Source organism: Thermoactinomyces sp. CICC 23799 (genome assembly GCF_016055145.1).
Lineage (GTDB): Bacteria > Bacillota > Bacilli > Thermoactinomycetales > Thermoactinomycetaceae > Thermoactinomyces > Thermoactinomyces intermedius.
Genome location: NZ_JAECVV010000004.1, coordinates 227,783 through 285,453 on the forward strand (window position 1 = coordinate 227,783; position 57,671 = coordinate 285,453).

56 protein-coding genes, 2 pseudogenes and 1 CRISPR repeat array (2 of these 59 running past the window's edge) are annotated in these 57,671 nt (G+C 47.1%); of the genes and pseudogenes, 38 read left to right on the top strand and 20 right to left on the bottom strand.

The genetic code is table 11. The annotated features are described in order from the left end of the window. A protein-coding gene (locus tag I8U21_RS07265) for an IS256 family transposase (protein ID WP_198053591.1) crosses the window boundary here: on the top strand, positions 1-701 show its 3' portion. The gene continues 469 nt to the left of window position 1, outside the view; only the last 701 of its 1,170 coding nucleotides appear in the window; its start codon lies beyond the left edge, outside the window; the stop codon is at positions 699-701. Positions 702-1,017: 316 nt separating this feature from the next. Then, positions 1,018-2,478 (top strand): aldehyde dehydrogenase family protein, encoded by a 1,461-nt coding sequence (locus I8U21_RS07270; protein ID WP_198053592.1) that lies wholly within the window; start codon positions 1,018-1,020, stop codon positions 2,476-2,478. Positions 2,479-2,578: 100 nt separating this feature from the next. On the opposite strand, the gene I8U21_RS07275 is transcribed toward I8U21_RS07270, so the two are convergent. Both I8U21_RS07275 and I8U21_RS07280 read right to left on the bottom strand, forming a co-directional pair. After that, positions 2,579-3,004 carry an OsmC family protein gene (locus tag I8U21_RS07275; protein ID WP_081160204.1) on the bottom strand — a complete coding sequence of 142 codons (426 nt, stop codon included), beginning with the start codon at positions 3,002-3,004 and terminating at the stop codon, positions 2,579-2,581. A 66-nt stretch (positions 3,005-3,070) separates the two neighbouring features. Further along, entirely contained in the window at positions 3,071-3,949 is an 879-nt protein-coding gene (locus I8U21_RS07280) for an IS982 family transposase (protein WP_198053593.1), read from the bottom strand. Between the two features lie 279 nt (positions 3,950-4,228). Here I8U21_RS07280 and I8U21_RS07285 point away from each other — a divergent pair, with 279 nt between their 5' ends. Continuing rightward, positions 4,229-5,398 carry an IS256 family transposase gene (locus tag I8U21_RS07285; protein WP_198053594.1) on the top strand — a complete coding sequence of 390 codons (1,170 nt, stop codon included), beginning with the start codon at positions 4,229-4,231 and terminating at the stop codon, positions 5,396-5,398. 185 nt (positions 5,399-5,583) lie between these two features. On the opposite strand, the gene I8U21_RS07290 is transcribed toward I8U21_RS07285, so the two are convergent. Both I8U21_RS07290 and I8U21_RS07295 read right to left on the bottom strand, forming a co-directional pair. Continuing rightward, a complete protein-coding gene (locus I8U21_RS07290) occupies positions 5,584-5,874 on the bottom strand; it encodes a hypothetical protein (protein ID WP_198053595.1) in 291 nt (96 codons plus the stop codon). Continuing rightward, complete coding sequence (locus I8U21_RS07295; RefSeq protein ID WP_483316385.1) at positions 5,840-6,496, bottom strand: hypothetical protein; 657 nt, start codon at positions 6,494-6,496, stop codon at positions 5,840-5,842. Before I8U21_RS07295 ends, I8U21_RS07290 begins: the two co-directional genes overlap by 35 nt. Between I8U21_RS07295 and I8U21_RS07300 the strand changes: the two genes are divergently transcribed. The 3 genes from I8U21_RS07300 to I8U21_RS07310 all read left to right on the top strand — a co-directional run bounded on the left by I8U21_RS07300 (position 6,441) and on the right by I8U21_RS07310 (position 8,726). After that, on the top strand, positions 6,441-7,076 hold the full coding sequence (locus tag I8U21_RS07300) for a hypothetical protein (protein ID WP_198053597.1): 636 nt from the start codon (positions 6,441-6,443) through the stop codon (positions 7,074-7,076). The two genes, I8U21_RS07295 and I8U21_RS07300, sit on opposite strands and share 56 nt — an antisense overlap. Positions 7,077-7,414: 338 nt before the next feature. Then, positions 7,415-8,062 carry an ATP-binding protein gene (locus I8U21_RS07305; RefSeq protein WP_232335447.1) on the top strand — a complete coding sequence of 216 codons (648 nt, stop codon included), beginning with the start codon at positions 7,415-7,417 and terminating at the stop codon, positions 8,060-8,062. A gap of 184 nt (positions 8,063-8,246) precedes the next feature. Then, on the top strand, positions 8,247-8,726 hold the full coding sequence (locus tag I8U21_RS07310) for a hypothetical protein (RefSeq protein ID WP_198050747.1): 480 nt from the start codon (positions 8,247-8,249) through the stop codon (positions 8,724-8,726). A 306-nt stretch (positions 8,727-9,032) separates the two neighbouring features. Here I8U21_RS07310 and I8U21_RS07315 read toward each other — a convergent pair whose 3' ends face one another. Next, positions 9,033-9,491 (bottom strand): DUF600 domain-containing protein, encoded by a 459-nt coding sequence (locus tag I8U21_RS07315; protein ID WP_181730743.1) that lies wholly within the window; start codon positions 9,489-9,491, stop codon positions 9,033-9,035. Between I8U21_RS07315 and I8U21_RS15170 the strand changes: the two genes are divergently transcribed. The 18 genes and pseudogenes from I8U21_RS15170 to I8U21_RS07400 all read left to right on the top strand — a co-directional run bounded on the left by I8U21_RS15170 (position 9,490) and on the right by I8U21_RS07400 (position 22,735). Further along, on the top strand, positions 9,490-9,984 hold the full coding sequence (locus I8U21_RS15170; RefSeq protein WP_255516940.1) for a capsid assembly scaffolding protein Gp46 family protein: 495 nt from the start codon (positions 9,490-9,492) through the stop codon (positions 9,982-9,984). The genes I8U21_RS07315 and I8U21_RS15170 overlap by 2 nt on opposite strands. Before the next feature lie 16 nt (positions 9,985-10,000). Next, the gene (locus I8U21_RS07325) at positions 10,001-10,957 is read left to right on the top strand and encodes a major capsid protein (protein ID WP_198053599.1); all 957 of its coding nucleotides are present in this window, start codon (positions 10,001-10,003) and stop codon (positions 10,955-10,957) included. Positions 10,958-10,998: 41 nt separating this feature from the next. Next, positions 10,999-11,148 (top strand): hypothetical protein, encoded by a 150-nt coding sequence (locus I8U21_RS07330; RefSeq protein WP_198053600.1) that lies wholly within the window; start codon positions 10,999-11,001, stop codon positions 11,146-11,148. Then, positions 11,145-11,456, top strand: a complete 312-nt coding sequence (locus tag I8U21_RS07335; protein ID WP_198053601.1) for a head-tail connector protein — start codon at positions 11,145-11,147, stop codon at positions 11,454-11,456. The genes I8U21_RS07330 and I8U21_RS07335 overlap by 4 nt, the downstream gene beginning before the upstream one ends. Beyond that, positions 11,453-11,770 (top strand): phage head closure protein, encoded by a 318-nt coding sequence (locus I8U21_RS07340; RefSeq protein WP_232337563.1) that lies wholly within the window; start codon positions 11,453-11,455, stop codon positions 11,768-11,770. The genes I8U21_RS07335 and I8U21_RS07340 overlap by 4 nt, the downstream gene beginning before the upstream one ends. Then, the gene (locus I8U21_RS07345; RefSeq protein WP_198053603.1) at positions 11,770-12,174 is read left to right on the top strand and encodes an HK97-gp10 family putative phage morphogenesis protein; all 405 of its coding nucleotides are present in this window, start codon (positions 11,770-11,772) and stop codon (positions 12,172-12,174) included. Before I8U21_RS07340 ends, I8U21_RS07345 begins: the two co-directional genes overlap by 1 nt. Positions 12,175-12,251: 77 nt before the next feature. Beyond that, a pseudogene (locus I8U21_RS15375) lies at positions 12,252-12,536 on the top strand (hypothetical protein); the annotation flags it as partial. A 10-nt stretch (positions 12,537-12,546) separates the two neighbouring features. Continuing rightward, the gene (locus I8U21_RS07350; protein WP_198053604.1) at positions 12,547-13,125 is read left to right on the top strand and encodes a hypothetical protein; all 579 of its coding nucleotides are present in this window, start codon (positions 12,547-12,549) and stop codon (positions 13,123-13,125) included. Then, complete coding sequence (locus tag I8U21_RS07355) at positions 13,122-13,439, top strand: hypothetical protein (protein WP_198053605.1); 318 nt, start codon at positions 13,122-13,124, stop codon at positions 13,437-13,439. Before I8U21_RS07350 ends, I8U21_RS07355 begins: the two co-directional genes overlap by 4 nt. A gap of 50 nt (positions 13,440-13,489) precedes the next feature. After that, the gene (locus I8U21_RS07360) at positions 13,490-13,729 is read left to right on the top strand and encodes a hypothetical protein (RefSeq protein ID WP_198053606.1); all 240 of its coding nucleotides are present in this window, start codon (positions 13,490-13,492) and stop codon (positions 13,727-13,729) included. Then, entirely contained in the window at positions 13,729-15,663 is a 1,935-nt protein-coding gene (locus I8U21_RS07365; protein ID WP_198053607.1) for a phage tail protein, read from the top strand. Before I8U21_RS07360 ends, I8U21_RS07365 begins: the two co-directional genes overlap by 1 nt. A 331-nt stretch (positions 15,664-15,994) precedes the next feature. Next, positions 15,995-17,446 (top strand): distal tail protein Dit, encoded by a 1,452-nt coding sequence (locus tag I8U21_RS07370; protein ID WP_198053608.1) that lies wholly within the window; start codon positions 15,995-15,997, stop codon positions 17,444-17,446. Continuing rightward, positions 17,446-20,427: a phage tail spike protein gene (locus tag I8U21_RS07375; protein WP_198053609.1), complete on the top strand. Its 2,982-nt coding sequence runs from the start codon at positions 17,446-17,448 to the stop codon at positions 20,425-20,427. Before I8U21_RS07370 ends, I8U21_RS07375 begins: the two co-directional genes overlap by 1 nt. A 10-nt stretch (positions 20,428-20,437) precedes the next feature. After that, positions 20,438-20,674, top strand: coding sequence for a hypothetical protein (locus I8U21_RS07380; protein WP_198050766.1), 237 nt, complete (start codon positions 20,438-20,440; stop codon positions 20,672-20,674). Between the two features lie 35 nt (positions 20,675-20,709). Next, positions 20,710-21,456 carry a PIG-L deacetylase family protein gene (locus I8U21_RS07385; protein ID WP_198053610.1) on the top strand — a complete coding sequence of 249 codons (747 nt, stop codon included), beginning with the start codon at positions 20,710-20,712 and terminating at the stop codon, positions 21,454-21,456. A gap of 36 nt (positions 21,457-21,492) precedes the next feature. Then, entirely contained in the window at positions 21,493-21,801 is a 309-nt protein-coding gene (locus tag I8U21_RS07390) for a hemolysin XhlA family protein (RefSeq protein ID WP_198053611.1), read from the top strand. Between the two features lie 5 nt (positions 21,802-21,806). Next, a complete protein-coding gene (locus tag I8U21_RS07395; protein ID WP_198053612.1) occupies positions 21,807-22,010 on the top strand; it encodes a hypothetical protein in 204 nt (67 codons plus the stop codon). Next, entirely contained in the window at positions 22,010-22,735 is a 726-nt protein-coding gene (locus I8U21_RS07400) for an N-acetylmuramoyl-L-alanine amidase family protein (RefSeq protein WP_198053613.1), read from the top strand. Before I8U21_RS07395 ends, I8U21_RS07400 begins: the two co-directional genes overlap by 1 nt. A 309-nt stretch (positions 22,736-23,044) precedes the next feature. Here the strand turns inward: I8U21_RS07400 and I8U21_RS07405 are convergent, their stop codons facing one another. From I8U21_RS07405 to I8U21_RS07415, 3 genes are all read right to left on the bottom strand, one after another. Next, complete coding sequence (locus tag I8U21_RS07405; RefSeq protein ID WP_198053614.1) at positions 23,045-23,398, bottom strand: hypothetical protein; 354 nt, start codon at positions 23,396-23,398, stop codon at positions 23,045-23,047. Between the two features lie 12 nt (positions 23,399-23,410). Further along, the gene (locus tag I8U21_RS14940; protein WP_232337564.1) at positions 23,411-24,883 is read right to left on the bottom strand and encodes a hypothetical protein; all 1,473 of its coding nucleotides are present in this window, start codon (positions 24,881-24,883) and stop codon (positions 23,411-23,413) included. Between the two features lie 464 nt (positions 24,884-25,347). Beyond that, positions 25,348-26,175: direct repeats of the CRISPR family, unit length 30 nt; unit sequence GTTTATAAACTACCTATAAGGTATTGAAAC. A gap of 355 nt (positions 26,176-26,530) precedes the next feature. Continuing rightward, entirely contained in the window at positions 26,531-27,007 is a 477-nt protein-coding gene (locus I8U21_RS07415; protein WP_198053615.1) for a helix-turn-helix domain-containing protein, read from the bottom strand. On the opposite strand from I8U21_RS07415, the gene I8U21_RS07420 reads away from it, so the two are divergent. The 3 genes from I8U21_RS07420 to I8U21_RS07430 all read left to right on the top strand — a co-directional run bounded on the left by I8U21_RS07420 (position 27,007) and on the right by I8U21_RS07430 (position 29,640). Beyond that, entirely contained in the window at positions 27,007-27,498 is a 492-nt protein-coding gene (locus I8U21_RS07420) for a magnesium chelatase subunit ChlI family protein (RefSeq protein ID WP_198053644.1), read from the top strand. The genes I8U21_RS07415 and I8U21_RS07420 overlap by 1 nt on opposite strands. A gap of 561 nt (positions 27,499-28,059) precedes the next feature. After that, positions 28,060-28,434 (top strand): immunity 22 family protein, encoded by a 375-nt coding sequence (locus I8U21_RS07425; RefSeq protein WP_037997288.1) that lies wholly within the window; start codon positions 28,060-28,062, stop codon positions 28,432-28,434. Between the two features lie 618 nt (positions 28,435-29,052). Next, the gene (locus tag I8U21_RS07430) at positions 29,053-29,640 is read left to right on the top strand and encodes an MFS transporter (protein WP_181730742.1); all 588 of its coding nucleotides are present in this window, start codon (positions 29,053-29,055) and stop codon (positions 29,638-29,640) included. 278 nt (positions 29,641-29,918) lie between these two features. On the opposite strand, the gene I8U21_RS15175 is transcribed toward I8U21_RS07430, so the two are convergent. Beyond that, positions 29,919-30,053 (bottom strand): hypothetical protein, encoded by a 135-nt coding sequence (locus I8U21_RS15175; protein ID WP_255347204.1) that lies wholly within the window; start codon positions 30,051-30,053, stop codon positions 29,919-29,921. Between the two features lie 207 nt (positions 30,054-30,260). Here I8U21_RS15175 and I8U21_RS07435 point away from each other — a divergent pair, with 207 nt between their 5' ends. From I8U21_RS07435 to I8U21_RS07455, 5 genes are all read left to right on the top strand, one after another. Next, a complete protein-coding gene (locus I8U21_RS07435; protein WP_181730741.1) occupies positions 30,261-30,566 on the top strand; it encodes a DUF4870 domain-containing protein in 306 nt (101 codons plus the stop codon). Positions 30,567-30,670: 104 nt separating this feature from the next. Beyond that, positions 30,671-31,390 carry a thermonuclease family protein gene (locus I8U21_RS07440; protein ID WP_181730740.1) on the top strand — a complete coding sequence of 240 codons (720 nt, stop codon included), beginning with the start codon at positions 30,671-30,673 and terminating at the stop codon, positions 31,388-31,390. Positions 31,391-31,396: 6 nt separating this feature from the next. Next, positions 31,397-32,341 carry a sporulation protein gene (locus tag I8U21_RS07445; protein ID WP_181730739.1) on the top strand — a complete coding sequence of 315 codons (945 nt, stop codon included), beginning with the start codon at positions 31,397-31,399 and terminating at the stop codon, positions 32,339-32,341. Between the two features lie 232 nt (positions 32,342-32,573). Further along, positions 32,574-33,275 (top strand): N-acetylmuramoyl-L-alanine amidase family protein, encoded by a 702-nt coding sequence (locus I8U21_RS07450; protein WP_181730738.1) that lies wholly within the window; start codon positions 32,574-32,576, stop codon positions 33,273-33,275. Positions 33,276-33,490: 215 nt separating this feature from the next. Next, positions 33,491-34,732, top strand: coding sequence for a dicarboxylate/amino acid:cation symporter (locus I8U21_RS07455; protein ID WP_181730737.1), 1,242 nt, complete (start codon positions 33,491-33,493; stop codon positions 34,730-34,732). 36 nt (positions 34,733-34,768) lie between these two features. Here the strand turns inward: I8U21_RS07455 and I8U21_RS07460 are convergent, their stop codons facing one another. Together I8U21_RS07460 and I8U21_RS07465 are read right to left on the bottom strand one after the other, a co-directional pair. Beyond that, a complete protein-coding gene (locus I8U21_RS07460; protein ID WP_181730736.1) occupies positions 34,769-35,650 on the bottom strand; it encodes a R2-like ligand-binding oxidase in 882 nt (293 codons plus the stop codon). Positions 35,651-35,674: 24 nt separating this feature from the next. Further along, complete coding sequence (locus I8U21_RS07465; protein ID WP_198053616.1) at positions 35,675-36,853, bottom strand: iron-containing alcohol dehydrogenase; 1,179 nt, start codon at positions 36,851-36,853, stop codon at positions 35,675-35,677. Positions 36,854-37,101: 248 nt separating this feature from the next. On the opposite strand from I8U21_RS07465, the gene pyc reads away from it, so the two are divergent. The 3 genes from pyc to I8U21_RS07480 all read left to right on the top strand — a co-directional run bounded on the left by pyc (position 37,102) and on the right by I8U21_RS07480 (position 43,240). Then, positions 37,102-40,539, top strand: a complete 3,438-nt coding sequence (gene pyc, locus I8U21_RS07470) for a pyruvate carboxylase (protein ID WP_198053617.1) — start codon at positions 37,102-37,104, stop codon at positions 40,537-40,539. Positions 40,540-40,853: 314 nt separating this feature from the next. Continuing rightward, positions 40,854-41,963, top strand: a complete 1,110-nt coding sequence (gene proB, locus I8U21_RS07475) for a glutamate 5-kinase (protein WP_181730733.1) — start codon at positions 40,854-40,856, stop codon at positions 41,961-41,963. Beyond that, positions 41,960-43,240 (top strand): glutamate-5-semialdehyde dehydrogenase, encoded by a 1,281-nt coding sequence (locus tag I8U21_RS07480; protein WP_232333836.1) that lies wholly within the window; start codon positions 41,960-41,962, stop codon positions 43,238-43,240. The genes proB and I8U21_RS07480 overlap by 4 nt, the downstream gene beginning before the upstream one ends. 52 nt (positions 43,241-43,292) lie before the next feature. Here the strand turns inward: I8U21_RS07480 and I8U21_RS07485 are convergent, their stop codons facing one another. Next, positions 43,293-44,675 (bottom strand): MDR family MFS transporter, encoded by a 1,383-nt coding sequence (locus I8U21_RS07485; RefSeq protein ID WP_309544795.1) that lies wholly within the window; start codon positions 44,673-44,675, stop codon positions 43,293-43,295. A gap of 427 nt (positions 44,676-45,102) precedes the next feature. Between I8U21_RS07485 and I8U21_RS07490 the strand changes: the two genes are divergently transcribed. Together I8U21_RS07490 and I8U21_RS07495 are read left to right on the top strand one after the other, a co-directional pair. Continuing rightward, positions 45,103-46,422, top strand: coding sequence for an amino acid permease (locus I8U21_RS07490; protein WP_198053618.1), 1,320 nt, complete (start codon positions 45,103-45,105; stop codon positions 46,420-46,422). 169 nt (positions 46,423-46,591) lie between these two features. Then, positions 46,592-48,940 (top strand): right-handed parallel beta-helix repeat-containing protein, encoded by a 2,349-nt coding sequence (locus I8U21_RS07495; RefSeq protein ID WP_198053619.1) that lies wholly within the window; start codon positions 46,592-46,594, stop codon positions 48,938-48,940. Between the two features lie 324 nt (positions 48,941-49,264). Here I8U21_RS07495 and I8U21_RS07500 read toward each other — a convergent pair whose 3' ends face one another. Together I8U21_RS07500 and I8U21_RS07505 are read right to left on the bottom strand one after the other, a co-directional pair. Next, positions 49,265-50,380 (bottom strand): MGDG synthase family glycosyltransferase, encoded by a 1,116-nt coding sequence (locus tag I8U21_RS07500; RefSeq protein ID WP_198053620.1) that lies wholly within the window; start codon positions 50,378-50,380, stop codon positions 49,265-49,267. Positions 50,381-50,793: 413 nt separating this feature from the next. Further along, positions 50,794-51,744: a TolB family protein gene (locus I8U21_RS07505; protein ID WP_181730728.1), complete on the bottom strand. Its 951-nt coding sequence runs from the start codon at positions 51,742-51,744 to the stop codon at positions 50,794-50,796. A 222-nt stretch (positions 51,745-51,966) separates the two neighbouring features. On the opposite strand from I8U21_RS07505, the gene I8U21_RS07510 reads away from it, so the two are divergent. Next, positions 51,967-53,481, top strand: a complete 1,515-nt coding sequence (locus tag I8U21_RS07510; RefSeq protein ID WP_181730727.1) for a coproporphyrinogen III oxidase — start codon at positions 51,967-51,969, stop codon at positions 53,479-53,481. Positions 53,482-53,525: 44 nt separating this feature from the next. On the opposite strand, the gene I8U21_RS07515 is transcribed toward I8U21_RS07510, so the two are convergent. From I8U21_RS07515 to I8U21_RS07540, 6 genes and pseudogenes are all read right to left on the bottom strand, one after another. Next, the gene (locus tag I8U21_RS07515; RefSeq protein WP_198053621.1) at positions 53,526-53,873 is read right to left on the bottom strand and encodes a PH domain-containing protein; all 348 of its coding nucleotides are present in this window, start codon (positions 53,871-53,873) and stop codon (positions 53,526-53,528) included. Positions 53,874-53,996: 123 nt separating this feature from the next. Continuing rightward, positions 53,997-55,390, bottom strand: a pseudogene (gene nhaC / locus I8U21_RS07520) (Na+/H+ antiporter NhaC). Positions 55,391-55,599: 209 nt separating this feature from the next. Further along, positions 55,600-55,815: a hypothetical protein gene (locus I8U21_RS07525; protein ID WP_181730724.1), complete on the bottom strand. Its 216-nt coding sequence runs from the start codon at positions 55,813-55,815 to the stop codon at positions 55,600-55,602. Positions 55,816-56,180: 365 nt separating this feature from the next. Beyond that, entirely contained in the window at positions 56,181-56,612 is a 432-nt protein-coding gene (locus I8U21_RS07530; protein WP_181730723.1) for a hypothetical protein, read from the bottom strand. Positions 56,613-56,647: 35 nt separating this feature from the next. After that, a complete protein-coding gene (locus I8U21_RS07535; RefSeq protein WP_181730722.1) occupies positions 56,648-56,929 on the bottom strand; it encodes a hypothetical protein in 282 nt (93 codons plus the stop codon). 394 nt (positions 56,930-57,323) lie between these two features. After that, on the bottom strand, positions 57,324-57,671 hold the 3' portion of the coding sequence (locus tag I8U21_RS07540; protein ID WP_198053622.1) for a hypothetical protein. Its footprint extends 81 nt past the window's final position; 348 of the gene's 429 nt are visible here — the last part of the coding sequence; the start codon falls outside the window, past its right edge; it ends in the stop codon at positions 57,324-57,326.

Here is a 57,671-nt window from a genome sequence, read left to right on the forward strand (position 1 = left end):
GCTTGTACGTGAAACTTCGCCGGGATACGGTAGAGAAAGAAGTTATTTATGTGGTATTGGGGGTGAACGAAGAAGGGTATCGTGAAATTCTTGATTTCTTCGTAGGAGGACAAGAAAGCGCCTATGTATGGCAGGAGATTCTCCAACAGCTCTACAAAAGAGGCGTCAAGGAAGTGCTTCTTGGCGTCTTCGATGGCCTTCCGGGGTTGGAGGAAGCCTTTAAGGCGGTGTATCCGAAAGCCGATGTGCAGCGCTGTGTCGTTCACAAAGTCCGCAACACCCTCAGCCGTGTTCGGAAAAAAGATCAATTCGAAATGGCGGAGGACCTGAAACTCATTTATCGTTCTCCGAATAAAGAAATCGCATTGGAGATGTTTCAACAGTTTCAATCCAAATGGTCTCACAAATACCCAAGGGAAGTCCAATCTTGGGCAAATGAGTTGGATGTCCTTCTCACCTTTATGGACTATCCAAGCAGTATTCGAAGTGTGATTTATACGACCAATGCCATCGAACGAACGATCAAGGAGATTCGGAAACGCCTAAAACCGATGAACAGTTTGAGCAGTTTAGAAGCCGCTGAAAAAGTCGTATATTTGACGATACAGGACTTTAACGAGAAATGGGCAGGGCGAAATTTGCGAGGATTTGCCGAAGCGCAAGAAGCCCTTCAACGAATGTTTGAAGAACGTTATTGTTAACCAAATATTGTAAATAAACAAAATAAGGGGATTTTCCCTTTCCACACAAGAGACTGAATATTCAGTCTCCTGTGTGAAGGAAACCGGTTCCCTATCCATTCCAAATCCATTTCAGAGATACCCTATCTATCTTACATTACACAAAATTCTTGACGGTACCGTATTTTCTAACTATTCGTGATTGTCTATGAATCTACGGAAAAATCTTTTGTCATTCACTCGCGTTTTATCCTAAAAGGTTGAATAACGTAATGCATAACAAAAATCATGAGTGTAAAAAATAGGATTGTCACTGTATACAAAGGAGGTGTCTCTGATGGAACGATATGAACAATTCAACAAAAGTTTCATCAACGGCGAATGGGTCGATGGACTTAGCGAACGGACATATGGTAACTTAAACCCGTATGACAATTCCGTTATTGCAACCATTCGTCTGGCAACGAAAAAACAGCTTGCCGAAGCGTTTGACGTCGCCAAACAAGCTCAAAAAGAATGGGCGAACACACCCCCAGAAGAGAAAAAGGAAGTGCTCCGCAAAGCGGCGGAATATTTACGTTCCAATCGGGATGCAATTATGGATATGATCGCCCGCGAAACAGGCGGAAGCATCATTAAGGCGAATGTGGAAGTCGATTTATCGATTGGGCTTGTCGAAGAAGCAATCAACATGGTCGATGAATTGACAAAAGTGAAGGAAATTCCGTCGGAAACAGAAGGAAAAATCAACCGGATTTATCGCCTGCCATTAGGGGTCATCACATCGATTTCTCCGTTTAACTTTCCAATGAATTTGTCGATGAGAACAATCGCCCCAGCGATTGCGTTAGGAAATAGCGTCGCACATAAGCCGGATATCCAAACATGCTTCACAGGCGGCTCCATCATCGCAAGAGCCTTTGAATATGCCGGATTGCCAAAAGGAGTTTTAAACGTCATTCTCACCGATATCGATGAAATCGGCGACGATATGTTAACCAATCCGAATTCACAGCTTATTAGTTTTACTGGTTCGACCGCTGTCGGCAAGCATATCGGAGCGATCGCAGGCGGAATGTTAAAACGCGTCGCGCTAGAGCTTGGCGGTAACAACCCGTTTGTCGTTCTTGCTGATGCCAATGTGGATCGTGCCGTTGACGCAGCAATATTCGGCAAGTTTATCCATCAAGGGCAAATTTGTATGATTATTAACCGCATCATTGTCCATAAAAACCATTATGATGAGTTTGTCGAAAAATTCGTCGAACGGGCGAAAGCGCTTCCGTATGGCGACCCGCGCGATCCGAAAACGATCATCGGTCCGCTGATTAACGAAAAACAAATCGAAAAAGCCTTGGCGATCATTGAAGAAGCGAAAAAAGAAGGTGCCAAAGTGGCGCTCGAAGGAAAGCGAATCGGCAACATTTTAACGCCGACTGTATTTGTCGATGTCGATAATAACAGCAAACTGGCACAAACCGAATTGTTCTCCCCAATCGCGACCATTATTAAAGCTGAATCCGATGACGAGGCGATCGCGATGGCGAACGATACCGAATATGGTTTAAGTTCAGCGATTTTCACCGAAGATTTAAGCGAAGGCGAACAATTAGCCTTACAAATTGAAAGCGGTATGACACATATTAACGATCAGACGGTCAATGATAGCCCGACCGTCCCGTTTGGCGGCACAAAATCCAGCGGTATCGGACGGTTCGGAAACCCGTGGGTTGTGGAAGAGTTTACGATGACAAAATGGGTATCGGTTCAAAAGGAGTATCGCCGCTATCCGTTTTAGTAGTCCAAGAAAAAGGGGCCGACCGAAAAGCAGAATTGCTTTCCAATCAGCCCCTTTTAAAATTCGCTTGTATTGGCGTGAATCGTGACTTGTTGGATTTTTACAACTGTTTTTCCCCTTTCACACCATTAATCGAGTAGCTTGCCGTAATGTTGGCATTTAACGAATGGGATACAGAGCAGTACTTCTCTTTAGACAATTGAATGGCACGGACGACTTTGTCCTCTGGCAAATCCCCTTCTAACACATAATGAATGTGAATATCCGTAAACCGTTTCGGATGATCGTCCGCACGGGTTCCTTCCACTTCCATATAAAACGAACGAACCTCAAGTCGCATTTTTGTCAAGATCGATATAATGTCAATTCCCGTACATCCGGCAAGCCCATGTAAAATCAATTCCATCGGTCTCGCTCCAGAATCTTGCCCCCCTGCTTCTTTGGAGGCATCCATCGGGATTTCCACTCCCGAAGCGCTCATCCCTGTAAATGACATTTGCCCATTCCACGTCACTTTCGCTTTCACTTTTTCTTCCTCCTCTTTTTGCTCCAGCGGTGAAATAAATGATGTACCCGTGGTGCTAGTTGAGTCTTAACGCTCAACTAGCCCAAGAACAACAAGCGAGTAAGCCAGTAAAATACCATCCAGTGCCGTTTCAAATCCAGAAACCGAATTGGCACGAATTTCCGTAATCCGAAATGAATCCACTAAAACCGAGAACGCAGTTTCGACGATTTTGCGTTTTTGCTTCATCCATTGTTTCCATTTTTTTGATTGCGCAACTCGTTGATTTTTCCGAGCAGGCGTCCAAAAAGCGATTTTGTATTCATCGTATAGTTTCTTTTGCAAGGCTTGGCTCACATATCCTTTGTCGCCAAGTGTATACGGATGAGGAAGTTGGGCCATCACGGTTTCCGCAGCTGTCCGGTCGTGGCAGGATGCTTCGGTCAGGACATATCCCATCGGAAGCGCTTGGTCGGTAATCTGAAGATGAAGCTTAAATCCATAGTAAGCCATCTTTTTGGATGCACAATACCCAATATCTGCGATTCCTTGAAATCGTTTGACGCGATACATTCGTGCGTGGAGGCAGAGTTCAATGGGTAAGCTATCCACCACCGCATAAGCGTGATGTTGTCCACGTTTGGCGAGTTGGTGACGAATCCATTTGATCGCCCAACGCAACGACCGGCATCGACGGTTGTATCGAGAGCGCTCAGGGAACAAGACCTTGGGAAACAAATTCCCAATCACAAACCGATGCCAAGCCCGTTCGGAAGTGAAGCCCAACAACTTTCCAAGGACATGGATGGTGATGATGACTTCGTCTTTCTGTTTCAACAAATGACGATTTCGACGTTGAAGAGGAATCTGGATACTCGATAGTTGAGCCGATACAAAAAGCAAAATCGATGCATATTGTTTTTGAAGTTTGACACGATCTGTAGTAAAATGAAAGTGCTCTTGCATGGGGATTCTCCTTTCGAATGGTAGGTCGCACTTTCATTCTACAGGAGATTCGCCAGGCAAGAGCTATTTTTTATGCTTGTTTGATTTTATCTAGCACCACGGGTATGATGTTACTATTCAGTTTACTTTGCCAAAAAAATAAATGCAAAAAAAATATCTTTTCGTATACAGATGATGTATAAAATTTTGTGTAAAGCATTTTGCTAGAACAAAAGAAAAAAGGTAGGGTATTCTCTGATTTGGACCACAACACATTCCAGAGAAAGGAGTACCCTACCTATGTCTAAAAGAAGTATACCGAATGTCGACTGGGCAAATCAACTGGAAAATGCCATTCGTCAGTTTGTAAAAGAAAAATTAGAACTGATTATGCGGGAAGAAATCAAAAATTTCCTCGAAATCGAACAGGCTGGAACGCCGAATATGAGAAACGGCTACTATCAGCGAAATCTAGATACACAATATGGCCGGATTGAGGGTCTTTTGGTTCCAAGAGACCGAAACGGGGAATTTCAAATACAGTTGTTTGCCCCTTACCAACGGCACACGGGCTGGCTGGAGGAAGCAATCATTAGGATGTACCAAAGTGGCATGAGCACGCGTGAAATTGGCAAGTTTATCGAACGAATTCTAGGAAGCACCTATTCTCCTGCGACGATCAGCCGGATTACCGATGTCGTGAAGGAAGACATCGAGAAATGGCACGCTCGTCCACTACACAAGCGTTATTCGGTCTTATATTTGGACGGCTTGTACGTGAAACTTCGCCGGGATACGGTAGAGAAAGAAGTTATTTATGTGGTATTGGGGGTGAACGAAGAAGGGTATCGTGAAATTCTTGATTTCTTCGTAGGAGGACAAGAAAGCGCCTATGTATGGCAGGAGATTCTCCAACAGCTCTACAAAAGAGGCGTCAAGGAAGTGCTTCTTGGCGTCTTCGATGGCCTTCCGGGGTTGGAGGAAGCCTTTAAGGCGGTGTATCCGAAAGCCGATGTGCAGCGCTGTGTCGTTCACAAAGTCCGCAACACCCTCAGCCGTGTTCGGAAAAAAGATCAATTCGAAATGGCGGAGGACCTGAAACTCATTTATCGTTCTCCGAATAAAGAAATCGCATTGGAGATGTTTCAACAGTTTCAATCCAAATGGTCTCACAAATACCCAAGGGAAGTCCAATCTTGGGCAAATGAGTTGGATGTCCTTCTCACCTTTATGGACTATCCAAGCAGTATTCGAAGTGTGATTTATACGACCAATGCCATCGAACGAACGATCAAGGAGATTCGGAAACGCCTAAAACCGATGAACAGTTTGAGCAGTTTAGAAGCCGCTGAAAAAGTCGTATATTTGACGATACAGGACTTTAACGAGAAATGGGCAGGGCGAAAGTTGCGAGGATTTGCCGAAGCGCAAGAAGCCCTTCAACGAATGTTTGAAGAACGTTATTGTTAACCAAATATTGTAAATAAACAAAATAAGGGGATTTTCCCTTTCCACACAAGAGACTGAATATTCAGTCTATTGTGTGAAGGAAACCGGTTCCCTATCCATTCCAAATCCATTTCAGAGATACCCTATCTATCTTACATTACACAAAATTCTTGACGGTACCATAAGCCGAATTCTGACTGCTGATTTCATGTTAAAGGGGCTTTCAACCATTGTTGAGTTAACAAGAGTAAAATAGGCTTATGTTCAATAATATTTATTTTAGGGAAATCCTCAGGAATCGAACTGCCTCCAATTTCAGATAAAAATTGCATGCAAGTTTCAAGTATTTCTTCATAGTAACTGTCTATTTCAAAATAAAACTCGCTATTTTCCTCTTTTAAAGTTGCTTGAATCACTCTTATTTGGTTAATAAGATCAATCAGCTCCCTACTTTCATGAGCATTATAATGACCGCCAACTCCTGGTTTTGATACCAATTGTTCTTATTCTTATCCCACTCGGGTCCCGGAAAAGAGTAACATATCCTCGCACTAACTCATGAACAGCTTCCGTCACGTCCTCTTGAGAAGCAAGAGCCTTTTTAACTCTCTTTTTGTCCATTGCTTCCCATTGATATACCTCATCATTTCCAATTTTTATAAATTTCCCGTCTCCGAGAAGTTTCCGGGTTCTTTTATTCGTTGGCACATAAGATTCATCTTTTACTCGTTGGCATACAATACGAAAAATCTCGCTATTTTGATTCCAAAATCTTTTTTGCAGGTTCTGAGCTGCATTAATATCTGCATGCAAAACGACTAATTTGCAATCAGAGGAATACGGATTAGACAGAGTGACAAACAACTCTCCCCCAGACCATGAGACAATATCTCCGGGTTTTAATAACGAAAGTTCTTCTTCCTTCAAAAATCCTGTTTCCAGCAGTTTCTGTTTTACCTGTTCCAGATCTGCCTCAGTTACAGCGTGACAACGGCGGGAAGTGTAAGCGGAATAGACATCCCCGACCTGAATTCCGTAGATTTCCGCGGGAGATGGAATGACTTTGGAGTTTCGTAACTCCGGAAATCGATCGAACTTGAATATATATCTACATACCAACTCTGAAAATAAGGAGCCATTTAACTATATTGTTGATTGGTTCGAAGAACGTGACCAGGGATTGCAATATTTCAATGAAGAAGAACAAATGTACTCAAACATCGAGGGCTTTTATCTTTCACTGGAATTCAATGGGCCAGTTCTAGTAGAGAAAATACAAGAAATTGCACAAGCTAATGGATACGAGTTGAATATAATCTATAAAGAAAGCGTATCATTTGAACATGGTGCTGGTAACTTTATGGAATTCATAACTTTTTTAGTTAAGCCAGCATCCGAAGCGATCAGCAACATATCGTTGAATTTATTGAGTAACATAATATATGATAAGTTAAAAGAAGATCATCCTACAAAATATTTTGCAGGAACTATTAATCCCGAAGCTATTCTAAATATTGTTGTAGATCACTTTAGAGAGGAATCCAAAGCTAGTTTATTGTATAGGGGAGCAATTACAGATCACGAAACGGGAAATTGTACACATTTAGTACAATCCTGCTATTGTGATTATGAGATAGAATTTGATAAAAATCAGATTGTTCGAATTGAATCGAAACCCCGTACACAGACACGTATCTAAATTAGAGCTTCATAATCACCCCGAGAATTAATCAGCGAATCTCTCCGAGGGATTCAAATTAGTGCAATTCACATAAAAAGAAAGCAGCCCATTAGGTTTTTGGGCTGCTTTTTAATATGTTCAAGTATCGATTCAAAGTGTCCATATTCTTGCTAGTCGGTTTCACTTAAAGCCAGAAGTATTTTACTTAATCAAATAAGTCGTTTCATCGAGGTGGGATTGAGAATTGATTTTGGAAAAAGGTATAGGAAAGAGTCGGACTTGCAGCAAAAGTGATGTTCGGCTTTTTAGACGGCTGTTGTTCTTTGTGTCGTTTCATAATACTAAGTGAGATCAGCTTGTCGCACCGGGGCGTTCTTTTCCTGGATGAATTGCCGGAGTTTTCCAAAACGGTGCTGGAAGTGCTCAGGCAGCCCTTGGAAGACGGGACCGTCACCCTGGGAAGGGCAAGAGCGGTTTACACTTACCCGGCGGAATTTATGCTGGTGGCTTCCATGAACCCGTGTCCGTGCGGCTTTTTTGGTTATGAAGAGGATCGCAGTTGCACCTGCACCCCGCACCAAGTGCAACGGTACCGGTCCAAAATTTCCGGTCCCTTACTGGATCGGATCGACATCCACATCGAGGTGCCGAAAGTGGATTTTAAAACATTGAGCGAAGGGGAAAGAGGGGAAACCTCCGCTTCCATCCGAAAACGGGTGAACCAGGCACGAAAAAGGCAGCAGGAACGTTTCCGGGGAAGCGAAACGAAAACCAACAGCACCATGAGTACGGCCGATATCCGCAAATATTGCAAGTTGGATCCGGCGTCGCTCCAACTGATGAAGCAGGCTTTTGAAACCCTCGGTTTGAGTGCCCGGGCGCATGACCGCATCCTCAAGGTGGCCCGCACCATCGCCGACTTGGCAGGAAAAGAAAACATCGAGCCTGCCCATATTGCCGAAGCGATCCAGTACCGGACACTTGACCGGAAGTTTTGGGAGTGACACACTCTGAATCAGAACGCCTTCATATCAAGGCAAACTCTCAAACAATTTAAGCCGGCTGGGATGCCACCTCATGCTGCAGCATCAGGATAATCTTGTTCTACCATCAAAAAATACAAAAGTTGTTTGATGGATTTGGCCAATAGTAAATATGGCATGGAAATAAAGCAGAGAGGAATGAATCATGCAGAAACCACCAGAAATGCAATTACCACCGGAGATCAGAGCAGCATTGGAGAAGATTGATTTTATCAACAGGTACAAAAGTCTGGCTGCAAGGTACAAATTTAAGTCTGATGAAAGGTTTAAAAACTATGATAACAATGAAGTGTCGAAGATATTTGCTGAATTGGGTTATCCGGCCCGTTACGATAAAAGGGAAAATTTCTTTCAAATTGTAGAGGAATATCCTTCCTTTCAATTTGGATTTCATATCTATCTCAAATATGCTCTTTTGGAGTTGATCTGGGTGGTCCGAAAAGATGGGGAGTTACTGATTGGTGATCCATGGGACTGGTTAAAGCAGTTATTGGATGGTACAGACGAACGTTTCAGAGCAGCCGGATTCCGCAATTATGATGATTTAAGGGAAATATTGAAAGAAGCATTTGAGATGTATGAGGATTTTAAACGAGTGTTGCTGGAAACCACTGATCCTGAATAATTATATTCCCAAGGCGATAAGGAAGCTATATCGCCCTTTTTTTAATCTTTGTATCAAAGAGGAGACAGTATGAGTTTAGTATCGAAGAAGCATAGAATAACCCGCATGAGTTATCAAGTGATCGGACAATGGACAATAGGTCAAGCTGGTGTCATTTCATAAATCCACGTGAAATCAGCTTGATGCACTGGTGGGTTCTCCGGGTCTCCCTTCGGAGATGGACCTTTTTTATTTGCTCAAATATTCACAAGACAGAAATGAAGCATCTCATCAGAGAAAAGTGGGCAGGTAAAAATAATGCTTGTATCAATGACCTGCATTATTTTCTTGACGCACTTCTTCAAACCAAGAAAGAAAAATATCATCTGGTAAAAGCATATCGTCATTAGACCAGACTAAATCATACTTATATGTTGCTCGTAGTTTGTTCTCTTTTACCTTGTAATGCATTTTTATTTCGGTAGGCATTTCCCGATTAAATTCTTTACATTTATTATGAATTTGCTTTAATATTTCAACTCCTTTGTGTAGCATACTCCACTGTTTTTCTTTTGAAACATCATAAATTTTATCTTCTAATACCTCGTTTAGTTGGTTTTTATGAACAACCTTGCCGTTAATTTTATAGAACACGTTAAATGAATACGATAATTCACAAGAACAGTAAATATAGATATCATCCGCTCTGTTATTGACATACTCTAAACAGATCGCCACCATTTCAGCTTGTAACTCTGCAAGAACATCTTCAAAACCTTTTTTCATGGCTTTCACCCCTAATTTGGAATATGTTGCTCAAATCCGACGCCATCAATTGTATACTGTACATCAAAACTACTCGGCCTGCGAAGAAATCAGCGGTTATCTGTCCAAAAATTTTCAAGTGTCCCCGTTGACAAAAGCGCCCGCGCTCCAGCAGATCCGGCGCGAAAAGGAGCGCGAAGCCTTGAGAGCCAAAGCCAAGGACTTCGCCATTGAGAAGAAGCTCCCCGCCCATCTGGTCGATTTTTTCATTTCCGACAGTGAGGAAAAGACGCTGGAAAACTTGGGCCTCTTGGAACAGGTATGGACCCAATCTATTCAAGCCGCCGTCGGTGAAACGTTCAAACAGCACGGCCGCGAGCCGCACAAGCCAGCGAATCAGCAGCAGATGGACAACCCGTGGCGGAAAGAAACGTTTAACCTGACCAAGCAAGCCCAGATCCTCAAAGAGAACCCAGAGCTGGCCCAACAACTGATGACACAAGCAAAGGAATAAAAGGAGAGTGTGATAAATGGCTGTGACGAAAATTGCTGATGTTATCGTCCCTGAAGTATTTAACCCCTATGTTGTGAACCGTACAATGGAGCTTTCCGCTTTGTTTCAAAGTGGAATTGTTCAAAATAGCCCAGAATTTGATCGTCTGGCAAGCGCAGCAGCGAAAACGGTCAATATGCCGTTCTGGAGCGATCTGACTGGCGATGATGAAGTGCTTTCTGATTCTGGAGCTTTGACGCCTGGGAAAATCACTGCTGGCCAAGATGAAGCTGTAATCCTCCGGCGCGGACGTGCGTGGGGCGCGAATGATTTGGCTGCGGCTCTGGCTGGTGACGATCCTATGGGCGCCATCGCCGATCTCGTGGCCAGCTACTGGGCACGGATGATGCAAAAAGCACTGATCAACACCCTGACCGGTGTGTTCGCCTCCGCCTCCATGTCCGGCAACGTTCACGACATTTCCGGCCAGACGGGAGGTGCTGAGAAAATCAGTGCTTCCAGCTTTGTGGATGCCGTCCAAAAGCTGGGGGATGCCAAAAGCCAGTTGACAGGGATCGTGATGCATTCCGCTGTTGAGGCCGCACTTGCCAAACAGGATTTGATTCAATACGAACGGCCGTCTACCGGATCGCCGGAGGTCCCCTTTTACATGGGCAAACGGGTCATTGTTGACGATGCTTGCCCAGTGAACGCTGGCACCTACACCACCTATATTTTCGGCCCTGGTGCCATCGCTCTTGGCAACGGAAATCCCGTGAACTTTGTAGCCACAGAAACGGACCGCGACAGCTTGGCCGGTGAGGATTACCTGATCAACCGGAAAACCTATATCCTCCACCCGCGTGGCGTGGCGTTTACTGGAACGTTTACAGGCTCCAGCCCGACCAATGCTGAGTTGGCCACCGGAACCAACTGGACCCGAGTATATGAAAACAAGCAAATCCGCATCGTGAAGTTCGTACACAAAATCTAAGGGGGGCATGACGCCCTCCTCTTTGGTTTGGAGGTGAAAGCATGAGCGTGACCGCATTCAACCGGAGACGGCGCGAATTGGCGGCGCAAAAAGCTGCTGAAGAAGCAGCAAAACAGGAAGCCGATAAACAGACCGAACCGGAAACCAAGAAAGCGAAAAAGCCCTCAAAAAAGGGAGGTGAACGGGCGTGACGGTAGATGAAGTGAAGGCACTTTTACGGGTCAGCGGGACAGAGTATGACGCCTATCTCGACGCTATTCTCCCCATGGCAAAGGAATATGCTTCGACCTATTGCAACCGGGAATTCACCGATGAACAGGGAAACGAAGCGTTCCCCGGCGGCGTCAAGCTGGCGATTGCCAAGATGTGCGAATTCCACATGAAGCAGGCGGGAGTTCAAAGCGAAACCCTTGCGCGGCATAGCGTTACCTATTCGAGCGAATACCCGGTGGAAATCAAAACCATCCTGAACAACTACCGCCGCCCAAAATTCGTATGATCGAGCGGCGTTTTGTTTCCGGATTTGAATTGTGGCGATATACCGAGACATCCGATGAGCTGGGGAACCCGGTGAAGAACTGGTCAAAGGTGGCCGATCTGGCAGGAATCATGGACGCTGTGACCGGCAGCGAGCAACAGGTGGCCAACGCGCCACAAGTGGTGGCCACGCACATGTTTTTCACCCATGGCGATTCGGACATTCAGGAACGGGACCGCATCCGATACAAAGGGAAAGAATACAACGTCCTTTTCGTGGATGATCCAATGAACTATGGCCGTTTCCTCCAAGTGTCGCTGGAGCTGATCCGCTGATGGCTTACAAATCGAACATCAACCGGATCATCAAGCGACTAAGTGAAAATGAAGAACGAGCCCTGACAGCAACCGGTATTTTCATTCGCGGCGAGGCACAAGTCCGGGTCCCCATCGACACCGGTGCCCTCCGGGATAGCATCGATTTCATTGTGAATGACGGCCGGAAATCCGTGGTCATCGGCACCAACATCGAATATGCGCCCTACGTTGAATTTGGGACGGGTCGTTATGCACAAAACGGAGGGGGCCGAAAGACGCCTTGGGTGTACAAAAACCGAAAAGGCGAATGGGTTTGGACTGAGGGACAGAGACCACAGCCTTTTTTGACTCCGGCATTTGAGGACAACAAGCAGAAAATCAAAAAGCTGGTCGCGCGAGAATTGGGGCGTGGTTTGAAGTGATCGATTTACAAAAGTTCATTGTGGCTGAATTGAAAAAGATTCACTCCCGTGTGTACTAGGAATGGGCACCACAGGGCGCAGTTTTCCCGTATGTCGTCTATCGGCTTCCTGTCAGCAACCCCAGTGAATGGCGAGAAGATTTCATCTTGGAAATCGACGTATGGGACCAGCCCGCGGATGGATCAACCGTGACACTCCAAACACTGGCGGATAGCATTGATCGGGCTTTGAACCGTTTGAGATATACCGGGGATGGTTGGAATACACGGATATATCGGATCAACCGGCTGATGGTGCCTGATCCAGACCCAACCATTCGCCGCCGACAGTTGCGGTATGAACTGAGGACATACGAAAGTTAGGAGGATGACAATGCCGTACCAAACCCACGGAATCACGGCTGATACCGTGAAAAACATGTTGTTGGACGCTGGGGCCGTGTATGTGAATTATGGCGAAGTGGATGAAAGGCTGATTGGTGCGACCTCTGGCGGAAATAGTTTCACCGTAGAGCGCGAGATCAAGGAAATCGAAATCGACGGCGCACGGGGCAAAGTGAAAGGCGCCCGGCGGATTATCACTGAAAATGCCAGCCTTACGATTAATCTTTTGGAAATGTCGGTGGAGAATTTCAAAATGGCCCTGACAGCAGCCGATGTATCTGACGTGATGGATGAAGGTGGAAGCACGAAAATCGCCGACAAAATCCAACCACGTGGGCAAATTCTTGACTCGGACTATTTGAAAAACGTGGCCTTGGTAACGACTGTGAGCGGGACGGATCAACCCTGTGTCATCATCCTGTACAACGTCTTAGCGGATGATGAGATTGAATTGGAGCTGGAAGACAAGGAAGAAGGGAAACCGGAAATCGTCCTTTCCGCTCATTATGATCCGGCTAATCTGTCCCAAGTACCCTATGAAATCCGTTATCCGGTGGTGGGAGCATGAGACAACTAAAAACGAGCGATATTTTCCGTCTGTCGTCGATCATCCGTAAATTGAACCTGAAAAAAGAGCTGGCCGCCCTGAATGCCAAAGAACCGGAAAAGTTAGGGCTTCAGCTCTTTTTGTTGCTGTTTGAAAATCTCGATCAAGCAGAAGAGGAGATCACCAGCTTTTTCGCTGATCTTGCGGGGAAAACCCCTGATCAGTTCAAAGAAATGAGCTTAGAGGAATTGGGACAATTCATGGATGAATTGCGCCAGGTCAAAGGGCTTGGCGATTTTTTTCGCTCGCTCTTCAAGACCGAGAAAGCGAGCTGACAGACCTTTTACTCCGCCGTTATGGTTCCGGATTCGCCCATCTGTTGGGGATGAGTCTGACGGATGGGCTTTCCCTGATCCGCCAAGCATTAGAAAAGGAAGTTGAGGAAAAGGCATGGGGCTTTTGGGTTACGCTATTCCCGCATATGGAGCCGGAAAAGCGAATTCCATTCGAGCAGTTCATGGCTGAAATCAAACGAAAACAACAGCCCCAAACCGTGATGTCAAAAGAGGAAATCATCCGCCGGGCTGAGGCGATCAGGAAAGCGGACCAGAAGGGGGTGAGCTGATGGAACTGTTCAAGATGTTTGGTGAGGTTGCACTGAAAGGCTCTAAGGCGGTTCTGGCGCGCCTGAAACTCATTGATGAAGCCGCAGAAGAAGTGAATCGGAAGATTATTGATATTCGGGACTACCTCAAAATTGAGGTGGATGCAGACACAGCCGCAGCCCAAAAACAGTTGGAAGACGTGGAAGACAAGGTCGAAGATATTCCCAATCGAAAAACGGTCAATATTCACGCCAACACCAGCGGCTTCATGGGCACGATCATGGCTTTGGGCCCGGCCATTGTTCCGGTGTTGGCAAGCGCAACCGCGGCCGTTGGTGGACTGACCGCGGCGTTTGCCGCTGCCGGTGCGGGAGCTGCGGCATTTGGTGCGGTGGCTATCCCTGCATTGAACGGCGTTTTCGACGCTTCAAAAGAGGTTGAGAAGATCCAGAAGAAGATCGCCGAAGCGGATACAGCCAAAGAGCGGAAAAAGGCCATGAAAGAGCTACAAGCCGTATATAGTGGCCTTACACAGCAGGAGCGAGCGGCGTTGAACGCCTTCCAGAGTTTCAAATCCTTTTGGGATGGTTTCGTGAAGTCGCTTCAAAATCCGGTGCTGGATGTGTTCATCCGGGGGTTGGATCTGTTGAAGACGACCCTGGAAAAGCTAAGGCCCACGTTCCAGATGTCGATCAACGCCGTCAGCCTCATGTTTAACAACATGAACAAGGCGATGAAAGGCAATCAAATGCAAAAGTTTTTCCACTGGCTCACTCGAAATGCCGGTCCGGCGCTTTTGAACTTCGGAACCGCCTTTGGCAATGTCATGATCGGCATCATGAATTTGTTGATGGCATTCGAGCCAGTTTCCTCTGACATGCAATCCGGATTGGTTGGGCTCACCCAACGTTTTGCTGTATGGTCGGCGGGGTTGGCAAATTCCCAAGGGTTCAAAAACTTCATCGCCTACGCACAGGCAAACGGGCCGAAGCTCATGACCATCTTGGGGCAAGTGGCGGACATCATCGGCCAACTGGTGGTTTCCATGGCGCCGTTGGGGCCGGTGGTGTTGGACATCATCACCAAACTGTTGGGCTTCGTTCAATGGCTTCTCCAGCTTCACCCAGCCGTGGGCATGGTGTTGGTGATCCTCTTCCAGTTGATTGGCGTGTTCCAGATGGTCATCGGCCCCATCATTGGATTGATCACTGGGATTACCACATTGACGGGTGGTCTTTCCAAAATGGCGCCCATCTTCCGAACGATCGGGACAGCCATTTCCACGCTGGTAAGCGGTGCTCTGCGGATGCTGGTGGCTGGGTTCCGAGGGCTGATCAGCGTGTTCAACCTCTTGCGTGTAGCTATGATGACCAACCCCTTCACCGCGATCATCACCGCCGTGATCATCTTGGCGGCTATCATCATCATGAACTGGAGCAAAATAAGAGCCTTCCTTCTCCCGCTTTGGAACTCGCTGAAAAGCGCGGCGGCAAATGCTTGGAACGCCATCAAATCGGGGATTTCTTCCGCCGTTTCTGCGGTGACGCAATTCATAAGAACGGCGTGGAATTCAGCGAAAGCAAAGGTCAGCAGTATCTGGAACGGTCTAAAATCCACCGCTTCTTCCGTGTTCAACGGGATCAAGAGCGCCATTTCTAATACGGTGAACGCCATGCGATCCACCATCACAAGCGTTTGGAATGGGATCAAAAGCACGACGACATCCCTTTGGAATAGCATCAAAAGCACCATTTCAAACGGGATTCGGAGCGCCTACAACACCGTGAAAGGATATGTCAGCAGCTTCCTAAGCGCAGGGAAAGGGCTGATGACCGCCCTGGCAAACGGGATCAAAAACGGGTTGGCAAAAGCGGTCAGCGCAGTCGAAAGCGGGATGGCAAAGATTCGAAGCTACTTGCCATTCTCCCCGGCAAAAAAAAGGCCCGCTTTCTGACCTGGACAAATCCGGTGAATCCTTCTTCCCAACATTCGCTTCCCGGATGGATCGGGGGCTGTCTCCGCTGTTGAAGACTGTTTCCGCTGGGATGGAAGAAACGGCTGGGCTTCTGGCTCCGCCATCCAAGGGGGGCCTTATCGCTGGATTCGCGGGCGGTGGCGCGAGTGCTGGAGTCATGACCGCTCCTATCATCAATATCAATTTCAACGGTCCGGTCTCTATGAGAAGCGAAGAAGACATTGCCCTTTTGGCTCAAAAAATCGAAGAAGAGCGATACAGACAAGAAATGCGCAGGGCACGGGCGCAGGGACGAAGGGGGTGATGGTTCATGGGCTTCTTCTTCAGTGGGCAGTCAAGTGATGATTTCCCGTGGCTGAAAATAAACAAAATCACCAGCTCCATCCTTCCACCGATGGAGCAAAAGCTGATACAGATTCCCGGGCGGCCGGGGGCGTATCACGCCGGAAAGGAACGGGGCGTCCGAAAAGAAACCATTGTCATCACGATTTTGGGCGACAGTCAGGAAGATTTGGCCGCCAAAAAGCGGATTCTAGCCGACTGGCTGGACACAGACACGCCCCAAACCTTTTACTATTCCTACGAGCCAAATAAGGAGTATCAGGCCATTCTGGATGGGGAAACGGACATGGACAAAGTGGTCACGGACGGCCAAATCACCTTGAATTTCCTGATCCCTGATCCATACGCCACAGGAGTGGAGAAGGTAGTGTCTTTGGACACGAAAGGCGACGGAACGCCATATCAAGAGGGCGAACCGATCCCGGTGACCAACGCCGGGAGCGTCCCGGTCTTCCCGACGATGCGGTTCGAGTTCACCCAACCGACAACGGAGTTCGCGATCATCACCGAGGATCGATATATGTACTTCGGCCAACCAGCGCCCGTGGATACAGTTACACCAGCTCCCGAACGTGTCCGGATTCTTCTGGACGATGGTTCGAGCTTGGCGAACTACTCCAGCGGGATTTCTGTCGATGGTGGCGTGATCGCCGGTTCTTTTTCCTCCAATGGGGATATTATCCGCCCGGCCGATTACGGCGAAGGGACGGCATGGCACGGGCCCGCGGCCATCCGGTCGCTGGGGCAACAACTGCAAGACTTCACACTTCAGGCGGAAGTCGCTTTCAAAGCCGGATACCCGTATCAAGTCGGGCGGTTGGAAATCTATCTCTTGGACATCAACAACGCGATCATAGGCAAGATTGCCATTCGGGATTCCACGGCCCGGGTGGACAACCCCTATATGGAAGCGAGAGCGGGCGCGTCCCGGCAGTTCGTGAACTATACCGGGAAGCCTGGTCGCTGGTCCAACTTTGGTGGGCCTATCCGGATCACACGGAAGGGGAAACGGTGGGAATTCAGCGCCAGCAAGCGCGCTGCCAATGGGAAGCTTTATGATACCTTTTCTTATTCGTTCTATGACAAGGACAGCCAATATCAGCAGAAGCTGGCCGGGTTTCAAATTCATATCGGGAAATATGGGACATTGAGCCATATTTCCACCGTCTACATCGATCGGATCGAGGTATGGAACGAGAACACCTACAACCCCGTGACGCAGGTGCCATATGCGTTTGATACAGGGGATGTGCTGGAGATCAACTGTGCGACCGGCGAAGTACTGAAAAACAATGAGCCGTTCTTCCCGAATCCGGAGAGCGAGTATATCAAAATCGATCCGGGCAGCCATTCCCTAGTGGTCTCGCCGCAGGGGATTTTTCAAAATAGCACACTATCTTTCCGTGAGAGGTGGCGCTGATGCAAAGCATCTACATTTTGAACGAAAATGAATCGCCAGTCGCCGTCCTCAACCCGGAGTTGCCTGAGGGTTGCCCGTTTTACGATGACGTGCTAACACGGCGCCTAGAATATGGATATATGACCTTTGAATTTGAAGTCCCAGCGGATCATCCCGTTTCGAACCGGATCACCACCAATGGATATGTGGTCTATCCCTACACGAAAGACGGGCGCCCCTACTACTTTCGGATTTTGGAAACAACCGAAACCAATGGCGACGGATACCGGAAAAAGGTGTTTTGCGAAAATGCCGCTGTGGACGATCTCCTTGGGAACCCCGTGCGCCCGGCCACGCTCAACTCCTACACATTAGAACAGGCCATGAACTATGTGTTGGCTGGAACCGATTGGTCAGTGGGCGAGGTCGAATTCGCTGGTGTCAAGGACATCAAGTTGGACGACTACATGACGTCATTGGAGGCGCTCCACAAGGTCTTGGACGCCTTTGACGCAGAAATTGAATTCCATGTCCGCTTCGAAGGGCTTCGGGTGGTGGAAAGAAAGGTCTCCGCCGTGATCCAGCGGGAGAAAGTCACCCGAAAGCCTTTTGTATATAGCTTGGATCTGATGGAAGTGGAGCGAATCGAAGACACCACCAATCTGGTCACGGCCATGATCGGCGTGGGGAAAGGCGACACGACAGGTCAGTTCCTCACATTCTCCAACTATAATCCAACTGGTCTAGACACCACCAAATATGAAAAGCCGGCTGGAGCGGATTGGGTGGGGAGCTTGGAAGCCTTCCAGCGGTGGGGGAAAAAGGGGCGCCATATCTTCGGAATTCACCGAGATGATCAAGCTACAAACCCGGTGGAGCTGTTCAATAATACATTGGCCGCGCTCGAAAAGTACAGCAAGCCGCTTTATACCTATCGAGTCGGCGTGGTGTTGCTGGCCGATCTGTTAGGGCTGGAAGCGCACGAGGTTGACCTGGGCGACACCGTCACCGTCAAGGACACCACCTTCCAGCCGGAGCTGATCCTTGAGGCGCGGATCATCGAAATGAAAGAAAGCGTCCGCGATCCATCCAAGAACGAGGTCACACTGGGCGAATTTCGCCCCATTGCCATCACGGAAAACCAACGAATCCAAGACATTCTGCGTCGGCTAGATCAAAAGGAAGCTGCATGGGACCAGGCGCGTTACGCCAGCGGAACGGGCCTTCATGTGCTAGCCAACACACCTAAACCGCTGGTCAATGGTCAATATACGAATTTCAACCACTCCCTCACTATCCAGGTGACAGAAAACATCCACTTAGGATATGTGAGCGTCTACTGTGACACGGCAGGGCAATCGGGAATTGTTGAGCTTCAAGACGGCAACGGAAACACCCTTGAGAAACGGGAGTATTCCAACCTAGTTCAAGGAGAAAACCGGTTGAAGCTGGATTTTCTCCTCCGGGAAGACGTCGGAACCTACCGCCTCTATGGGGATTTCTCCGGAAACACGTGGCGAACAGATAAGGGACTACAATACCCCTACGAATCCGGTTCATTTAAAATCACGGGCACTAGCTCAACATCTGGTTATTGGTACCATTTTTACGATATTTCGATTGGCGGCCCCGGAGTGAAGGGAACGCCGGGGCAGGAGATTCTCCTAGGCGATACGCAGGGACGATATGGAAAGATTGTGGCCTATGACTCCGACGGGGAAACGATCGCGGTCATCGACAACAAACAGATCGTGTTGGGTTCTGTAGTCGCCACCGAAGTCCAAGCGCCCAATCTGGTGACGTCTGGCATTCCTGCCGGGGAAACCATTTCCTATTTTGTGAATGCCGTGACCGGAGAAGATGGAAACGATGGGAGTAGTTCCACTCCGTTCGCGTCCGTAGCTGCCGCCATCCAGAAAATCCCCCGTGTCTTTGATGGGGAAGTCAAAATCCATCTTCAATCAGACATTGTGGAAGACATCACGCTTTCCGGTTTTCTTGGAACTGGGAAAATCACCATCCTGATGAATGGATATACGATGACGGGCCGGATTTCGATTCAGTCCGTCAAGTTGCGCGTCTCCCTATACGGCGGGGGTGAAGCAACCAATGGGATCTATGGGCGAATCAATGCGAAATCCGGGGAAACAACAGGTGTCATCCAAGTGTACCATTCTGATTACGTGGGGATCTTCTGGGTCAAAGCCTATGGAATCTCAGGGGGAAGTGGATCAACGGGTGTCCTTACCACCTACGACAACAGTTTCGTATACTGTGCCAACTGCGAGTTCTACAACGCCCGGAGCGCATGCGTATATAGCGCATATGGTGGGAAAACAATGGTTGTTTCATGTGTGGGGAGCGGCGCCCCCTATGGCGTATGGGCTGACTATGCGGGCTACATTGGATGGGCCACACAGATTCCAGATGGAACCGGGAATCCAATCCGGATCACAAACGGCGGGATGGTCACCCCCTCCACAGTAGGCGGTGGTCAAAGCGGAGGCGGGACGGGCGGAACTACACCAACCGCGCCGACCGTCACAGTATGGAATTCGTCGAGCGGCGACTCCTGGCGAACCGTTTTCAATGATTGGCGCAGTGATGGGAAGGTCATTCAAGGAATGTGGCGTTCTCAATACGGCCACCACACGGGGATTTGGCTCTATCCCTCCGGCCTGTCGAGTACAGTCACGGGAAAAACCATCAAGCGGATTCGCACATATCTCCAGAGGCTGAGCGGGGGAAACGCAACTGTCACCATTTCTCTCCGCATGCATGGTCACGCATCCAAACCGGGTGGGCAACCGCCAGTGCTGGCTCCAACCCTCAATGTCACATTCAAAGCTGGAGAAGCAAAATGGGTGGATTTGCCGTCGAGCTGGTTTTCCTATTTCACCAGCGGTCAAGCCAAAGGAATCGCCCTATACACTTCCAGCACCAGTGATGACTATTATGCCGTTTTCGATGATAGCGCCAAAATTGAAATCACCTATGTATAGGAGGGATTTCATGAAATATTGCAGCTGTACCCGTGATGGTACAGTGCTGGAAGTGTTCGAACAAATCACCGAGGTTGAATATGACGCCAACAAAAACATCGTTTGGTTCAAGTGGAATGGGATCGGCACGATGTTTTCAGGGATGGATCAGTTTCTGATTTTGCCCGATTCTGTTCCAGTTTCACCTGGTGATCCGGTCACTGACGACCTGAGAAATCAAGATATTCGAGACCAAATAAGCGCATAAGGCGCTTTTTTTATTTGCCAAAGGAGGAATCGCCAATGAGCAGACCAGTGATTTTCTACGCACCGCATGCGGACGACGAAACTTTGAACATGGGAGTCACGATCGCAGAACATGTGGCAGCAGGCAGACCCACGCATGTGGTTCTCATGACGCACGGCCGCATAACCGGAGCTTTGAACGCGATCAACGGCACGACCTATAGTGGTTATTGGAAAGCCACACATGATCCCGAATCAGAGGGATATGAGCCGCTTACCAAAGACACGTTGGCCGAAGCTCGTATCAATGAATTCCACCACGCCTGCGGCCAATTGGGGGTTCCGGTAGAAAATCGCCATATTGAGTATCTCGATGACTCGGCCAATGGCGAAACACTCACATACGACGAAGCCAAAGCGGTCATCGAAAAATATATCGATCTGTATCCAGACGCTGACCACTATACCCTGAGCTATCACGACATCCACCCGGATCACGCTGCAGTCGGACAGGCACTTCTTGACCTCTACAACGCCGGGCGGATCCAATACTATGTCCGTTTTATCATTTCGATGGCCACACGAACCGACTATGAAAACCGCGGGGCAACGATTCCGGGCGGTGGTTGGAAAGATACTCCCACCAATGATGAGATCAAACAGAAGGCCATCAACGCGTGCCGGTGTTACGCCGCCTGGGCGCCGTCACTTGGGGCCTTTGCGGTGGGGTATCACAGTGTAGCTGGCCAGTTTGACAAGTTTGTCGCGAACCCGTTCCACTACCTGCACATGCCAGGGCAATAAAAAATAAAAGGGTCAAGATGAAAGGGGGGGAAGGTGGTGGGCGAAAAAAAGGTCAAATCTGGAGTCGTAATCACACAGCGGGAAATGTATGACCTCATTCAAGAGGTTTCACGATCGCTCCACCGTATGGAATCGAAACTGGAGAACCTTGAGGAAAAGATCGAGGACGTTGTTGAAGCAGACGAGAGAAGCAGAGAAGCGCTTAACACCGCGAACGAAGCTTTGGAGATCGCAAAAGAAACCAAAAATCAATTGGATTGGTTTTGGAAAACTGTCGTATCTGGCGTAATTCTTGCCGTTATTTCGGCGCTTTTTATACTTGCAGGAATCCCGATAGGAGGTTGATATATATGAACTGGGAACAATTGAAAAATCCGCAGGTTTGGGTGTATCTTTTTTCGTTTTTGAAGGTGTTGACAGCCGCCTTGGGCTTTGAGGTGGCACCAGAACAATGGGAGCAATGGGAGCAAATTTTAAATGCCCTCGCTGGCCTTGGGGTCGCGCTGGGCATTTTTGCATTCAACCCTTTTGACAAGAAAGGAGCTGACCACTAATGGCATACTTGATCGCATTAGATGACGGCCACGGTCAAGAAACTCCCGGAAAACGCACGCCTCCCATTCCTCAACTGGGAGGCCGCGTGATCCGCGAGAATGAATTCAACCGGGAAATTGTGAAATACCTTGACGCTGAATTGAAGCGTTGCGGTTTCAAAACGCTTTTGGTAGCGCCAACCGATGTCGACACGCCATTGGGCGAGCGTACCCGTAAGGCGAATGCTGCCGGGGCGCATTTGTATGTGTCGTGTCACTACAACGCGAGCGGCGGGGAAGGCCTTGAAACCTTCCATTACCCCGGAAGCTCCCGGAGCCAAAAGGCTGCCCAAATCATCCATCGCCATCTCATGGCTTCCGGGGTAAAAAGAAAGGATCGCGGCGTCAAAACCGCCAATTTCCACGTTTTACGTGAGACCAAAATGCCAGCGGTTCTTATTGAATACGGGTTCATGGATGATCCGGGACTCGATGAAGCGGCGCAAATGATTGATCCGAAAGTGCAAAAGGCTTTCGCGATCGCGACGGCCAAAGGCATTTGCGAATACTTCGGCGTGAAATATGTTCCCGAACCAACGCCGGATCCGGTTCGCCGCCCGATGTATCGTGTCACAGTGGATGGGCAGTTCATCGTTGATACTGCGTATCCCGCCAAAATCAAAGACTCGGTCGAAAAGGCCGTGCTGGTACAGAAAAAAGAAATCCTGATCAAGATTCGCGACTAAAGCAAAGACCCTCTCCGATCGACGGGGAGGGGATATTTCTATTTATATTGATATCCGGTTTTGGCACGTATCATTTTAGAGGGTTTTTTGCGAAATAAATTTCTTGACCACTTGTTGCGATGCACCGGAGGGCTTTGTGGTCTTTGGAAACTTCTCATGGGAGAAAAGTGGGCAGGTGAAAAAAGTTAACACCTAGAATGGCTAGCCAATGAAAAAACCCCGGCCTTTAGTCGTACGCATTGGTTAAGCGCTGACTTTTCTGACCGAGGTAGTTACACAATTTCCGACTCGAACTTTTTAGTTGGAATCCTAAAACCTATTATTAGTAATTTGATTTAAAACGTCTTCGATTGATTTAACTATTTCATGGAGATCATTAGATGTAAACTGTCGAATTGGTTGTTCCCAATTTCCATTTTGAATGATTTGCACTTGAAATTCACCTTCTGGAGTGACATCGGGATACCAACCTAGATCAAGCAATATCGATTTTTCTTGGTGTTCCAACTGCAACAAATCTTGTGTGAAATAAAACCATTTATCATCATCTTGTTTCAGTGTTTTGGGGTTAATTTCTCGCAAATTGTTATGTTTTACAGTCCATCCTTTTGGAATCCGTAACGCTTGAATTTTTGCTTCAGGCAATTTAAACATTTCCCTCATAATCATCCCTCATTATTCATTTTTAATGCCTAAACGCTTTAAATACTTTTCTAACCTGTCTCCAGCTATTGGATGCCCATGGTATTCACCGCCCGATAATTCAGCTCTTATCCAAGTAGTTGGCATACCTCTATCATAGCCAACTGTTTTATTTGCATTATAGATAAAATAGTAATTATCGTTTCCAGTATCGATAACATATCCCTTTAATAATGCTTCTTTTTCAAGTACCTTATTATTAATACTGGGCAAATATTGAGCAGCTCCTTTTTGACTAAACTTTATTGCTTCATCTGGTGTTTTAGCTTTTAAATGCTTATATCCGTGGGGAGTATATTTAGCATTATTTATCATTGATCTAAATTCTTTTCTTTTGTAATACCCACCATGAGCAATTTCGTCATGCTTTGGCGAAATATTAGATTTACCTGTCACATTATCGCTTTTAGTAGATGCAAACTTCTGTAACCAAGCGCCAAACTGGGTATCTTCTATTTTGGTATGGCCAATTTCTAGCGAAGGGATCCGTAGATTGCTATCCGCGGATGCCAAGACATGCATCTTGACGGTCGGAAAACTGATTTTGTTAATGCTGGTCACAATCGTATCAAGGTTATTGGTGAAGAGCCATCCTCCGTATGAAAGCAGCCCGCCGATACCAATTGCGATTAACGTATTTTTGACGTTGATTTTCCCTGTTTTAAAAAAATCAAATACGCTTTGCTCAACTCCCGTGCCTACTGATCCTTTAACTGCAGTAGGCAGCCACGGGATTTTGCTGCCGAGCCAAGTAATGAAACGGGCACCGCCGATCAGCTCTCCAAAAAGTCCCCCGATTCCACCGGCAATGCATCCAAACAATGTATCGGTCAGCATCTCCATGCTCATAAATTCATTGCCCGAAAGCCATGAAGTGAGTCCGCCAAAACCCCCACCAAGTAATATTCCATAACCAACGAAGGATAGAATTTGGGGGGAGATCGTAAAAGACAAAATGGTGAGTGATGATCCGGCTGCAATTAAGGCAGCTGCTGTTGTAATTAACCAAACGGCAAAAACAGCCAATACTATGATTAATAGCAGCACAATGATTTTTTTGTAATTCGCTTTGATCCAATCCCAAGCGGCGGCGAGTGCATCAACGACTACTTCGGTGATTTTGGACAATACGCCAACAAACCAATCCCACAGGGCGGACGCTTTTTCCGTTGTCCATTCCCATGCGCCGGAAATCGTGTCTGTTGTCCATTCCCATGCGCTTTTGAACGGCTGGGAGACTGTGTCCCATAAGCCTTTCTCTTTCTCGACGGGCGGCGGAGCCGGCAGATTCTGCTTCGGAGGCGGGCTTTGCTCGAATTGGTTGAATTGGTCATTCACCTTCGGCACGTCAAATCCGCCCGTAGCATGAACTGTTCCAGATCCAAAAATGCCTAATCCGATACAAGCGATCAGCAGGATGATAAAGGTTCTATGAAATTGACGCAAAAGTTTCGCTTGGGAACATGCGATGTTTGTTTCGCCTCCCTAAGCTCATTCTCCTCCTTATTATGTGATTTTTAAGAAAAAAAGACAGGGATGGCCGAAGCCAATACTGTCCCATAACATCTCGACTCTTTTCTGCATCATCTTTTGGAATTATAGGTGAATTCAATTTACTTTTTCAATATATTAGCCTAAATCAGCCATAAAAAATTTATGACATTTAAAATTCGATTCAGGAAATTCAAAAGGAACAATAGTAATTCTTTACTGTCGAAACTTAGCTTATTAAAACCTCAAGAAAGTAGTAGTTTCGGTAATTTAAATAAGTCGTCGACCTCCAGTTGTGCAAAAATCCCTGGGGATCGACGACAATTACTTTTCAGGGTTATCAAGTATTTTCAGATTTGCTTTAATTTTGGAGTCAAAAGAGGTAAAATAAAAACGCAGTGTTTATGAGGAGTTTAGGGGTTTATAAACTACCTATAAGGTATTGAAACTCGATTCGCCCTCTGTTTTGTTCAATCGCCTTATCGTGTTTATAAACTACCTATAAGGTATTGAAACAATGCTTGACATCATATCCCGGAAATGCTTTTTCTAACGTTTATAAACTACCTATAAGGTATTGAAACTAAGCTCGGACCCAAGGGACTACAATTGGCAGCAAAGTTTATAAACTACCTATAAGGTATTGAAACCCTCGATATATAGCAGGGGATCGGCTGGGGTGGATCGGTTTATAAACTACCTATAAGGTATTGAAACTCCAAAATGTCACTCGGTCACCAGCACTGTCTTCGGGGTTTATAAACTACCTATAAGGTATTGAAACAAGAAGAAAACCAGAAATCGGAAGCAGAACCGGAAGTTTATAAACTACCTATAAGGTATTGAAACGTGGACATCCTGAAGTGTTTAGTTTTCCGAACTATGTTTATAAACTACCTATAAGGTATTGAAACATGAAGATGATCGAAATAAAAAAGTCGACAACCACGTTTATAAACTACCTATAAGGTATTGAAACAACTAAGTATAAACGGAATATAAACTAAGGAGGGAGCGGGTTTATAAACTACCTATAAGGTATTGAAACTCATCTTATCTTGCGCCAATAGTGACTCATCCAAAGTTTATAAACTACCTATAAGGTATTGAAACTACTTGAGCAAGTAGATTGCCTCATCCCAGGTGAAAGTTTATAAACTACCTATAAGGTATTGAAACTTTTCGATCAAGCCAATCACGTATTGAATAGCCTGTTCGTTTATGAACTACCTATGAGGTATTGAAACCGCCAGTGACGAATGAAAGATTGGCAAAAGAAGAGATTAAAATGTTTTAAAATATTAATGGGATTGCTTGGTTTCAGTTGATTGATCCAATATAAGGAGGATCAACCTTGAATAAATTTTGGAGAAATGTATTGGATCATTGTAGTTGTTTTTATTGTTGTTGTAATATTTGGAGGAGCACTCTTGTTTAATTTTTTGTGGAGCCTATTTGGATGAGTGAGATGTAATACCGATCTCCATTTTATTTTTTAATCAAAAAGGGTAAAGAGAAAGACATAGAGTTTTCGTAGAGTTTAGGGGTTTATGGATTACCTATGAGGCATTGAAGTACCTTCACATAAATGAAAGCAGCCCATCATGTTTTTGGGCTGCTTTTTAATATGTTCATGTATCGATTCAATGTGTCTTTATTCCCACCAGTTGGCTTCACTTTATCCTGTTCCCACAACCGGAGTGTTCTTACATTGACGCCAACTCGTTTTGCAAATTCCTCCCGGTTGTACCCATGGAATAACCGTGCTTTTTTAATTTTTTGGCCCAAAGTTTGTTCGGGAAGGATTTCAAAGCATCCCAAATATGAGATAGGCACCTTGAGGGATTTGGCAAGTGCTCTGAATGTGGGCATCTTTGGTGTGTGTTTATTCGTTTCAATGTTGCTGATCGCTTCACAAGTCAACCCAGACAGTTCGGCCAATTCTTTGATCGTCATGTTTCGACTTAGGCGTGTGTTCCGGATCCGTGCCGCAGGTGTAGAGAGGGTGGGATCGTAAAACTCACTTCGGGTGACATTGAGTTTCATTTCTCGGTGGATGGCCATTCCCCAATTGTTCACTGCATGCTTGTCCATGCGGTTTTTTTGGATATGAAGAGGATCGCAGTTGCACCTGCACCCCGCACCAAGTGCAACGGTATCGGTCCAAAATTTCCGGTCCCTTGCTGGATCGGATCGACATCCACATCGAGGTGCCCAAAGTGGATTTTAAAACATTGAGCGAAGGGGAAAGAGGGGAGTCCTCCGCTTCCATCCGAAAACGGGTAAACCAGGCGCGAAAAAGACAGCAGGAACGTTTCCGGGGAAGCGAAACGAAAACCAACAGCACCATGAGTACAGCCGATATCCGTAAATACTGCAAGTTGGATCCGGCGTCGCTCCAACTGATGAAGCAGGCTTTTGAAACCCTCGGTTTGAGTGCCCGGGCACATGACCGTATCCTCAAGGTGGCCCGCACCATTGCCGACTTGGCAGGAGAAGAAAACATCGGGCCTGCCCATATTGCCGAAGCGATCCAGTACCGGAGCCTGGACCGGAAGTTTTGGGAGTGATTTATCTTAGACAAAGGGATTATGCGAAAAAAAGGCATATCGCGTGTCCGGGGATTATCAGTGAACAACGAATGACGGCGGGCTTCCCAAGCCGAATTCTCAAAAACTCGTGTGCCTCAGTTCGATGAACGTCGGATGGAGAGCGGAGTTGGGTGTCTGTTTTGACACACTCTCCGCTTGTTAATCAAAGCGGCTCCATATCAAAGCAAACTCACAAGCAATTCAAGCCGGCTGGGATGCCACCTCAGTCTGGAAGGATGGGGAGTTTCTGATTGGTGATCCATGGGACTGGTTAAAGCAGTTATTGGATGGTACAGACGAACGTTTCAGAGCAGCCGGATTCCGCAATTATGATGATTTAAGAGAAATATTGAAAGAAGCATTTGAGATGGATGAGGATTTCAAACGGACTTTAATGTAAATGCTCTGATCCGGAAAGAGGATTTTGTTGGGCGATAAAGAGCTATATCGCCCTTTTTTGGTTCTTTTATATCTTAGCGTTTGGATTTCACAAACCCATCATCTTCAGCGGGAAAGATAAAAATTGAGGAGGAAAATTTTTTGGAGAAAAAAGGATATGTATCCATGTTCATTGGTGACGTAAGTTCGTTTGAAGAGCTGGAAAGCTATGTGATGCAAAGTTATACAGAGGACGGGGATTGGGTTAATTCGCAATTTGAAAAGGATTTTAGCATTGAATATTACGATGAAGATTTTTTAGAAGTGGAGTTTTACAATGAACCATCAAATGATTTGAGAGTTATTCTTAAGGGGTTTTCATATGATGAAAAGATAATTCCTGGATTTATCGGGATTTGCGGTGAGTATCTGGATCAAGAAGTGAATTCAGTTATTTTACTTTATAACTTTGCCTATGATGGAACCGTAAAAGAAACAAATCGGTTTCGGTTTTTGGGGGCGTTACCATATATGTAAATGAATAATGTTCCCATTTAAAGCATTGTGATTCCGTTTACAGGGACAACCCTAACACCATGGATCACTTCACATGGAAAGGAATTCAAAAGGTGTTAACCTTGGATGTGAAATAACAATTTTCCTGGCGGGTAAGATATGCCACGAAGTTGCTGAAATATGGTCTTTCGGGTAACGATTTGGGATCAGAAGGAGTAAGAGACTTGGATGAAGAGGATCCCACTGAAAAGTGGATTAAAGAAGTTTGTGATTTGACTGTTCATTGAAACCCATAATCAACTTTTACTCTTTTGCAATGGTTAGAACTTAAAAGGCTTAGAGGATTATTGGGGATTATTAGAAGAAGATGTCTTTCAGGATATCACCATCGATTTATGGTTATGAAGAATTAGTTGTTGTGTCGTTTGGTATAGAAGAGTCAAATTACGCTATCCGGTACCTCAAACCTCTTATTGACTGGTACCATTAGCTCTGGGGTTGATCGACCTGTTAGATTATAGAAAATTTTTTCAATTCGCTTTCGGGGCCGCTTTGGGGAGGTGTCGGTCGGGTTTATTGCCGCTTGGTTAGGCATTCCCTCCTTTTCCTATCCGGTGGCGTTGGCGGGCCCATGCTTTTTTGTCTGCGGGGGTGGTCCTGCTGGGGGTCATCAGCGGTTTGATCACCAGTATGTTGACCCCTTTTTTGCCGGTGATCATTAAAAACAGCGGATTCTCCATTACCAGTGTCGGGGTCCTCATGGCGGTGATCACGTTGGTTTGGGTGATCGTCTCTCCTTTTATTAGTGGAGAAAAAATCCATCACAGAAAAGTCCTGTTGTTTACCGGATCCCAAATTTTGACTGGTGTGGTGGTTTTGCTTTTGATGGTGAAATTCCCGCCCCTTGTGGTCATTGCCATTTTGGTTTTACGATCCGTTTTTTTATCCGTTTCCGTCATTACGGAACAGCTGATTCAATTGGAGATGTTTCCCGCAAACGTCGTCGGTCTGTTTTTTGGCCTGTCCCAATCCGCTTTTTTCGTCGGAGATGCACTCGGGGGATCGGTGGGAGGATGGCTGTACAGTTATCACATGAATGTTGCCATTCTCGTTTGCGGTGGGCTGACTTTGCTGAATGCGCTGTTGGTGCCTTTGTTGTTTGCAATCGTCAAAGCCAAAGAAAAACACCGGCTGGTTCATGATCAGTCTTTTCATAAGAATGTGTGAACTCCATGAAACCGCACAAATGTTGCGGGAGCCGGGTGCACCTTCAGACGTGAAAAACATATGATAAAAAGAGACACCAGCACGGTGTCTCTTTTTGAGAGAAGAAAAAAGGGTGTTGAGAATGTGATCTATGTGAGTTGTCCGTCCATACAGAGATGGTTGTCTTCGATGTTCAGAATGGATCTCTTATGTGATGTTGCTGAAAACGGTACTTTGCAAGTGCCGCTGCGATATTTCCACAGCGATGGCAGCAATCAATATCTGTCCGTATTTCAGAATCAGTAAGAGAGATCGGCAGTGGACCAGGTTTTGCATTTGGGGCAGCGGACCATGCTGCCGGGAAGTGCTTTGCACACTTCGGTTTTACATTTGTGGCAAATCACTGTGACGAGCTGGTCTTTTTTTGAGTGCATGCTGCTTCCCCCCAATCGGGAACGTGACTCCTAACATCGATTGTACATATTTTTATCAATTTGTAAATAATATTATAATTTTTCAGTAACCAGTCGTGGGTTTCGAATTTGGTTATCATATTCGGTAAAATAAAAAAGAAATTTGATTTTAAAGAGAAACAAAGAGGCCGTCCAAAACGGCTGGCCCATTTAAGGCGGGGTGATGAAATGGATGAGAAGTGGATCCGGGTGTTGCTTCATGCGAGCATCTGGTTTGCTCCGGTTTTGGTGCCATTGATTGTGTTTTTGTTTGGACACGACCGGGAATTAAAAAGATTGGCTTTGCAAGCATTGGTTTTTCACGGTTCCGTTTTGTCTCTGTTATGGATTTCCACCAATTTATTATGGATTCTGATCGGGTTTCCGTTCATCGTGGTTTTCGGCCTGGCGGCTTTTTTTGTTCCGTTGACGGGCATTATTCGTGCAGTGCAAAACCGTCCGTTTCAATATCCGGTCATTAAAAAGTGGATTTAAATTTTCTTTACCGAATTTGATTTTTAATCAGGGGTGTGGTAATTTAGAAAAGAAGTACAAATGGAAATATATACAGATCGATTATGAAAAAAGGAGTAGGAATGGTGAGGAGTTTCAGAAAGCTGTCAATTTGGGGTTTGTTGGTTGCGTTGCTCATGGCTGCCGGCTGTGGAAACGATGAGAAAGTGGAAGTGCCCAAACAATCCGTCACCGTGATTGACGGGGACACGATAAAAATCAAGTTGAAGAATAAAGAGGAAACCGTCCGGCTGCTGTTGGTGGATACGCCGGAAACCAATCATCCTCAGCTGGGAAAACAACCGCTCGGGGAGGAAGCCAAAGCGTTTACCAAACAATTGATCGAAAAAGCCAAGAAAATTGAGCTGGAAAAAGAAGAGAACAAAAGAGACAAATACGGACGTTTCCTCGCCTATGTCCATGTGGACGGGAAACTGTTGCAGGAAGAGTTGGTGAAAAACGGTTTGGCCCGGGTCGCCTATGTGGATGATCCGAAAGCCAAGTATCTGGAAGATCTGAATCAGGCGCAAAAAGAGGCGGAAAGCAAGAAAGCCGGCATTTGGCAATGGGATCAGTATGTTCAGAAAAACGGATTTAAGGTGGAATCTTTGCAGGATGAAACCAATATTTTTGTTGCAAGCAAAAACAGCGATGTTTATCACCCGATCGGATGCAAAGCGGTGAAAGACATCAAACCGGACAATATCATTTATTATTATTCCGAACAGGATGCGATGAAAGACAAGCGTAAACGCAGTCAGGTGAAAGAATGCTGGGATCATTATCATGAATTGATGGGAAGGTGATGAAACGTGTTGAAGGATCTGATGGCCCGGTTTGGCAAAGGGGCGGCCAAAGTGGATTTGGTGTTGGATCAGAGCCGGTTCCAATTGGGGGACACCGTGGAAGGAAAATTGCTCATTCATGGCGGCGAGGTTGAACAAAAGATCAACAAGATTGATGTGAAGCTGGAAGTCATCATCCGGCACGGGGATACGGATCATGTTCATACCATCACATCGATTCCCTTTTATGAATCATTTACCATCCGCCCCGGCGAAACCAGGGAATTTCCGTTTGCATACCAATTGCCTTATGACCTTTTGATTTCAGGAAACTACGTCACCTATTATTTTCACACCGATTTGGATATTGCCGGCGGGGTGGATCAAAAGGATCGCGATTACATAGAAATCCTTTGTCCCGCGCCATTGCAAAAAGTGCTTGACGCTTTGGGCCAATTGGGTTTCAGGGAAAAGCATGACTCCAGGGAGTTTAACGGACGGGTGCAGGAATTTGAACTTTTCCCGACCGGTTTCTTGCAGGGGCAAGCGGAAGAATTGGAGTTTGTCGCCGCCGTTCAGCCGGACGGAATCCGGTTGTTGCTGGAACTGGAATTTTACTCTTCTTTTGGAGGCAAACAAGAGGTCAAACGGGAAGTTTTCATTTCCAATGAAGAATTGGAGCCGGAGTCTGAGTTGGTCGGGCGGCTGCAGCAAATTTTGAGCGAAATGGCGGAGGCGCAAGGCGGATATCATGGAAGCTTTTCTCATGAACCGGTTTACCATGAACACAGCCACGGCCACAGCCATGGTTCTTCCGGATTGGCCGGAGCCATTGGCGGCTTTGCAGCCGGCATGATCGGCGGGATGATCATGAATGAAGTGATTGATGAATTGATGGATGACGACGATGATGACGACGACGATGATGATGCATTGGAAGAATTGGAAGATTTCTTCGAAGATGAAGATTAATCCAAAAAGTGATGAATGACCCGGTGGTTGTTCATCACTTTTTTTATTTCCGGGCGGTTCTAAGTGGAAGAAATCGGAAGAAAGAATATAATAAAATGATAATGATAGAATTTAAGATTGACAGATTTCAACCGGAGCAGCAGGGTTTATTTTTTGTTGTGAAGAATTAATTCTAATGGAGAATGAATTATCTGAATGTTGCGTCTGTCAATCTGTTTCAGGGGGGATGCCGATGAGTGTGTATGTTGTGATTGACCCGGGGCACGGCGGGAAAGACCCGGGGGCCAGTGCCCATGGATTGGCGGAAAAAGATGTGGTTCTTCAAATTTCCAAAAAAATGAATGATTATTTTGGGGAGTATAAAGGGGTTACAGTTTCCCTGACCCGTTGGGATGACCGTTATCTGGATTTGAATGAGCGGGCCGATTTTGCCAATGCAAGAAACTGTGATCTCTTTTTGTCGATTCATATCAATTCGGCCAGCTCTTCGCAAGCAGAGGGATTCGAAACGTATATTCACCCGGACGCCGCATCCAAAACCAAGAATCATCAAAATCAACTTCATTCGACTATCACCAATTATTTATCCCGATACCAAATCAAAGACCGGGGCAAAAAGCAAGCAAACTTTGCGGTGCTTCGCAATACAAAGATGCCGGCCATATTGATTGAAAATCTTTTTATCACCAATGAAAGGGAAAATCAATTATTAAAAGACGGCAAGTTTATCGATGGTTTGGCCCAATCCATTGTGGAAGGGGTTGCCCGCATTTACGGTTTGGAAAAGAAAAAAACGGAACCAAAACCGATGTACCGCATTACGGTGAATGGAAAAGTGATCTGTGACACAGCGTATGAATCGAAAATCACGGAAGCCGTTCTCGAGGCGGTGAGAAAAGGAGCCGACGAAATTCAATTGAACAAATTGACTTAAAGAAAGGGAAGGAGGATGCATTCCTCCTTCTTTAATTCTGTTGATCATATCCGGGAGATATTCTGAATAGAAATAATCATATCTATTTTGCATATATATGATCTTTTATAATAAAATATTTTAAAATATTGAAAGAGAAAAGAGATCCATTGGACAAGGCTTCGGATGGAAGGATGGAGCAATTGTTCAGACCGTGGGTCGTGGAGGTGTACCGGATGAATAAATTGTTGAAAAATATGACTTTTCAAGTTCTGTCGGCCATTTTCGCAGGGATCTTGCTGGGGGTCTTTGTTCCGGATGTTGCCAAAATGATGAAACCATTGGGAGAAATGTTTATCAACATGGTAAAAATGGTGATTGCCCCGTTAATATTTTTTACCATCGTACTTGGCATTGCCAAAATGGGAGACATGAAAAAAGTGGGCAGGGTCGGGGGAAAAGCGCTGATCTATTTTGAAATCGTTACCACGTTTGCTTTGGCGATCGGACTGATTGTTGCCAATTGGGTGGAACCCGGTGAAGGAGTGAACATTCATGCAACCCAAGCTGAAAGCGACCAAGTGAGTGAATACGCCCACGAAGGGGAAAAAATGAAGTTATCCGATTTCATCATTCATATCATTCCGTCCAATGCAGTGGAAGCTTTCGCGAAGGGGGATATCTTGCAAGTTGTTTTCTTTGCGGTTTTGTTCGGGTTTGCCCTCGTTTTGCTGGGAGAGCCGGGAAAGCCTGTGATTGATTTGTTTGACCGGATTTCCAACGTATTCTTTAAAATCGTGAACATCGTGATGAAAGCGGCTCCGGCGGGGGCATTCGGGGCGATGGCTTTCACCATCGGAAATTATGGTTTGGCGACGTTGATTCCGCTTGGAAAATTGATGTTGTCGGTTTATGCAACCATGTTTTTGTTTGTGTTTGTGATCCTGAATTTGATTTGCAAAATGTACGGTTTCAGTCTCCTGAAATATTTAAAATATATCAAGGAAGAGTTGCTGATTGTGCTCGGCACCTCTTCGTCGGAATCGGTCTTGCCGCAAATGATGAAAAAAATGGAGAAGGCAGGGTGTTCGAAATCAGTGGTCGGCTTGGTCATTCCGACCGGCTATTCCTTTAATTTGGACGGAACCAGCATTTATTTGACCATGGCGGTTGTGTTTTTGGCACAGGTCAGCGGAGTGGATTTGACCCTGACCCAGGAGCTGACCATCCTGGCCATTTTGATGTTGACATCCAAAGGGGCCGCCACCGTAACCGGGGGAGGGTTCATTGTTTTGGCTTCCACCCTGAGCGCCATGCAAGTGATTCCCATGGAAGGCTTGGCGCTGTTGTTGGGAGTGGACCGGTTCATGTCTGAAGCACGGGCCATTGTCAATATGATCGGAAACGGGATTGCCACATTGGTGGTGGCCAAAAGTGAAAAAGAGTATCATCCGGACGGAGAAGATACGTTGAAATGAGAGAAAAACCACACCTTAAAAAAGTGTGGTTTCTTGTTACAACCCGTCAGCAGAGAGGGCATCCGGAGAGGTGGGATCGAATGTGCCGTTTTTGGCCCGGGACAATATCTCGATCCGGACGTTGATTTGTTTTTCGGCAAAGCGCCGGATTTTTTTCATATCCACTCCCAGCGGGCTGATTCCTTCCTGATAGCGGGATACAATTTCCATCCCGTATGGCGCCAGTTCTTCCATTTTTTTGACGAACCGGTCAAACAGGGAAGGTTTTTCGTGAATCAACCGTTGCAAGAGATAGGTGCCATAGCTGATATGGCGCGATTCGTCCAATTTCAAATAACCGATTCCTTCCATCAACCCCGGCATCAGACCGGATTTGTCCAGCCCTTCATGGAAACTGGCGTAACCGGTTTCCGCCAACACGCCTTCCACAAACATGTTGTAAGTGGTGGCGGCATCCACGATCGCTTCGGGTGAAGCATCATGCAACAAGCGGTTCATGGATTCCGGAAGCATTTCGTTGAAAATTTTGCGGTATGCAGGGGAATGGTACCGGGAAAGATCACCGGTTTCCCCGATTTCATTGAGAAACAGCCGGAAAAATTCCGTATGTTTGGCTTCATCGAATAAAAATGTCGTCAGATACATTTCCTCTTCCAGGCGCCCTTCTTTGGCGATGACCATGATCAGAGGCAGCAAATCAACGGTGACCGCCTCTTCTCCGGCCAAAAAACTGGAAGACCGTGCCCGGATTTCTTCTCTTTGTTGTTCGGTCATCCGTTCCCAATCTTTTTTGTCCTTCGAAAAGTCGATGGACCCCGGGTTCCATGTACCGGCACGTTTGGCTTTTTGATAAAGCTGATAAGGAAATGAATCAATCTGGAGACCTCCCGGACGGGTTGACTGGAATTCCTTGCGCATGTGTCGCATTACCTCCTTTGCATTTCAAGCGTTGATGGGTTGGTCAAAAACTTCACGAACGATCCTTAAGATGATCTCATCAGGAATCGGATAAATCCCTGCCGGATCCTGTTTTACCAGCGAAACCAATTCCTGCCCGAGTTCAGGGGTGAAATGCCAATCAGCAAATGTATCCGGCAATCCCACGTCTTTTCGGAATTCTCTCAGAAACCCGGTGACAGCATCGAGCGTCGGTGGAACGCCGATGATTTTGGAAAATGATTCGATTCGCGGCTGATAGAATGCGGGAAGGGCTTCCATGACAACAGGCAACAAGACTGCATTGGCCAGCCCGTGCGGAATCCCGAACCGGGCGCCGAGGGAGTGGGACAAATTGTGAACGGGGATGGCTGTCAACGTGTAACAAAAAGCGATAATGGCCAATGAACTGGCAATCAGCATTTGTTCACGGGCTTCGAGATGGTCTCCTTTTTCCACCGCCACCGGAAGGTGTTTTAAAATCATTTGCATGGATTGGATGGCGAATGCATCTGTGTACGGATGAGCGGTCGGTGAAAAAAAGGCTTCCACCGCATGGGTGAGTGCATCCATTCCGGTTGCAGCCGTCATTTTGGGCGGCAAACTGACGGTCAGCTCCGGATCGAGAATCGCAATATCGGCAGCGATATAGGGATGAAACAGATTGGCTTTTTTCTGATATTTCTCATGAAAGATGACAGCCACCGGAGAGACTTCGGAACCCGTGCCGGCCGTGGTCGGGATGGCAATATGCGGAACCGGGACGGGTTTTGCTTTCGGCGGGGTTATTTTTACAGCCGGTTTAAGGACTTCGTGAATTTCCTGCTTCCCCAAATGCAAAAGCCATTTGACTCCTTTGACGGTATCCAGGACACTCCCGCCTCCCAAAGCGATGAGTGCATCCGCTTGGCGGTCCCGGAAAAATTCAGCCGCGAGATTGATCTTTTCCCCTTTGGCGTCTTGTTCGATTTCATCGAATATTCCGACCAATTCAACAGGTTTTGCCGTCTGCTCCAGGATCTTTTTGATTTTTTCCGTGACGCCGGCTCGGGTCAAACCTTTGTCGGTGAAAAGGACCACCCGTTTTCCTCCCAGTCCGTACACGAATTCAGCCAAACGGGAACTAGTCCCTGCACCGATGTGGACTTGGGAATGGAGAAAAAATTGGAAGGAAGAAGAAGTCATTTTTTCACCCCTGTATGTGTTATATTGATAAAAACAAATGAATATTTAAAAGGATCGGTCGGCCTGTGGCTTATAAAAGTAACCTCCCTATTTTATTATACAATGTTTTCTTTTTTGAAAGCGATTAATATTTAATAAGATTCTAATTGTCTTACATTAATATTTGTAAGATATTTAGAAATATATTTGTTTAGATTATAATGTTTGTAATGGAGAGGTTAGACTTTTTTCGCGAAAGGAGTACAGGTATGAAGCATTTTTCGAAAGTTTTAGTAGCCAATCGTGGCGAAATTGCTACCCGGATTTTTCGCGCTTGCACCGAGCTGGGGATTCGCACGGTCGCTGTTTACACCGAGCAGGACAGCTTGTCCCTCCATCGTTACAAAGCGGATGAAGCTTATCTGATCGGCGAGGGAAAAGGCCCGATTGAAGCGTATTTGGATATTGATGCCATTTTGGAAGTAGCAAAACGCCATGATGTGGATGCTATTCATCCCGGTTACGGCTTTTTGGCGGAAAATACCGAATTTGCCAAACGATGCAAAGAAGAGGGGATTGTATTTATCGGTCCGTCCCCGGAGCATATCAAGATGTTTGGCGATAAGGTGGAAGCCCGTGAAATGGCTGTTAAAGCCGGGATTCCGGTCATTCCTGGTACCCCTGATCCGATTCAGTCACTGAAAGAAGCGCAAGAGTTTACGGAAAAGCACGGATTTCCGGTCATCATCAAAGCAGCTTCCGGTGGAGGCGGCCGCGGGATGCGGATTGTCCGCAAGGCGGAGGAATTGAAAGACGCGGTCGAACGGGCCCGGTCCGAAGCGAAATCCGCTTTTGGCAATGCCGCGGTTTATATCGAGAAATATTTGGAAAATCCTAAACATATCGAAGTGCAAATTTTGGCAGACTCTTACGGGAATGTCGTACATCTGTATGACCGGGATTGTTCCATCCAACGCCGCCATCAAAAAGTGATTGAAGTGGCGCCGAGTGTGTCGCTGGATGAGGATTTGCGCGAACAGATTTGTGAAGCGGCTTTGAATCTGATGAAAAAAGCCCGTTACATCAACGCCGGAACGGTTGAATTTTTGGTCACCGGTGATCAAAAGTTTTACTTCATCGAAGTGAATCCGCGGGTGCAGGTGGAGCACACCATCACGGAATTAATCACCGGGGTGGACATCGTGCAATCCCAAATCCGGATTGCGGAAGGATATGCTTTAACCGATCCGGAAGTGGGCGTGCCGGCACAGTCGGAAATCACCACCCGCGGGTATGCGATTCAATGCCGTGTGACCACCGAGGACCCGGAGCGCGATTTCCTGCCGGAAACGGGGAAATTGCTTGCGTACCGCTCGGGCGGCGGATTCGGCATCCGGTTGGATTCCGGTAACGCTTATCCCGGGGCGGTCATTACACCGCACTACGATTCATTGTTGGTGAAAGTTTCTTCCTGGGCGATGACTTACGAACAAGCGGCCCAAAAAATGTTGCGTACGTTGAGGGAATTCCGGGTCCGCGGAGTGAAAACCAATATTCCGTTTATGGAAAATGTGGTGCAACATCCGGTGTTTTTAAGCGGGAAGTATGATACTTCGTTCATTGACACAACACCGGAATTGTTTGAGTTTCCAAAGCGGAGAGACCGTGGAACCAAACTGTTGAATTATATCGGTCAGACGGTCGTCAACGGTTATCCGGGATTGCCCAAAGACAAGAAGCCCAACTTTCCCAAACCACGTGTGCCCGTGGTTCCTTATGACCGGGAATATCCGCGCGGAACGAAGCAAATTTTGGACGAGCAGGGAGCCGAAGGGCTGATTGACTGGATTCGAAACAGCGAGCGCCTTTTAGTGACGGATACGACCTTTCGCGATGCCCATCAGTCTTTGTTTGCCACCAGAATGCGCACCTATGATTTATTAAAAATTGCTGAAGCGACGGGAAAACTGGCTCCGGGATTGTTCTCGCTGGAGATGTGGGGAGGAGCCACTTTTGATACGGCAATGCGCTTTTTAAATGAAGATCCTTGGGAAAGATTGCACTTACTTCGTGAACGGATTCCCAATATTTTGTTTCAAATGCTGTTCAGAGGCGCCAATGCGGTGGGTTACACCAATTATCCCGATAATGTGATCCGGAAGTTTGTGCAACTGGCTGCAAAGAGCGGCATTGACGTTTTCCGGATTTTTGACAGCTTAAACTGGATTGAAGGCATGCGGGTGGCGATCGATGCCGTGCGCGAAACCGGAAAAATTGCCGAAGCGACCATTTGTTACACCGGGGATATCACGGATCCGTCCCGCAACAAATACACGCTGAAATATTATGTGGAGCTGGCCAAAGAGTTGGAAAAAGCGGGGGCGCAAATCCTGGCGATAAAAGATATGGCCGGATTGTTGAAACCATTTGCGGCTTATCAGCTGGTGAAAGCTTTAAAAGAAGAGATCGGCATTCCGATTCATTTGCACACGCATGATACCAGCGGAGTGCAGATGTCGACGCTGATCAAGGCTTATGAAGCCGGAGTCGACATTGTGGATACCGCCATCAGTTCCATGTCCGGATTTACTTCACAGCCCAGCCTGAATGGGTTGGTTGCCGCATTGCGCGGTGATAAGAGAGAAACCGGATTGGATTTGCAGGAGATCCAAAAGCTTTCCGATTACTGGGAAGATGTGCGGGCTTATTATGCCGGCTTTGAAAGTGACATCAAATCACCGACCGCCGAAGTGTATGTCCATGAAATGCCGGGCGGACAATACACCAACTTGCGCCAGCAGGCGAATGCAGTCGGTCTGGGTGATCGCTGGGATGAAGTGAAAAAAGCTTATGCCACGGTAAACAAAATGTTTGGAGACATTGTCAAAGTCACTCCTTCTTCCAAAGTGGTCGGGGACATGGCCCTGTTTATGGTGCAAAACAACCTGTCGGAACAGGATGTTTATGAAAAAGGCCACCGTTATGACTTCCCGGAATCGGTCATTCAGTTTTTCCAAGGTTATTTGGGTCAACCGCCGGGGGGATTTCCGGAAAAACTGCGTGATATCATTTTAAAAGGACGCGAATATTTCACTTGCCGGCCGGGCGAGTTACTGGAGCCGGTGGATTTCGGGCAAGTCCAAAAAGAGCTGGAAGAAAAAACCGGGCGGGCGGTCAATGAGTACGATGTGATGAGTTACATCATGTATCCGAAGGTGTTCTTGGACAAAGAAGAAAAAACCAAAGAATTCGGGGATCTCTCCGTACTGGATACGCCCACGTTCTTCTACGGGCTCCGTTACGGGGAAGAGATCAAAGTGGAGATTGAAACGGGGAAAACCTTGATTGTCAAATTGATTACGGTCGGGCCGTTGGCTCCGGACGGTACACGGACGGTGTATTATGAATTAAACGGGCAACCGCGTGAAGTGACCGTTCGCGATTTGTCAGCCAAAGCAACGGTCGAATCGCGCCGCAAAGCGGATCCGGACGTGACAGGCCATGTGGGCGCCACGATGCCGGGGCATGTGGTGAAAATCTTGGTCGAGAAAGGGGACAAGGTGAAGAAAGGAGAACACCTTGCCGTCACCGAGGCCATGAAGATGGAAACGACGATTCAGGCGCCGTTTGACGGTGTGGTCAAGGAAATTCATGTGAAAAATGGAGATGCCATCGAGACAGGGGACTTGTTGATTGAAATGGAGTAAAGATTGACAAACCGGCCGGATGTCATGTATATAAATGTATAAAACTTGCATATCAAAGTGCGATGACAGAGTGAATCAATCCGGAGCGATGCACAGAGAGCGGGTTTCGCGGCTGGAAAAACCCGTCATTTAACCGGATTGTCCCGCCTCTGGAGCGATCCGTGAAAAGCGGATTCGGTGAGCATGGCCGTTATCCAGTAAAGGGGATGCGTCTTACGAATGGTGTGGGACGCATCAATGAAGGTGGTACCGCGAAATAGCCTTTCGTCCTTCAGGGATGAAAGGCTTTTTTTGTTTAGAGGGAGGAAGAAGGCATGGGAAAAAAGCGTGTTGTGGTGAAAGTCGGCTCCAGCAGCCTGACGGAAGCGGGCGGCGTCTTGTCAGAGAGAAAAATCAATCCGTTGGTCGGGCAAATTGCCGCCCTGATCCGGCAAGGAATGGAAGTGATCCTTGTGTCGTCCGGAGCGGTTGCCGCCGGGATCGGACGGTTGGGATGGACCCCGGCTTCGATCACTATTCCGGAAAAGCAGGCGGCTGCCGCGGTGGGCCAGAGTGCACTCATGGATACGTACCAGAAATACTTTCAACAACATGGTTTTCCGGTGGCCCAGTTATTGCTCACGCGCTTGGACCTGGAGGACCGGAAGCGGTTTATTCACATTCGCAATACCATCGAAACGTTGTTGAAAAAGGGGATTGTTCCCATTGTCAATGAAAATGACTCGGTGGCCGTCGATGAAATTCGCGTGGGGGATAACGATACTTTGAGCAGTCTGGTGGCCATTGTGGCCCAGGCAGACCTTTTGGTGATGTTGACAGACATTGACGGCTTGTATACCAAAGATCCCCGCAAAGATCCCGAAGCCAAAAAAATTGAGGAAGTGCATGTCATCACCAAGGAGTTGGAAGAGATAGCCGGGGGTTCCGGAAGCATCGTGGGAACCGGCGGAATGCGGACCAAAATGACTGCGGCCAAAATCGCGGTCCGATCCGGAATGCAGGTGGTGATTGCGTCCGGCAAAGAACCGGATGCATTAAGAAAAATTGTGCAAGGGGAAAAAGTGGGAACCTGTTTCCATCCGCACAGCCGTTTGCCGAGCAAAAAATCATGGCTGGCGTTCAGCACCCGGGTCAAGGGGAAAATCACGGTCGATTCCGGGGCAAAAGAGGCGCTGGTCCGGTTCAACAAAAGCCTGCTGTTGGGCGGAGTGGTCTGTGTCAGCGGAACTTTTTTGGAAGGAGCCGTCGTGGAAATTTGCGATTTGTCCGGCCGCTCCATCGGCAAAGGGATTTCCAGCTTTTCCAGTGCCGATCTCAATCTCTTGCTGGAACGAAAAGCTTGGGATCAGGGGAATGAACGGATTCATGAAGTGGTTCACCGGGATATGATGGTGATTTTGAAGGAGGAGGAGAAAGTCTTATGATGACGGTTGATTTGCAAGACATGGTGAAAAAGAAAACACGAAAAGCCAAACAAGCTTCACGGCAATTGACAATGGTTTCCGCCCGGGAAAAAAACGAAGCTTTGATGCGTATGGGCGAGAAATTGTGGCAGATGCGGGACCGGATTTTTGAAGCCAACCAGAAAGATTTGGAAGCCGCCATCCAAAACGGCTTGTCCAAAGCGAAACAGGACCGTCTGCTGTTGAATGAAAAGCGCCTTGCCGACATGATTGAGGGGCTGAAAGTATTGGCCCAAAGCCAGGACCCGGTCGGCGAGGTGATGGAAACCCATCTCCGCCCGAACGGATTGCAAGTGGATAAAGTGCGCGTTCCGTTCGGGGTGATTGCCATCATTTACGAATCACGGCCCAATGTCACCGTGGATGCCGCCGGTCTGGCATTGAAAGCCGGCAATGCCATTGTCCTTCGCGGAGGGAAAGAGGCGATCTTCTCCAATCAGGCGCTGGTTCGGGTCATGTGTGAAGGGCTGGCGGAAACAAAGATTCCGGTTGATTCCATTCAATTGATTGATCGGACCGGGCGGGATACGATTGATTATTTGATCCGGGACAAAGAGTCGGTCGACCTGGTGATTCCGCGCGGGGGAGCCGGATTGATTCAACGGGTTGTGCAAAATGCCCATGTGCCGGTCATTGAAACCGGTGTGGGAAATTGTCATATCTATGTGCATGCTTCCGCGGATTTCATGATGGCCCGGTCGGTGGTGGTCAATGCCAAAACCCAACGTCCTTCGGTTTGTAATGCCATGGAAACCCTTTTGGTTGATCAGAGCATTGCGGAGGAATTTTTGCCTTTTTTGGCCCGGGAGTTGGCCGACCGGGGAGTGCAGGTCAAAGGATGTGAACAAACCTGCCGCATTTTGCAAGATGAACCTTCGCTGAAGATCGAACCGGCCGCAGAAGAAGATTACGACACCGAGTTTTTGGATTTGATCCTGGCTGTGAAAGTGGTTCAGGGAACCGGGGAAGCGCTCCGGCACATTGAACGGTTTGGGACGGGCCATTCCGAAGCCATCATTGCCGAAGATCAAAAAGCGGCGGATGCCTTTTTGACACAAGTGGATGCGGCGGCCGTGTATCACAATGCTTCCACCCGTTTTACCGACGGGGCTGAGTTTGGATTCGGCGCCGAAATGGGGATTTCCACCCAGAAATTGCATGCACGGGGCCCCATGGGATTGAAAGAGCTCACCAGTTACAAATATGTGATCCGGGGAACCGGACAGATCCGGGAATAAATATAAAGAAAGGGAATAGCAAGCGTGGCCGCTTTTGCCATTCCCTTTTTGCTTACATACTAGGTAGCATCCAGTGATGGAGAAAACTCAGCTTTTCCCCATAGTGTTGTGTCGCCCAAAACAAAAGTCCGGTCAGAATCGAGATGAGCGGAATGATTTTGAACGAGAATTTGATGATGGGCATCAATTTTAAGTCGTTGAGCACTTTGTATATGATCAACATGGCGCCGATGCCCTGTTTTTTCATGTATTTGCGATAGCCGATGGCATAGAACCAAATAATATGTAAGGCAATCAACGCAATGATCCACCACATCACCGGCGCCCCGACTTGATTGTACAGCCAGCTGCCCACCAACGGCCCCCAACTCAATCCGATCTGTGCCAGATTGGCGGCTCCGTAATAGGCACCGCGAAACCGGTCATTGCTCAACTGGTCAATCATTTGGCTGCTTACCGGGAAAATGAAAATCTCCCCGATGGTGAATAAAATGGTTCCGCTGATAAAAATCAATTCCTGGTTTCCCAGCGAAAGCGAGGCATATCCCGCGGAAAACAGCAGGACCCCCAGCAAAATACTGCTCAACGGGTTTCTCTGTTCCGCCCAGTTGGTGATAAAGGGCTGGAACAAGATGACAATGGCTGCATTGATCATTAACAAGAAGGAATAGATTCGTTCCCCGTTCACGATTTCATTGGTCAGAAACATCGGCAAGCTTGTTTCCAATTGTGAATAAATGCCGTAAAAGATCATACTGCCTATGATGTAGTATCCCAATGTTTGGTCTTTTCTCATAAGATGCAAGCATTCGGACAACTGAACCTTGCCTTCATCCCTGGAATGTCGGATTTCCTTCTTGTATTTGAGCAGAAATCCGATTTGCATTAGGGAGTAAAAAGCATATAACAAACCGGTAAGGACAAAGGTGTAAGGTCCGATCGACTGGAACAAAAAAGTCCCCAGCAAAGGACCGATCACCATGCCGATATTGATGGCCATATAACGGTAACTGAATACTTTCAGTCGTTTTCTTTGTACGGTTAAGTCCGCCATTAACGCTTGGGAAGTGGGTTCAAAAAAAGCGCGGCACAAGCCGTGGGAAAAGCTTAACAGGATAAACGTGACATACTCTTGTGCCAACACGAACCCGAAAAAACAAAAGGTCCAGGCTGCCAAAGAAATGACGATAATAAACCCGCGACCAAACAAGTCAGACAAATAACCGCCAACAAATCCCCCTAATGCCGCACCCAATCCCATCACTCCGAGGATGATCCCGACTTGCATCGGGGTGAAATGAATGTGATGGGTTAAATAAAACACCAAAAATGGCAGGCTCATAAAAGAGGCAGTTCTGGTAAAACCGGTTCCAAAAAGAAGAAACAGAACCATTGGATGCATTCGTTCTTGTTGATGCCGTTCTCTTCTCGACATCAAAACGGGTTGATGGTTTGTAATGAGACACCACCTCTTTGACGGGGATCAATCGTTAAACAAAATAATGCTCATGCTACACTAGTAAAAACAAAAACAGGAAGAAAACATTCCCATCTCCATCTTAACGGTTATTTTGAAAATTACAATATATAAATTTTGAAGTTCCTTTTAAATAGCTCATCGATTTTTCTATTAACACCCTGTTTTGAAATATTTTAGGCGATTAGACTATAAAATATATAATATTATTATATAAAAACAATTTATTAATAAAATAGAATATTTTCAAACATGATACTCGGTGGAACGGAAATTTGGTGGTTTGGGATTTGGTTGAGTTTATATTCATTTTTTATTAGAATTTATTCATACAGTTTTTAAATTGTTGAGTTGATCAAAGAAGAGACAGGTGGTTGAGGAGAGTATGAGCAGAGAACCAGTCGGAGCGAAGGAAGATGTGTTGCAGAGAGAGTTGACGCCCGGGCAGTTGACGATGATCGGCCTGGGAAGTGCCATCGGAACCGGACTGTTTATCGGCTCCAGTTTGGCCATTCATTATGCCGGACCCGGTGTCATTGTCAGTTATGCTCTGATTTCTGTGATCGTGTTTATGATGGTGTTTTGTCTTGCCAAATTGACCATGGAACACCCGACGACGGGCTCATTCGGGATTCATGCGGAAAAATATCTCCATCCATGGTTGGGTTATCTGGTCCGGTATACGTATTGGGCAGCCAATGCCATTGCCATCGGAGGCGAAGCGACGGCTGTAGGGATCTACATGCAGTATTGGTTTCCCGAAGTGCCCCGGTGGATCTTTGTGGTGGCTTTTTCTTTGCTGATTATTTTGATCAATGCCTTGTCAGTCAAAAATTTCGGCATGTTTGAATTCGGGTTTTCCACGGTCAAGGTGACGGCATTGTCGGTCTTTATTGTTTTGGGGTTGCTACTCATTTTTGCTGAACCGGCTGAAAGCATAAACCGGCTGGCCGGTGACGGACAATTTGCCCCCCAGGGATGGTTCGGGATTTGGATGGGAATGGTGATGGCTTCTTTCAGTTTCATGGGAACAGAAATTGTTGCCGTCACGGCCGGAGAAGCCAAAGAACCCCGGCGGGCCTTGGCCAAAACCATGAAATGGATGGCCCTTCGTTTGATTCTTTTTTATCTGCTATCCATGGCCGTGATGCTGGCTTTGATTCCCTGGCAGCAAATTGGCGGGGAACAGTTGGAACAAAGCCCGTTTGTCAAGATGTTGCAGCTTTTGAACATCCCCTATGCGGCCGGCTTGATGAATTTTATTGTGTTGACCGCCGCTTTGTCGACCATGAATGCCAACTTGTATGCTTGTACGCGGATGATGTTTTCGTTGGCCAAAAGTGAGTTTGCGCCCGAAAAGTTGGGGAAGGTCACCCGAAAAGGAGTGCCGGTTCCGGCATTGATCGTTTCGTCCTTTGGACTGATGATTGCCATCCTGCTCAATGTGACGGATGAGAAAGCCTATCAAACCTTGTTTGGAATTGCGATTTTCGGCGGGATCTTCACTTGGATGATCATCTTTTTAACCTATTTCCGCTATCAGCGATTAAAAACGGCACGGTTTTCACCGGTTGCCATCATCGGGTTTGTCGTGCTGCTTTTGGTATTCATCACCATGTTTTTGCATCCGGCATGGAAATTCGCAATTTATATCGGGTTGGTTTGGGTGATGATTTTAAGCGTCTTTTACGGGCTGCAAAGATGACGGAAAGCGAAAAAAAGGGAATAAGCGAAATCAGGCTTTCATAATTTTATAGCGGGTGATGCCAAATTTTGGCATGACCTGCTCTTTTTGTTTGAAGCAGAAAATATAGGATCCGGAAGAACCGGCAGAGAATGGAATAAAAAGGGAAACAAAGATGGAGGTGAACCGATTGCCTGAGTCCCGAGTAATCCGGGAATCATCGGAAAATTGCTATCATTTGGGGGACTTTCCCCGCCTTCCCGATGAAACCGATGATATCGGGAGATTTCGGCGGGCCATTCAAGCAATGCCTTCCGGATCCCGGCTCATGGTTCCGCCCGGCCGTTATTTATTGGAGGGAATTTGCATTCGCAAACCGATCAGCATCTGTTTTGACAAAAAGGCGGTCGTGGAGCCTGTGCACGTCAATGTCCCTTATATTTTGAAATGGGAGGGCGGGACGGGTTACCATGAGTATTGCCTCGCCCATGACTTGAAAAGAGGGGACCGGAGTTTTTGGATTTTGCAAACCCCGTGGGACATAAAAGCCGGAGACATGATTGCGTTGACGGATGATTCCACAAGGTGGTCCGACGGCCAAAAAAATGTGAACGTGGAAGTCCATGAAATCGAAAGTATTCATCCGTCAGAACAAGAATTGCTCCAAGAAGGCCTGAATGAAAAAAGTTGGGCCGGTCCGGTTTGGAATCACCAAAGCACGTTGGGCAGGGAGGCTTCTTTTGCCTGGGATCCCGGGGAATCTGCTTTAAAAATGGAATTAAAACCGGTGACGGAGCCGGGATCTGCTTCCTTCGGACAAAAGGTTTCCGGGATCCGGGAAGGCGAACGGTATAATTTGCAGCTGACGTGCCGGGTGAAGACAAGCCGGTCGGTCACGGGAAGCTGTTATGTCGCTTGGTATGACAAGCGGGATCAATTTCTTTCCCGCTCAAAAGTGAAGGAATTTGACCCGCTGCATTGGCAGACAATCGTGAACGGGAATCTGAAGGCACCTTCCGGTGCGAGTGCGGCGCGGGTGATTGTTTCCGTCCATGCATTAAAGCCGGGGGATTGCGGTACGCTTTGGGTAAAAGGGGTATCCTTTACAAGCGCAGTGACCCGGATGGTCTTAAAAGACCGGGTCCGTCTCCCCAAGCGTGCTTCGGTCCAAAAAAATGTTTACAAGATCAACCCGCTCCGGTCCGTCTGTGTGGAAAATTTTTGTTACCACTTAAAAGAAGGATCCAGCAAAGGATTTGGCATTTTGGCTTTCAATATGCACGGGTTTTCCGTCCGGGGATTGAAAGGGGAAAGAGGGGCGGAATCGGCCATTCAAGTGCAGCGCAGCATGGATGTGACCGTGGAGGATTTTGATGTGCGGGATCCGCAGGTGGTGGGATCCGGTCAAGGATACGGGATCCAGTTCTACGGCGGAAACCGCAAGGTTGTGGTCCGGAACGGATATACCCGGCGGATGCGTCACAGTGTGGATTTCGAAGGGACTTTTGATGCATGGGTGGAGAATGTGGTGGACGAAAAAGGAAAAGGGGCTTCATTCATGATCTCGCATAACGGCTGGTGTTCGGATATCACGTTTACCCGCTGCCGGTCCGTTGACTCCGGTTCGTCGGGATTTGTTGCGGAAGCCCAGGGGGTGAAAGATCCTTACTCCTTGAAGCATTATAATATCCGGATTCTTCATTGCGAATGGCAACGCGCACGCCGTCTTGCCGATCCGGTTTGCTATGGATTCGGCATTTGGCTGAAAGCGCCGGTGACCGGGAAAATCATGCATTTTAAGGCGATGTGCGGAAATGGTGAAAGCCCCACGGCTCTTCAGGACAATGGGGCGATTCGGTTACTCCCTGCCGGCAATGACCTTTGGGTCGGGCACGTGACCGGCGAAGGGTTGAGACGGGGGGTGTTGATCGCTTGTCCGACGGCCGTTCCGGAGCAGGAATACCCGGGAAAAATGGCGTTTCACGATATCTGTTTGCGAAAATGCCGTACCGGCTTTTTGATCAATGACGGTGAGGGGAAAAGGGTGTTTCTTTATGATTTGAAGCTGGATCAAATCGATTCCTGGTTGTTTGAAGGAAACGGGCGGGGCAGTTACGAACAATTTGTTTTGGACGGACTGAAGGTGGTGCGTTCCGGCAACGCCGGCTTGATGCAGTTCAGGCCGCAGCCGGTCCAAGGTTCGGTGCTGAAGGGGAGGATTGCCCGCATTGTGTCGGATCAAAGAGGGGCGTTTTCTTCGCTGAAAAAAAATTGGTCCCTGACTTTAAGCGACTGTTTGTTGAAGGGAGACGGGGAGACCGTTTGGTTTTCGGGAAAAATCAAAAACTCCTGCGCCCGGGGGATTCCGGACGGGATTGTGGAGGGGCAGCGGTTAAAATTGGTTTCGTCCTCTCCGGACACGTTTACGGTGTTTTCGGACAACATCGCGGGTTGCAAGGGACGCGGAATCACCCTGTCTCCCGACAAGCCGTCCGTTCTGTTGGTCTGGCAGGAGAAAAAGTGGATTCCCGTTCAATAAAAATGAGAAAAAATATGTTAATATTTTATGGTGTCTGTATCGGATATTGATCAAAGAATCAGAAATTAGAAAGTGTGAGTGAAATCAAAACAAAGCAAAAAACCGTAGATTTGGACAAATTGGAAGAGACGAGCAAGAATCCCATGGTGAAGGAGTATGGTGTGACTTGGACGTTGTACAAATGTGAGACATGTAAATATTTAGAAGATCGTGGTAAAAGTTTTCGTTGCATTCACCACAAAGGACGTCACTATCCCAGTTGGGATGCTTGCGGCTTATATCGTTCGCGTTCTTAAAACTCTCGCTTTTGGCGAGAGTTTTTCCTTATAAGTAATCCATGACAATTTGTGCGCCGTCGATGGCGGAGCCGGGTTTCCCGACAAGGGTTGCATTGTTTTGCATCTCGTGGAGGGGATCCGGGTGTTCGATCAGATAGGTGAGTTGTTTGGGTAAATGTTGTGGCTGGTCTTCCCGGATGGCCACTTGCTTGTTCAACAAAAAGCGGCTGTTTTTTTCTTCCTGGCCGGGAATCGGTTGGCAGATGACCATGGGAAGCCCGGTTGCCAAGGCTTCCGAACTGGTCATTCCGCCCGGTTTGGTGACGATGAAATCCGATGCGCACATGAAATCGACCATGTTATGCACAAACGGGAAGAGATGAACATGGGAGAGGTTTTTCAGTTCCCGGGATAATTCATCATATAACGGTTGATTGTTTCCGGTGATGATGAGCAATTGATAATTTTGTTTCAAAGGCATGTGTTTTAATGCCTCCAGACAGGAGTAAAACGGCCCGATCCCGCTTCCGCCGCCCATCAGCAAGATCGTAAAGCGGTCGGGGGAGATCCCGATTTGTTTTCGCGCTTCCTTTTTCTCTTTTTGTTCCGTGAAAAAAGCCGGGTTGATGGGAATACCCGTGCTGTAAAGATCGGCCTGGCAACCTTTTTTCCGGATTTTCACCCCGATTTCTTCATGTGCGGTAATATAAAAATCAACAGCGGGATGAACCCAGAAGCTGTGAACGTCAAAGTCGGTCACCACGCCTCCCAACCGAAAGTGTTTGCAGGAAGTATGGCTTTTCAAGTAGGCACAGGCACTCAGGCAAAAGGCATGCGTGCAGATGATCACCCGTGGTTTCAATCCCTCAATGGAGGTCCGGAGTTTATGAGCCACAAATTTTCCCATCGGATCCCGAAACAGTTTGCTGAACCGGGAATCCCATTGATAGCAAGCGCCCCAGAGGTTTGGGGCATACCGCAACGTCTGCAAATAGCTTTTTTTGATCAGTGATTTCAACTGCTTGCTGATCATCGGCAGGATGGAAACGATTTGAACTTCACTGCCCGGATATTCAAGTTCAATCCCCTTTTTTAAAGAGATGGCGGCGCTGTAGTGACCATAACCGGCAACGGTTTCTGTTAAAATGAGGATTTTGTCCATGGCTCAGTCACGCTCCAAATCCGTTTTAATCCTTCTTTCAACATAAATACCCGCTGAGCAAGCAAAGTCCTTTCTGCCTGAAAAAATTTATCCGGTCCGGCAGGCGGTACCCGGGTTTGAATTCCGCATATGAAGCGACCGGATCCCGGAAGGGACGGGGGCGACATTGGTTCAATCCGTTTTCCGGCAAGGGTTCTTCCCGACGGAGTTGTCCGGACCCGAAATATGTTATTACCTTTCTTTGTATTCATTAAACCGGTGAATCATTGGCAAAAGCGGCCGGGGCGTGGCGGTGAATGCAAATCATGTGTTCTATTTTCTCTTTAACATAGAAAATTATTCAAATAGAAAGAAAGCCGGGGCATAAAAAAAGAACCCTGCAAGGTTCATGGATGCAGGGTTCTGATCGGGCTTTAATCCAACAAAAAGTTTTTGACCTTTTTCAAAAAGCCTTCTTCCTGTTCACTCAGGTTGAGTGCTTTCCATTTGGAAGGGGTGGCATATTTGACTTGCATTTGGAGCATCTTTTTGTTGGAGCCGTCTTTGTTCATGATGTAAAAAGAGCTGGAGTCTTTCTCTTTTTCATTTTTTTCGTTGACGGTGAACAAAATTTGTTTTCCGTCTTCCGACCAAACTGCCCCGGAAGCGGCTTTGTCAAGATCCGCCGTGATGTTTCGGGCTTGTTTGGTGGCCAGGTTCATGACATAAATGTCGGTTTGTCCGTTTTGGCTTTTTTCAAACAACACTGATTTTCCATCGGGCGAAAAATGCGGAGAATACTCAGAGGATTTTGGATCATGATGGCCGGTTAAGGGCGAAATCTGGCTGCCGTCGGCGTTCATGATGTAAAGGCCGGTATTCCCGTCTTTATCCGTGGAATGGAAAACGATTTTTTTCCCGTCCGGAGACCAGTCCGGGCTGGAATGGAAGACTCCGTCTTCGGCTTTGGTCAGCTGTGTCACTTTTTTGTTTTCCAAGTCGATGGTGTATAAGTTTCCGTCGCTCCTTGCGAAGACAATTTTTTCCCCGTCGGGAGAAAAGCGCGGGGAAGAATCAAAATGGGGAAAATGGCTGCGGGTGAGACGCACTGCGTTTTTCCCGCTGCTGTCGGCAACATAGACGCTGTCATGTTTAATATAGGTAATCATGTCACCGGAAGGAGAGACATCGACGGAATTTCCTGAAGTGATCCGTTTGGTTTGCAAAGTTTCAGGGTTGAATTGATAAATGCTCTGCGTATGTAAACCGCCACTGAACAAAATGGTGCCGGGTTGTTCTTGATTGGCATAAACAGGCAGAGCAAGTGAGGTGGAAAGAATGAGTGCCCCCATCATCCCTGTTACTTTTTTGGAAACTTTTTTCATGGATTCTCTCCTTTCTGGTACCGCATTTAAAAATTATTATATAGGATTTTTTTATGTTTGCGGATGTTTGTTGCAAAATTTACAAATATTTTTTCTCATATTTTCATTTTGTTTTCATAGAGAAAAATTTTGTTTGATTTCTGTTTATGCATTCGCTAGACTGTGTAAAGAAATTGGAAAGAAAAAGGAGGAAATGCATCGGAAACCGGATGCAGGATGAACATGAAAACGTTCGTGATTTCAGGTCTCAAACCGGAATTTTTCCGGGATATTGAACTGATTGCTCAATTGTTTTTTGAAAAAGTCCGTGTCATTGGCAAGGATGACGAACAAAACGGTGATTATTTTCTGGCTTTTTCCATCCATGAAGGAAAGCCGGTGGAAGTAAAGATCCGGCTCGAAGATTTAAAGAGCCGTCAATGCCATGAATCTTTCCACCAACGTGAAGTGGAAGCGGAAGTGGAAGGAAAGGAATATGTGAAACGGGTCCGGCAAGCGGTGAAATATGTTTTTTTGGAAGTCATGGAAAAAGCGACCGGGATTGATCAGCCTTGGGGAATCCTGACGGGCATCCGTCCGGTCAAATTGTTCCATTCTTTTTTGCAACAAGGCTTTTCCGAAGAAGAAGCGGCGCAAAAAATGCAAAAAGATTATTTGCTGCATCCGGAAAAGACGGAGATTCTGGCGGAAATTGCCCGGCGCCAAAAAAGTGTTTTGCCGGATTTATATGATCTGAACCGGGAAGTCAGCATATATATCGGCATCCCGTTTTGTCCGACCAAATGCGCGTATTGCACGTTTCCCGCTTATGCCATTCAAGGGAGGAACGGAACCGTCGAAGATTTTTTGGCAGGGCTTCATGAAGAAATCAAAGCGATTGGCAAGTGGTTGGAGGAAAAACAGTTGAAGGTGACCACCATTTATTTTGGCGGGGGGACGCCGACATCCATATCCGTCCCGCAAATGGATGGTCTCTTCCGGCTGTTGAAAAAGCACATCCCGCATTATGAAAACGTGCGTGAGTTGAATGTGGAAGCCGGGCGGCCGGACACGTTGGATGAAGCGATGCTGGATCTTTTGAAATCTTGGAACGTGGACCGGATCAGCATCAACCCGCAAAGTTTCAAAGAGGAAACCTTGAAATGGATCGGCCGGCACCACACGGTGAAAGAAACCCTGGACAAATACCGTCTCGCACGGGAGAAAGGATTTACAAACATCAATATGGACTTGATTATCGGGCTCCCGGGAGAAGATATCCAAACGTTCCGGGAAACCCTGAAGACCATGGGGGAATTGAAACCGGAATCGGTGACCGTTCACACTCTTTCTTTCAAAAGAGGTTCAGTGATGACGCAAAACAAAGACAAATATCAAGTGGCCGGGCGCGAAGAAACGAGAACCATGGTGAAGTTGGCGCGGGAGTGGGCCAAAGCCTCCGGATATGTTCCGTACTATTTGTACAGGCAAAAAAATATCCTGGGAAACCAGGAAAATGTCGGGTATGCATTGCCCGGGCAGGAAAACATGTACAACATTATCATTATGGAAGAACGGCAAACGATCATCGGATTGGGATGCGGGGCCGTCAGTAAAATCGTTTCTCCGCATACGGGACGGATCACGCGTTTTTCCAACCCCAAAGAACCCAAGGCCTATATTGATTCCTTTGCCCGCTATCTGGATCAAAAGATCCGTCACTTGGATGAAATCTACGGTCAAACCGGTTCCCTTTAATGGCGGAGGCGAAGAGGGTGTCCCGCCCTCTTTGGCCTTCTGAATCATTCGCAGATCAAACAGGAAAGCCAACGATAAACCCCTTGGCAGTCGGTACCCCGTTTAAATTCCAATTCATAGGTTTTTCCTTTGGTCCTGATTTCCAAGACATGTGCGCGGTTCCAGAACCCTTTGACATACAGCCCGATGCTGTCGATGCGTGAATACGGGATGGAAAGAATCCCTTTTTCCCTTCCGAAAAGGGTCCGGTCGATCAAGACGATCCGCCGGGTGGTCAGGACAACCATATCGAGCAGCAACCCGTAAGTATATATGGTTTCTTCGCCCTCATACAGCCATTTTTGTATTTGTTCCCAATGCTTTGCGGAATTTTCAACACGGTTTTTTTTCATCTTTCCAGCATCCTCCCCTTCATTCATCATAGCCGGAATTTTTCCGTTTCAACCGGTACGACGCCTGACAAAAAAAGATCCACCTTTTTCAAGATGGATCGGACTCTTCGGGTTTTCCGCGATTCATTCCTCTTTCCGGTTTAAACAGGTCACTTTGACACCCAGGACGGCCAACAGGATCCCGATGACGGGAACTGTATAATTGAAAATCGCGTAGGGAGCATATTGAAAGGTGTTCACTCCCAAGGTGGAGGTGATGAAAACACCGCAAGTGTTCCATGGCACCAGTGCGGATGTGACCGTGCCCCCGTCTTCCAGTGCGCGGGACAGGTTTTTGGAATGAAGGTTTCTCTTTTTGTAAGCGCTTGCAAACATACGGCTCGGAAGCAGAATGGAAATATATTGTTCCGCAGCGGTGACATTGGTGACAAAGCTTGAAAGAATGGTGGTTGGAATCAGGCTTTTTGCCGATTTGGCAAATTTCAGGATTTGGTTGACAAGGGCTTTTTGCATGCCGGTGGATTCCATGATTCCCCCGAAGGTCATGGCCACAATGGTCAGGGAGACGGTATACATCATGCTCTCGATTCCGCCGCGGTTAAACAATTCATCGACCCATGCCTGTCCGGATTCAATGGTGTAGCCGTCATGCATGGCACGGATCGCATCGCCGGCCGGATCTCCCTGCACAAAAATCTGGCAGATGAATCCCGCCAAAACCCCTACCGCCAAAGCAGGCAACGCCGGAACTTTTTTGGCCACCAGAAAAATGACCAGCACGGGAACCAATAAGAGCCAGGGCGAAATGACAAAATTTTTTTCCAAAGAGGAAATCATGGTCTGGATATGTTCATCCTGGATGTTGTGGGCGCTGAACCGCATTCCTGCAAAAAAATAGAAGGACAGTGCGATGACAAGTCCCGGAATGGTGGTGTAAAACATGTGCCGGATATGTTCAAACAAATCGGTTTCCGTCACCCCTGAAGCCAAATTGGTTGTATCGGAAAGAGGGGACATTTTATCGCCGAAATAGGCTCCGGATATGATGGCTCCCGCCACGAAAGGAGCCGGAATACCCATGCTGATGCCGATTCCCATGCCGGCGACGCCGATGGTTCCCATCGTGGACCAGGAACTGCCGATCGCAAGGGACACGACACAACAGATCAAACAGATGCTGACCAGAAAGAGGGAAGGGGTGATGATCTTCAATCCGTAATAAATCAAAGAGGCGATAATTCCTCCGCCGATCCAAGTGGCGATGATCAGTCCGACCAGAATGATAATTAACATGGCGGGCAAAGCCAGGCGGATGCCTTGATACATCCCTTCTTCCATATTCTTCCACGAATGGCCGTGGAAGTGTGCGACCCAACCGGCTGTGATGGTGCCGACGATCAGCGGAATGTGGGGGGGTCTTCAAACCGGATGATCGTAACGGCCATGGTGACGATCATCACCAGAAGCGGGAACAATGCCCAAAGAAACGGAATATCCTGTTGCTTGGAATGCTTCATAATTTTCCTCCTTTTTTTCGCTTTGGATAAATGTTGATTTTTGGGTAATATCTATTAGTTTATAATAAATTAATTCAGAAATAAAATTTAGTTACGATCATTTTGCTAAGTTGTTTTTCCGGGAAAACAGAAAATATTGGAACAATATGATATAAACAAAAAAGAGGGCGGTTGCCCTCTCGTGTCGGATGGAAGCACAGTTGCGCCGGTTACAACAGGTTGCTGGTGGAGTTGCCGCTTCCACCGCAGATGGTTTGTGCGTCTCCCAAGTTAATCGGGATTTGCAGGTTCAAGTTGATGAGACCGGCACTTTGCGCTCCGGTGGTGGCTCCGTTATTCACCCGGGCTTGGCATCCGCCGCGGCGGCGTCTGCGACGGTGTGGCACAACCACGATGACTTTCTTTCTTCTCGTGCAGCAGGACATACCGCGTCACCCCCTTTCACAAGGATTGCCGGACAAAGACGGGTCGGGAGAAGTGGATGTCAAATCGGGAAGGGAAGGGGGAGAAGACCTCCCCCGGCATCACTCATCAGAGGAGATTGCTGGTCGAGTTACCTCTGCCGCCGCTGAAGGCCTGAGCATCTCCTAAGTTAATGGGTACTTGCACGTTCAGGTTGAGCAAGCCGGCACTTTGTGCACCGGTCCGGGGAGCGTTGTTGACGGATGCACGTGCGCTGAAGGACCGGCGGCGTCTGCGGCGGGCCACAACGACCACGACTTTCTTTCTTGCATGGCAATGCATAAGCCTTGCACCTCCTTTCAGGGGGAATGATCACATTGGATTCGGATTACTCTTTCTTTTCAGAATCCGCAGCGGATTGCTTGGAGGAGAATTGTTGTTTGATTTGCTGTTCAATTTGCTTTTTTTGTTCTTCCGTCACCGGAACTTTTTTCGCGATGACATTGACCAGATTGGGAGCCAGGGATTGCATCAGGGATGCGCCGGTTGTTGTTCCTCCGTTTCCGTTGCCGATGAGGATCGACATCAACAGGTTGACGAGTGCCGTGATGAAATCAGTGAGGATGCCGGTTACATTGCCGACGGCTGCTCTGGCAGAACCGGTGAGGGCTGCGGGCAAAGTCAGGATATAATTGAGAAAATCAATCGCGGTTTGTTGCGCTTCCACTTGTTGGGATTGCGGGACATTTTCCCGGATGGCTTCGTCCAAAATGGCGCGGATTTGTTCCAACTCTTCGGGGGTAAAGGAGTTTTTGCTCATCCTGTTTCACCTCCTTTCAATGGGGTTCACAGAACTTACACGGCATTGGATACCGAGTTTTGGTCGCTTTCATTCAATGATGTGGAATCACCAATATTTACGGGAATTTGGACGATGATATTAATCAGACCGCTGATCGCGCCATCGATGGTCGCGGCGTTGTTGACGGAGCTGTCTGCAGAGGAAGGGCGTGTCGGACGTCTTCGTTTTTTGCGGGGGGAAACGTTTTTTAGCAGAAGCAGTCTGCGGCAGTGCTTGCACAAAGTCGGTTTTTTCTTCCTTTTCCGGAGTTTCCTTCGCCGTCTATAACAGGTCATTGTTTGCGCCTCCTCTCGTCCGGGAGGGCGCCGATTTGTTCCGGTGCAAGACGTCCTGTTGGATAAGTTGCTTAATCTTGTTTTTGGTCCCTGGTTGGAACACTTCTGCCAAATTGATTAAATTCTGCAGTTTTGGGGGGAGTTTTTCATCATCCAGACTTTTGATCAATAAGTTGTATATTTTCATTCTTATGATTTGTTCCATTTGTCCTGAAAGATGATCGAGGTGTTTCCGGTTGCCATTCAATGACGACACCTCCTTGTTTTCAACTGGCATTCTTTGAAGTTAATATAGTATATTATTTGCTCGCAAAAAGGTGATTATATATTTTATAAATAGTTTAGTATCTTGGTAGAAAATAAAGCCGCCTTCCATTCGGAAAGCGGCTTTTCATCAGCCGGGGGTTTCCGTGAAATATTCCGGAAATTCCCGCATAAATGTTTGTACGACTTCAGGATATTCGTTTTCGCTGATTTCGAAGATTTCCTCCCCTGAATATTCAAAAAAGAAAAGGGATTTGTCGGGATGATCCGGGTCATAATACATGGCCATGGTTCGCTGTTGATGGGTGAAGGTGGCGCCCAAAACCGCCAGGAAAGTCCTTCCGTCCATTTCCAGCTGTTGAAAGAAAAGCGGTTCCAGTTCTTGCAAAATCAGATCACTGTAGGTTTCCCCCGGATAACGCAAAACCATTACCTCTTCTTTTTCTTCTTCAATAATATAGATTTCTCTTTTTCGTTC

Bases quoted from the DNA above. Each gene is read 5' to 3' on its own strand.
- I8U21_RS07480 (WP_232333836.1), top strand. From the start codon at position 41,960: ATGATGACGGTTGATTTGCAAGACATGGTGAAAAAGAAAACACGAAAA.
- I8U21_RS07280 (WP_198053593.1), bottom strand. From the start codon at position 3,949: ATGCAAGAGCACTTTCATTTTACTACAGATCGTGTCAAACTTCAAAAA.
- I8U21_RS07455 (WP_181730737.1), top strand. From the start codon at position 33,491: ATGAATAAATTGTTGAAAAATATGACTTTTCAAGTTCTGTCGGCCATT.
- I8U21_RS07450 (WP_181730738.1), top strand. From the start codon at position 32,574: ATGAGTGTGTATGTTGTGATTGACCCGGGGCACGGCGGGAAAGACCCG.
- I8U21_RS07535 (WP_181730722.1), bottom strand. From the start codon at position 56,929: ATGACCTGTTATAGACGGCGAAGGAAACTCCGGAAAAGGAAGAAAAAA.
- I8U21_RS07365 (WP_198053607.1), top strand. From the start codon at position 13,729: ATGGAACTGTTCAAGATGTTTGGTGAGGTTGCACTGAAAGGCTCTAAG.
- I8U21_RS07315 (WP_181730743.1), bottom strand. From the start codon at position 9,491: ATGAAAAAAGGTTTTGAAGATGTTCTTGCAGAGTTACAAGCTGAAATG.
- I8U21_RS07375 (WP_198053609.1), top strand. From the start codon at position 17,446: ATGCAAAGCATCTACATTTTGAACGAAAATGAATCGCCAGTCGCCGTC.
- I8U21_RS07395 (WP_198053612.1), top strand. From the start codon at position 21,807: ATGAACTGGGAACAATTGAAAAATCCGCAGGTTTGGGTGTATCTTTTT.
- I8U21_RS07345 (WP_198053603.1), top strand. From the start codon at position 11,770: ATGGCTTACAAATCGAACATCAACCGGATCATCAAGCGACTAAGTGAA.
- I8U21_RS07355 (WP_198053605.1), top strand. From the start codon at position 13,122: ATGAGACAACTAAAAACGAGCGATATTTTCCGTCTGTCGTCGATCATC.
- I8U21_RS07530 (WP_181730723.1), bottom strand. From the start codon at position 56,612: ATGAGCAAAAACTCCTTTACCCCCGAAGAGTTGGAACAAATCCGCGCC.
- I8U21_RS07435 (WP_181730741.1), top strand. From the start codon at position 30,261: ATGGATGAGAAGTGGATCCGGGTGTTGCTTCATGCGAGCATCTGGTTT.
- I8U21_RS07460 (WP_181730736.1), bottom strand. From the start codon at position 35,650: ATGCGCAAGGAATTCCAGTCAACCCGTCCGGGAGGTCTCCAGATTGAT.
- I8U21_RS07350 (WP_198053604.1), top strand. From the start codon at position 12,547: ATGCCGTACCAAACCCACGGAATCACGGCTGATACCGTGAAAAACATG.
- I8U21_RS07400 (WP_198053613.1), top strand. From the start codon at position 22,010: ATGGCATACTTGATCGCATTAGATGACGGCCACGGTCAAGAAACTCCC.
- I8U21_RS07340 (WP_232337563.1), top strand. From the start codon at position 11,453: ATGATCGAGCGGCGTTTTGTTTCCGGATTTGAATTGTGGCGATATACC.
- I8U21_RS07385 (WP_198053610.1), top strand. From the start codon at position 20,710: ATGAGCAGACCAGTGATTTTCTACGCACCGCATGCGGACGACGAAACT.
- I8U21_RS07360 (WP_198053606.1), top strand. From the start codon at position 13,490: ATGAGTCTGACGGATGGGCTTTCCCTGATCCGCCAAGCATTAGAAAAG.
- I8U21_RS07500 (WP_198053620.1), bottom strand. From the start codon at position 50,380: ATGGACAAAATCCTCATTTTAACAGAAACCGTTGCCGGTTATGGTCAC.
- I8U21_RS07465 (WP_198053616.1), bottom strand. From the start codon at position 36,853: ATGACTTCTTCTTCCTTCCAATTTTTTCTCCATTCCCAAGTCCACATC.
- I8U21_RS07380 (WP_198050766.1), top strand. From the start codon at position 20,438: ATGAAATATTGCAGCTGTACCCGTGATGGTACAGTGCTGGAAGTGTTC.
- I8U21_RS07325 (WP_198053599.1), top strand. From the start codon at position 10,001: ATGGCTGTGACGAAAATTGCTGATGTTATCGTCCCTGAAGTATTTAAC.
- I8U21_RS07370 (WP_198053608.1), top strand. From the start codon at position 15,995: ATGGGCTTCTTCTTCAGTGGGCAGTCAAGTGATGATTTCCCGTGGCTG.
- I8U21_RS07270 (WP_198053592.1), top strand. From the start codon at position 1,018: ATGGAACGATATGAACAATTCAACAAAAGTTTCATCAACGGCGAATGG.
- I8U21_RS15170 (WP_255516940.1), top strand. From the start codon at position 9,490: ATGGCTTTCACCCCTAATTTGGAATATGTTGCTCAAATCCGACGCCAT.
- I8U21_RS07285 (WP_198053594.1), top strand. From the start codon at position 4,229: ATGTCTAAAAGAAGTATACCGAATGTCGACTGGGCAAATCAACTGGAA.
- pyc (WP_198053617.1), top strand. From the start codon at position 37,102: ATGAAGCATTTTTCGAAAGTTTTAGTAGCCAATCGTGGCGAAATTGCT.
- I8U21_RS07510 (WP_181730727.1), top strand. From the start codon at position 51,967: ATGAAAACGTTCGTGATTTCAGGTCTCAAACCGGAATTTTTCCGGGAT.
- I8U21_RS07330 (WP_198053600.1), top strand. From the start codon at position 10,999: ATGAGCGTGACCGCATTCAACCGGAGACGGCGCGAATTGGCGGCGCAA.
- I8U21_RS15175 (WP_255347204.1), bottom strand. From the start codon at position 30,053: ATGCACTCAAAAAAAGACCAGCTCGTCACAGTGATTTGCCACAAATGT.
- I8U21_RS07505 (WP_181730728.1), bottom strand. From the start codon at position 51,744: ATGAAAAAAGTTTCCAAAAAAGTAACAGGGATGATGGGGGCACTCATT.
- proB (WP_181730733.1), top strand. From the start codon at position 40,854: ATGGGAAAAAAGCGTGTTGTGGTGAAAGTCGGCTCCAGCAGCCTGACG.
- I8U21_RS07405 (WP_198053614.1), bottom strand. From the start codon at position 23,398: ATGAGGGAAATGTTTAAATTGCCTGAAGCAAAAATTCAAGCGTTACGG.
- I8U21_RS07490 (WP_198053618.1), top strand. From the start codon at position 45,103: ATGAGCAGAGAACCAGTCGGAGCGAAGGAAGATGTGTTGCAGAGAGAG.
- I8U21_RS07310 (WP_198050747.1), top strand. From the start codon at position 8,247: ATGCAGAAACCACCAGAAATGCAATTACCACCGGAGATCAGAGCAGCA.
- I8U21_RS07515 (WP_198053621.1), bottom strand. From the start codon at position 53,873: ATGAAAAAAAACCGTGTTGAAAATTCCGCAAAGCATTGGGAACAAATA.
- I8U21_RS07525 (WP_181730724.1), bottom strand. From the start codon at position 55,815: ATGTCCTGCTGCACGAGAAGAAAGAAAGTCATCGTGGTTGTGCCACAC.
- I8U21_RS07485 (WP_309544795.1), bottom strand. From the start codon at position 44,675: ATGTCGAGAAGAGAACGGCATCAACAAGAACGAATGCATCCAATGGTT.